Raw genomic sequence first — 47,107 nt, 5'->3', positions numbered from 1 at the left:
ACCCTTATATCGGCATTGCCGACAGTTTCCTGTTCGACGCCAAAGCGCCGAAGGGCTCCGAATTACCGGGCGGCAACGGTGTGTCCTTCGACTGGCACCTGCTCGATACGCTTGACGGAAGCCTCGATTACATGCTTTCCGGTGGTTTGAATGCGGAGAATGTCGGTGAGGCTCTGGCGCTGACCGGTGCCAAAGCGATCGATACCTCCTCAGGCGTCGAAAGCGCGCCGGGTGTCAAAGACCTTGGCCGCATGGAAGAGTTTTTCGATGCCGTCGCCCGCGCGGACGCGGATATGGCCGAAGCATTGGCAGGGAGAAGCAAGTGAACGAGACGCCAAACCTGAATTCGTTCAAGACCGGGCCCGATGAAGATGGCCGCTTCGGGATTTTCGGCGGCCGTTTCGTTGCCGAAACCCTGATGCCGTTGATCCTTGATCTGCAGGATGAGTGGAACAAGGCCAAGACCGACCCGGAATTCCAGGCGGAGCTAAAGCATCTCGGTGCCCATTATATCGGCCGTCCGAGCCCGCTCTATTTCGCCGAACGTCTGACGGAGCATCTTGGCGGAGCCAAGATCTATTTCAAGCGCGAAGAGCTGAACCATACCGGTTCGCACAAGATCAACAACTGCATCGGCCAGATTCTGCTGGCCAAGCGCATGGGCAAGACCCGTATCATCGCCGAAACCGGCGCCGGACAGCATGGCGTGGCGTCCGCCACCGTCGCTGCCCGCTTCGGCCTTCCCTGCGTCGTCTATATGGGCGCGACCGATGTCGAGCGTCAGGCGCCGAACGTGTTCCGCATGAAGCTGCTCGGCGCCGAGGTAAAGCCGGTGACGGCCGGCTCCGGTACCCTGAAGGACGCGATGAACGAGGCGCTGCGCGACTGGGTCACCAATGTCGATGACACCTATTACCTGATCGGTACGGCAGCCGGCCCGCATCCCTACCCGGAGATGGTTCGCGACTTCCAGGCGGTGATCGGCACCGAAGCCCGTGCGCAGATGCTCGAGGCTGAAGGCCGCCTGCCGGATCTGGTCGTGGCTGCCGTCGGTGGCGGATCGAACGCGATCGGCATCTTCCATCCGTTCCTTGATGACGAGACCGTCAAGATCGTCGGCGTCGAAGCCGGGGGCAAGGGGCTTGAAGGCGACGAACACTGCGCCTCGATCACGGCGGGATCGCCGGGCGTGCTGCATGGCAACCGCACCTATCTGCTGCAGGACGGCGACGGCCAGATCAAGGAAGGCCACTCGATCTCGGCCGGCCTCGATTATCCCGGCATCGGTCCTGAGCATTCCTGGCTCGCCGATATCGGCCGCGCCGAATATGTGCCGATCATGGACCATGAGGCGCTGGAAGCGTTCCAGACGCTGACGCGCCTTGAGGGCATTATCCCGGCGCTGGAGCCGAGCCATGCCATCGCCGAAGTCATCAAGCGGGCGCCGAAGATGGGCAAGGATGAGATCATCCTGATGAACCTCTCCGGCCGCGGCGACAAGGACATCTTTACCGTCGGCAAATTGCTTGGAATGGGGCTGTAACAGCATGACCGCACGCATGGACAAACGATTTGCCGATCTGGCAGCAGAAGGCCGCCCGGCGCTGGTCACCTACTTCATGGGCGGCGATCCGGATTTCGAGACCTCGCTGGCGATCATGAAGGCGCTGCCGTCAGCCGGCTCCGATATCATCGAGCTCGGCATGCCCTTTTCCGATCCGATGGCCGATGGCCCCGCCATTCAGCTGGCCGGCCAGCGCGCGCTGAAAGGCGGGCAGACGCTGGCCAAGACGCTGGAAATCGCCCGCCGCTTCCGCGCCGATGACCAGGATACGCCGATCGTCATGATGGGTTACTACAACCCGATCTATATCTACGGTGTCGAGCGTTTCCTCGATGACGCGCTGGACGCGGGTATCGACGGCCTGATCGTTGTCGACCTGCCGCCGGAAATGGATGACGAGCTGTGCATCCCGGCCTTGAAGAAGGATATCAACTTCATTCGCCTGGCGACGCCGACCACCGACGACAAGCGGTTGCCGAAGGTTCTCGAAAACACCTCCGGTTTCGTCTATTATGTCTCGATGAACGGCATCACCGGCTCAGCACTGCCGGATCCAACCGTTGTTGGCGGTGCCGTGCAGCGGATCAAGGGCCATACGAAACTTCCGGTCTGCGTCGGCTTCGGCGTCAAGACGGCTGAGCATGCACGCGCCATCGGTGCGTCGGCCGACGGCGTGGTGGTTGGCACCGCCATCGTCAACCAGGTGGCGTCCAGCCTGACCGAGGACGGAAAATCAACTGGGGCAACGGTGCCGGGCGTGGAAACGCTGGTTCGTGGCCTTGCAGCCGGCGTTCGCTCTGCGAAACTTGTCGCAGCCGAATAAATGCCCATATTGTGGGCCACGACCGGTTTTAAATATTCAGGAGTTTGGATTTGAACTGGATCACCAATTACGTTCGACCGAAGATCAACTCGATGCTCGGCCGCCGGGAAGTTCCGGAAAATCTCTGGATCAAGTGCCCGGAAACCGGCGAGATGGTGTTTCACCGCGATCTCGAGGAAAACAAATGGGTCATCCCTGCCTCCGGCTTCCATATGAAGATGCCGGCCAAGGCGCGGTTGAAGGACCTGTTCGACGACGGCGTCTACGAGGCCCTGCCGCAGCCGAAGGTGGCGCAGGACCCGCTGAAGTTCCGCGATTCGAAGAAATATGTCGATCGCCTGCGTGACAGCCGCATCAAGACCGATCTCGAAGATACGATCGTTGCCGGTGTCGGCCGTTGCCGTGGCGTCAAGCTGGTCGGCGTCGTGCACGAATTCAACTTTATGGGCGGCTCGCTCGGCATTGCTGCCGGCGAAGCGATCATCAAGGCATTTGAAAAGGCGGTTGCTGAAAAGTGCCCGCTGGTGATTTTTCCGGCTTCGGGCGGCGCCCGCATGCAGGAAGGCATCCTGTCGCTGATGCAGCTGCCGCGCACCACGGTCGCGGTCCAGATGCTCAAGGAAGCAGGCCTTCCCTATATCGTCGTGCTGACCAATCCGACCACCGGTGGCGTCACTGCGTCCTATGCCATGCTGGGCGATTTGCATCTGGCGGAACCGGGGGCGGAAATCTGCTTTGCCGGCAAGCGCGTGATCGAGCAGACTATCCGTGAAAAGCTGCCGGAAGGCTTCCAGACGTCGGAATACCTGATGGAACACGGCATGGTCGACATGGTCGTCAAGCGTCACGATATTCCCGATACGCTTGCCCGCGTGTTGAAAATCCTGATGAAGAAGCCGGTTGACGCCGCCAAGCTCAACGGGAGTGCAGCGCTTGCTGCCGTTCCGATGGCAGCCAGCGCCTGAGCTTCCAAGCATAGGGCGGTCGGGATTGACCGGTCGCCCGCAAGATACTTAAATCATTTGGGATTGGCGCGTCTTGAGCGCGCTTGAATGAGCGCCCGGCGCTCCAGCGGCAGTTGGAGGAGCGGTGATGACGACGGCGCAGGTCAGCGAAGCAGGGCAGGAAATCGACAAGTTGCTGGCTCTTCATCCGAAGGGCTTCGATCTGTCGCTCGACCGGATCACCCGGCTTCTTGATGTGCTCGGCAATCCGCAGGACAGGCTGCCGCCGGTGATCCATGTCGCCGGCACCAACGGCAAGGGCTCGGTAACGGCCTTTTCCCGCGCAATCCTCGAAGCCGCCGGTCTCAGCGTCCACGTCCATACATCACCGCATCTGGTCAACTGGCACGAGCGTTATCGCATCGGCAGACAAGGCGAGCGCGGCGCGCTGGTCAGCGATGCCGTTCTGGCCGACGCCGTTCGCCGTGTCGGCGAAGCCAATGCCGGCCAGAAGATCACCGTCTTCGAAATCCTGACGGCGGTTACCTTCGTTCTGTTTGCCGAGCATCCGGCTGATGCCGCGATCATCGAGGTCGGTCTCGGCGGCCGCTTCGATGCGACCAATGTCATCAAGTCGCCTGCCGTTTCCGTCATCATGCCGATCTCGCTCGATCATCAGGCCTATCTTGGAGATCGGGTCGAACTGATCGCAGCCGAAAAAGCCGGGATCATGAAGCGCGGCTGCCCGGTGGTGATCGGCCATCAGGAGGAAGATACTGCGCGCGACGTGCTGATCTCCATCGCAGAGCGGCTAAAATGCCCGCTTTCTGTCTATGGTCAGGATTTCATGGCACATGAGGAATTCGGGCGGCTGATCTATCAGGACGAGTTTGGTCTTGCCGACCTGCCACTGCCGCGCCTGCCGGGCCGCCATCAATATGCCAACGCTGCCGCTGCCATCCGCGCCGTCAAGGCCGCGGGCTTCGATATATCCGATGCCGTCATCGACAGGGGTTTGGTGACGGTCGATTGGCCGGGCCGGCTGCAGCGCCTGACGGACGGCAAGCTCGCATCGCTCGCGCCCAAGGGTTCCGAGATCTGGGTCGATGGCGGGCACAATCCCGGCGCCGGTCAGGTCATCGCCGAAACCATGGCCAATCTGGAAGAGCGTGACCCACGGCCGCTGTTCATGATCATCGGCATGATCAATACGAAGGATCCGGTCGGGTATTTCCAGGCGTTCAAGGGGCTTGCCGAACAGGTGTTTACCGTACCGATTCGCGGTTCGGACGCTGGAATAGATGCGGTTGCGCTTGCCGACGATGCGGCGGCGGCCGGTTTCGAGGCAGGCGCGATGTCCACGGTCGCCGAAGCACTCGGCGCCATCACGGCAATGTTCGACGCCGATCCGGTCGCGCCCCGCATTCTGATCGGCGGCTCGCTCTATCTGGTCGGCGACGTTCTGGCCGACAACGGCACGCCGCCGAGATAAGGCCTTCGGGCTGCTTCCTCCAACGCGTCAATCGATGGTTATGGGCCGGCCTCCGGCGCCGTCCGAGTTCTTGAGCAGAGAAAACGAATGCACGACAATAATCCTGAATTGCCCGAGGGCTATTCACCCGTCCCGGCCGGCAAGGTTGCCAACGTGGTGACGTTTCTGGAGATGCGCCAGAGCCCGGCGGAAACGGCCGGACTGCCGGAATTGCCGTTGACACTGGCGCGTCTCGGTCCCCAAAATCTCGACATCTACCGTCGCCTGTTTCGCGAAATTGGCGAAGACTGGCTGTGGGTGTCGATGCTGGAGATCGGCGATGACGAGGTGCGCGGCATTCTCGCTCATCCGTTGGTGGAGACCTATGCGCTGCGCGACGGTGGCCGCGATATCGGCCTGGTGGAACTCGACTTTCGCGTGGCCGGCGAATGCGAACTGGTCTATTTCGGGCTGGTCAAGGATGCGATCGGCAAGGGGACTGGCCGTTTTCTGATGAACCAGGCGATTGCCAAGGCCTTTGCGCAGACGATCGAACGCTTCTGGTTGCATACCTGCACGTTCGATCATCCGTCCGCCGCCGGGTTCTACCAGCGCTCGGGCTTCAAGCCCTACAAACTGATGGTCGAGGTTCACGATGATCCGCGCCTGATGGGCCTGCTACCCAAAACTGCTGCCCCGCACATTCCTCTGCTGGAGCCTGCCGCCAGCGCTAAATGAGCTGGTAGAAACGAAAAAAGCCCGGTTTCCCGGGCTTTTTCAATTCGGTTCGGATTTCAATTACGCGGCAGCGTTGGAAATCCAGGAAGTGAGAGCCGTCTTCGGCGCGGCACCCACCTTGATGTCGGCGACTTCGCCGGCCTTGAACATGGCGAGAGTCGGAATAGAGCGCACGCCATATTGGGCGGCGATTTCCGGGTTCTCATCGATATTGACCTTGGCAACCTTGACCTTGCCGGCCAGCTCAACGGAAATTTCTTCCAGGCTCGGAGCGATCATCTTGCACGGACCACACCATTCGGCCCAGAAATCCACGATGACAGGCTCGACGGAGTTCAGGACTTCGTCCTGAAAATTGGAATTATCGACTTTTACGGTAGCCATAGGCTGCTCCTTGTTTTCGAAATCGGCGTTCTTCGAACGGTTGTCCATCATGTGATGGCTGAGCGTCAGCTTTTCAATCCCATCCATATCTCACTTTGTCGCGAGGTCAACAAGACTCCTGTCGAGCATCGCCTGCGGCAGGGTGAGAACGGTGGGTCCCCCGGTGTAGATCAGTGCGCACTGGATGAGGTGATCCGGGTAGAGCGGCTGCAGCAGGGCGCGGTAAATTGCCAGCTGCGCCCTGTAGACGAAGGGGACAGCTTCGGCAGATGCCGGGATTTCACGATTGGTCTTGAAGTCCGCAATGAGGACCGTGTTTCCCGAAACGGCCAGCCGGTCGATCCGCCCCGACACCGCAAAATCCTTGCCGCCAAGCTTCAGCGTACCCATGATGGCCACTTCCGCCCGGCTGCCTTCGGAAAACAGTGCGGTGAGATCGGGGAGTTCGATCACCCTGAGAACCGATTCGGTCAGCGCCTGCCGTTGCGGGGCGGACCAGCGCGGAACCGAGCGAAGCAGGTAACGCTCGGCCGCAGCCCGGCGCTCGTCCGGCGCGATCGATGGCAAGACCTGCAGGAACCGGTGCAGGATCGCACCGCGCAGCAACGACGTGTCGGCGCCGGGCTTTTGCGAGAACAGGGCAGATCCGACAATGGGGCTGCCATCCTCTTCATCGATGACGGCACCGGCGCCGGAAGGGCTCAGAGGCCGGGGCAGATGCCGTTGCGGCGGTAACGGCTGCAGCAGCGCCGGCGGCAGGCCAGCGCGTTGCGCCTCAATCATCTCGTCGGCTTGCTCCTGCGTCCGCAGATCGCGGTCAGGCGTCGACACCTGCCAGCGATAGCCGGTCCATTCCTGATCACCGGCGGCAAATGTCATCGGCCCACTGCGGCCACGTTCGTCAACGGACAGGCTGGTGGTCACCATCGCATGCCAGCTTTCGGGATTGGCGCGCTTGCCCTGATAGCCGCAGACAATCAGCCGGTCGGCCGCCCGCGTCATGCCGACATAAAGAAGCCGCCGGTATTCTTCCTCGGCGGCCGTTTTCAGCCGGTCCGTATCCGCTTCCACCAGCGCGGTCGATGCGGCGCCCGGCGGACGCCAGACAGGCAGTGCCATTGCACCTTGATGATCGTCCTGCTTGATCATCCTGAGGCCGGAGACGTGCTGCGAATTGAAGGCCTTGCCGCCGCCATCCACGAGGAAAACGACTGGCGCTTCCAGCCCCTTGGCCGCATGAACCGTCATGATGCGGACTTCGTTGCGTTCCTTGTCCTGCTCGCGCTTGACCGTCGGCGCTTCCATTTCCAGGCCGGAAATGAAAGCCTGCAGACCGGGAAGCCCGTTCTTCTCATGATCGAGCGCAAAGGTCAGGAATTCGTCGAGGATGTCGCTGACCTCGGTACCGAGCCGTCCGAGGAACGCAGCACGCCCACCGTCATGGCCAAGGATCTGGGCGTAAAAATCATGGACGGGCAGGGTGCGCGAAAGGGCCTTGTACCGCTGCAGCTTCTGCAGAACGGGGTGATACCGGCTCGCCTCGCCGGCGCCGAAATCCAGAAGGTTTTTCCATACACTGACAGATGGAGACCTTCCGACCGCCAATGCGGCGATGTCGTCTTCTGAAAGATTGAACAGCGGGCTCTTCAAAACAGCGGCCAGCGACAGGTCGTCCTGCGGCAAAAGCACGAAACGGCCGAGCGCCATCAGGTCCTGCACGGCGATATGGTTTGTCAGCACCAGCCGGTCGGCGCCGGCAACGGGAATATTCCGTCTTGTCTTGAGGGCCCGGGTCAGCGCGTTGACGAAGGCATCGCGTTTGCGGACGAGAACGATGATGTCGCCCGGCTGGATCGGCCGTCTGACACCCTTTTCGATCACCGTCTCCTTGCCGATCCAGTCGGCAAGGACAGAGGCGATACGCTGCGCCAGGATGTTGGCGGGCGCATCCTCCGGGGTCGCGTCGAAAGCGGCGGTCCAGTCGTCCTCCTGAATGCTGTCGGCCGGCGCGATCGCGTCCCAGACCTCGACGACGCCAGGATGGCCGATGCGGTTGGAGGCGTGCACGACGGCATCATTACGGGCGCTGAGGCCGCGCGCATGGGCCGGATTTTCAAAGACGGTATCGACGGCGGAGAGCACATCTTCGGTGGAGCGGAAGGACAGCTGCAGGCGGATAGGGCTGAATGCCTTGCCACCGTCGCGGACCCTCCGTTCGGTCTGGGTGCTCTCGTTGGAAAAGCGCTCGGGCCGGGCGCCCTGGAAGGAATAGATCGACTGTTTTTCATCGCCGACCGCAAACATCGTCCGGTTACCGCCGCGCGCCGTTTCGCCGGAAAAGAAATCCTCGGCCAGCGACTGGATGATCGTCCACTGTACCGGGCTGGTATCCTGCGCCTCGTCGACGAGGATATGATCGATGCCTTGGTCGAGCTTGTAGTGGATCCAGCGACTGACATCGCCGCGCGACAAAAGCGTCGCCGTGCGGTTGATCAGGTCGTCGAAATCCAGCTGGCTGCGGCTCTTCTTGATGTCCTCATAGTCGCTGTTCAGCCGGTCGGCGAGCACCAGTGCTGCCTTGGTGGCCTCGAACATCGAAATCAGGTTGAGGCGATCTGTGGCAATGATAATGTGGTCGCGGGCGGCGTTGACAAGGTCTTCCAGATCCGGCGCCTTGTCGCGCATCCCTTTGGACAGAAAGGCAGAATCGGCCTTCGGTTTGCCCGCCTGGGTGAAAAACAGCCCATTCAGGGCCGTGTAGCGCTGCAGCGGATCGACGAGCCTGGCGACGGTACGCAAACCATCGGCGAATTCCGTGACCTTGGCCCCTCCGGCCGAAAGCGCCATGCTGAGGTAACGTTCAAGCCCTGCGCCGTTCAGGCCTTTCAGTGGCCAGAATCCGGCTAATGCCGTCTGGTTCGTCTCATCAACGCCAAGGCCAAGTGCCGATCGAAGTGCCGGGTCGATACCGCCCTTGCGGTCTGCGTCATCCAGAAAATCCTGTATGGGCGTGCGGTTGGCGACAATGGCCGACAGCAGCTTTTCGAGCCCGGTATCGTCGGCGAGATCAAGCACCGTCGCAAAAGCCTCGGTGAGTTCACGATCGTCTTCGCTTGCGGTGGCCGTCAACAGCGCCCGCCGAGCATCGGCCAAAAGCGTGGCAGAGGCACGGTCGTCCAGCACCGAGAAATGACCGGCGACATTGGCCTCCAGCGGAAATTGATGCAGCAGCGCCTCGCAGAAGGCGTGGATGGTCTGGATCTTCAAACCGCCCGGCGTCTCCAGCGCGCGCGCAAACAGACGGCGGGCCTCCTGGCGTTTCAGAATGTCCGGTCTTTCGCCCTCGATCGCCGCGATCCGGTCGTCCAGAGCATCGTCGTCCAGCGTCACCCATTCGGACAGGCGCTCGAAGACGCGGTTGGACATTTCCGACGCCGCCGCCTTGGTATAGGTCAGGCAGAGGATTGCCGAGGGCCGGCAGCCGGACAGCAGAAGCCTGATAACGCGTTGTGTCAGCACATGCGTCTTGCCGGAGCCGGCATTGGCGGAAACCCAGGCGGAGCGGGCAGGGTCGGACGCGAGCGCCTGCTTGGCCGAGGTCCAGTCCAGCCATGCCTGCGGCGTCGGCTCGAGCGGGCCGAAATCGTCATCCCTCATTGCCGTCATCCTCACCTTCCGCCGTCGCCCATTCGGCGACCCGGGCCAGATGGTCGTACTCGCCGCCGTAGTCGCGCTCCTTCTGGACGATCAGCCGCGAAGCAAAGCCGTATTTGCCGCTCATCAGGGCGGCAAGAAGCCCGGTCAGCTCCTTCAGCGAATCCTCAGCCAGTTGCTCGGCCGACTTGGTCTCGACATTGGCGCGGGCCTTGGCATGTTCGTTGTTGACCTCCTGAACGGCAAACCGTTCGCCGGGTTTCAGGCGGACATAGAGCAGCGACTGCGGATGCTTCGGCCCCGCCTTCTGAAATGCTCCGGCTTTCAACGCTGCCGCTTCCAGCGCAAGCTGCGGATCGAGCAGGGCGCGGGCCTCGTTGATCGAGGGGTTCGATCCCGTCTTGTAGTCGACGATCACGGCGCTGCCGTCGCCGAGAATGTCGATCCGGTCGGCTATCCCCGTCAGCTTGATGCCGGAAACGCCAAGGTCCATCGAGGCGTAGAGTTCGGTGAAGCTTTTGCGGATATCGCCCTGGCGGCTGACTTCCCAGTCGATGAAAGCCTTGCCGACGGCGGCAAAGCGCGGCCGCCAGACGATATCGATATGGGCGGGCAGCGCCTGCTCGTCGAACGCCTCGTTGAGAATCCGGCTCATTTCCGCCTGCGCTTGCGGGGACGTGGCATCCAGCTGGGCGCGCACGAAACGCTCGACGATCTTGTGGTACAGCGTGCCACGCTCGGCCGCACCCGGATCGCGGTTGAACGGATCGATGGGCTGCAGGCGCAGAATCCGGCGCGCATAGACGGCGTAGGGGTCGCGCCGTAGCCGGCTCACCTCGCTGAAGGAATAGCTGCGCGGCTGGTGCTCCGCCGATGGTTTCGGCTCCGGTCTTTTGGCCAGCGGCTGGGTGGCGCCCTGGTCGAGCATGCCGGCCCATTGCTGATAATCCCGGCCGTTTTCACGCAGCTTTCCGGCAAACGCCTTGCCACCGACCGCCAGAAGACGCTGCAGCCAGCGCGAGGCGACCGTCGGCGTCGCGCCCTTGCGCATGGCGCGCGTCAAAATGAGTTTGCGTGTACCGCAGGCCATCTGGAAATCATGCGCCAGCTGGCCGATCCGCCGTTCTGGCGGCTCAAGGCCCATCGAGGTCTTCATGGTTCGCGACAGGAAGGGATCATTGGCCGTCTGGCCGGGCCAGGTGCCTTCGTTCATGCCGCCGAGAACCACGAGATCGACGCTTTGCAGGCGGGATTCGAGTGCGCCGAATATGAACACGCGCGGATGACGCATCGAGCGCGGCTTGATCGATTCGCTTGCCGACAAGGCTTCGACAATATCGCTCCACTGCGGCCCGTCAGCCGTCAGCTGGCCCTCGGTGTCGATGACGGAGCGCAGCAGCACCGCCAGTGCTTCGCCGGCTTCACCCGACCAGAGGCCGGCAAGGCTGCCGTGTTCATCCATGGCAGCCGCCTCCAGAGCGGCGCCGGTTTTCTCTGCCCACTGCGACAGCGGCAAGGCTGCAGTCAACCCACGGCCGCTTCTGTGGTGGCGCACCAATGTGCCGGCGAGCGGCTCCGACGCCGCGGCGATCCGCCTGGCAAGATCGCGAGCCTGCTCGATTGCCTCGTCATCGACTTGGCCGCGCCATTCCGGCAGATGTTTTTTGCCGATTTCATTCTGCAGCGTCTGGTCGAGAAGGGTTTCCAGTTCGGAAATATCCGCGCTGCCGGTGCCGCCACGCAGAGCCATCAGTTCCAGCGTCGTTGCAGCCGTATTCATCATGTCGGCGGCGAGGCCGAAACGGGCGAGCGGATGTTTGAGAAGAGCCACGATCGGCACCGGGTCGCCCGGACGCAGCGCCGCTTCAAGCAGCAGTCGTGCCAGGCTACCGGGACCGGTGGACGAGAGTGGCGTACCGGCCGAATCGTCGGCTTCGATGCCGAAGCGCATGAGTTCGCAGGCCACCCGGCGGGCGAGGTCCCGGTCCGGGGTAATGAGGGCAGCCTGGCTTTCCTCGTTGTCGTGGAGGGCAAGTCGCAGGGCAATGGCGATGGCGGTTGCCTCCTCACGCTCATTGGCCGTTTCGATCAGCGCCACATCGGCAAAGGCCGCTGTCAGCCCGGCCGGATCGACGCCGCTGCGCAGAGCCGTCCAGCTGCTGGTCGCCTGGACCGGCAGAAGAGCGTGGGAAATCAGCTCTGCGCGATAGTCGAGATCCGGCGCCGGGACGCCCAGGACAGCGACGTCATGGCGGGAAACCTCCATACGCTTCAAAAGACGGAAGAACCCATATTGCGGATGGCTGCGGCTCGCCGGATCCGGCCTGCCGGCAAGCTTTTCTGTTTCCGGCGCGATCATCATCCATTCGGCGTCGCTCATCGTCTGGTCGAGGCCTGGAAGGACGATGGTGCCGTTTGGAAGTTTCTGGACCGCGGCGATCAGCTTGGCGGTTGCCGGGATAGAGCCCGTGGAGCCGGCAATAATGATCGGGCCGGTAACCTTGCCGCTGGCAATGCGCTGGGCCTCGGCTTCAAGGATCGCGTTGCGGTGACGGGCGGGAGAAGATTGCTTGAGCTCCTCCAGCCGCGCCGGCCAATAGGTGCTGGCAATCTTCAGAAACGCCAGCGTCAGCTGCCACCAGAGGGCATGGTCGGCGTCGTCGAGCCGGTCGAGCGCGTCCCAGTCCAGTTCCTCCGTTTCCATCGCGTCGATGATCTCGGAGAGATTGCGCGCCAGCCAGATGGCGTCGGCGGGGCTGGCCGGCGCGATCAGCGGACTTTCTGCGTGCACGTCGAGAACCGCTTTCGGCAGCTGGTTGCGCCAGGCAAGAATGAGGCAACCAAGCTCGATCAACCGGGCGACATTGGGCAAAGGCGGGGCGAGATCGAGGATCGCCGGGATTTCGGCATCGAAGAAACCGCTGTCGTCATCGGTTTCGCCGAGCGCCCGTATCATCGGCAGGATCGCCGAACGTCCACCGAGGCAATCAACCAGCTCTGAGCGCAGCACACGGGCCGAGCGCCGGGTCGGCACGAAGATCGTCACGCCGGCAAGCGAGAGCGGGTCGGCCGTATCGTAACGAAAACCGGGAACCAGTTCGCCCGAGCATAGCTTTTCGACCACGGTCTTCAGGAAGGGGAGGCCGGGGGGAATGGTGAAGACGTTGGAGACGGCTCCCGTCACGTCATGAGGCTCCCGCTTCGAACTGGCGGATGGCGTTCTCGGCCAGGCCGATCGCTTCGGGCGTCCCGACCGTCAGCCAATGACCGTCGAGAACGATGCCGAAAAGCCTGTTTTGCGCAATTGCCCGGTCAAAGTAGATGTTGAGGTTGAAGGCATCGTCCGGGGCATCAGCGAAAAGCCTGCTGTGCAGCGCGATGGCGCCTGCATAGACGACGGGATTGTCCATGCCGTCCTTGTAGCGCGACAGCCGCCCGTCCGGATCGAGCGAGAAATCCAGCTTGCCGTTATGGCCGGTCGTGTCTTCGTTGCGCACGCAGAGCAGCGCCATGTCCATGCTTTCCGGGTCGAAGAAGGATGCGAGCCGCTGAAGATTAGAAGGCGCTCCCGGCTTTTCTCCAACCCAGAACAGGTCGGCATTCATCACCAGAACCGGGCCTTCGGGAAGCAGTTTCAATCCCTTCGCCAACCCGCCGCCGGAATTCATCAGGGCGGCCCGCTCGTCGGAAATGACGATCGCCGGGCGGCTGCGTTTGGCAAGATGCGCCTCCATCTGGCCGGCGAAATGATGGACGTTGACTGCTGCCGTCGAAACGCCTGCGGCCTCCAGCAAATCGAGCACATAGTCGATCATCGGCTTGTCCGCGATCGGAACCAGTGGCTTCGGCAGGGTATCGGTAATGGGGCGCAGGCGGGTGCCAAGCCCTGCGGCGAGCACCATGGCGTTTTCGATGATGGGCATGGGCAGCACGTGATCCACTGAATCTTCGGCCGCTGATTCGGCCTCCTGCATAATTCCTTAAACCGGAATCGATTTAAGGAAAAATTATGCAACGAATTAAAGCGCTACAGCGTCCTTTGCGCGTCATTCATGACGCGCGGCGCTGTAGAGGATTCCAGCCTTTATGCACCAATCGCGCAAGGGCGCGAGCGCTTCGTGTTTCAGCGCCATTTCAAGATAGGAAAATGTCCGCGGCATGTGCTTCATGTAGAAGGGTTTCTGGTCGCGCTGCATGAGGCGCACCCAAATGCCGGCGAGCTTGCAATTGCGCTGCGCCGACATCAGATGCCAGTCGCGCCGGAAAATCGTTTCGTCGAACGTGCCGAGAGCGTGGCGTTGCCTGCAGTAGAGCGAGAGCATCTCTTCGCGCAGATCCGGTTCGATGGTGACGCGGGCATCCTGCGAGATGGAGGCGACGTCATAAGCCGTCGGGCCGATCATCGCATCCTGGAAATCGATGATGCCGATGCGGTCAAAACCGGAGCGATCGCCGCGCCAGATGATGTTCGGCGAATGAAAATCCCGCAGCAAAAGCTTCTTTTCCGAGGTCGCAAGGAGATCGATCAGCTGATCCCATACCGCGAAATAGCTGGCGCGCTCGGCATCGGAAGCCTTGTCGCCGCGCTTCCACGGCAGGTACCAGTCGATCAGCAGGCTGGTCTCGATCTTCATCGCCGTGCGATCGAAGTCGGGAATATGGTGCGTGACGGACGGAGAAAGCGATATGTCCTGCGTCACCGGCTGTGCATGCAGATGCGCAAGGGCACGGACGCTTTCCAGATAGCGTTCGGCAACCGGTTGTCCTTCGGCGTCAAGAACGCCCTCGCTGCCGAGGTCCTCGATCAGCAGAATGCCGGCATCGAGATCGCTTTCATAGACGTGCGGCGCGCAAAATCCTTTTTCCCGGATGTCGCGGGCAATGGCGACGAAGGGGATGACGTCTTCGGCAAGATGGGCAAGCTGCTGATAATATTTGCCGTCCTGAAGGATGGGGCCGGGCTTGTGACGGGCCGAGTCCATCAGGATCAGCGCAGGTTCTCCGGGCACGAGAATACGCTCATAGGCGCGCGCGGAAGCATCGCCGCTGAGATGGCGGCGCTTGGCATGGCCATACCCGCGTTGCCGCAGGAAAGCGCGAATGGCAAGGCTGCGTTCGATCCGGGAAAGGGCAGCCGGTTCGCCGGAAAGCGTAACGGTACGTCCGTCGCCGAGATGGGAAAACGTGGCGGTCAATCGTGATTTTGGCAGCGCTGCCAAGGCATTTTCTGGCCATTCCACGAGGCAGATGCCCTCGGAGAGGGCCTCGTCAAAACCCAGCTCGTCGAGTTCCGACACATCCGCCAGCCGGTAGAGATCGAAATGCGAAACGGGAATTCTCAGCGCATAGCTCTGCACCAGCGTGAAGGTCGGGCTTGGCACCTCCAGCGCCTCGTCATCCGCCATGGCGCGCAGAAAGGCGCGCGCCAGCGTCGATTTGCCGGCACCGAGGTCACCGGAAAGCGCCAGACAGTCGCCGGCCTTCAAGGCCAGCGCCAGGTCTTCGCCGAGCTCGATGGTGGCCGCCTCGTCCTTAAGGGTGAGCTTGAGCGCTTGCATTATTCCGCCGCGGCTATTCTCGGCAGGTCGCCGGACGGGATACGGCAGGTGACTTCCGTGCCTTCGCCTTCGCGGCTGCGGATCGATACAGTGCCGTGGTGGAGGCTGACGAAGCTTTCGACGATGGACAGGCCAAGGCCCGCGCCACCGTGCTGGCCGTGGCTTTCGAACCGCTTGAACACGGTGTCGAGAACGTCCTGCGGGATGCCGGCTCCGTTGTCGGTGACGCTGAAGACGAAGTCGCTGCCGTCGCGGCGGCATTTCAGGCTGACGGTGCTGCCGTCAGGCGCAAAGTTGGCGGCATTGGTCAAAAGCTTGATGAGAATCTGCTTCAGGCGCTGGTGATCGGCAACGAACAGGCCCAGCATATCCGGCGTATCGATCTGCAAGGTGACGGCACTTTCCTGCAGCCTGTCGGCCATCTGCAGCGACACCTCGTCGAGGAAATCCGTCAGGTTGATTTCCGACAGGTCGAGCTCGACGATACCCGCATCGACGGTTGCCAGATCGAGGATGTCGTTGACGATGGTCAAAAGCAGCGAGGAGGATGTCGAGATGTGATCGACATACTCGGCCTGCCGCTCCGTCAGGGAGCCGAAGGCCGGCGTTTTCAAAAGATCCGCGAAACCGATGATATTGGTCAGCGGCGAGCGCAGCTCATAGGACACGTGCTGGACAAAATCGTTTTTCAGGTGATCCGCCATCCGCAGCGCGTCGTTCTTTTCCGTGAGCGCGCGTTCGACCCGCACACTGTCGGTGATGTTGACGAAGGTCAGCATGGTCTGGGCATTTGGCAGCGGAATGACGGCAAAATCAAGGATCAACCCGGTCCGCAATTCAAGAATGCCCTGGCATGACGGGCGCTCGTCGTCGAAGCTGGTGATAAGATGTGAAAACCGCTTCCAGCCATCCGGTTGGTCGTAGGACGGCGCGCAGGCCTGCTCGATGGCGCGGATATGCGTGCCGGGCTTCGCCTCGATTTCCGTGACGCCCCAAAGTGCGCGGAAGGCAGGATTGGACAGCTTGATACGGCCATCCGGACCGAACACGGCCACACCTTCCGACAAATGGTCGATGGTCTCACCCTGGACCTGGACAAGCGTGTTGTAGCGGGTTTCCAGATCGACCTTTTCCGTCAGGTTCTCGAACACCCAGGTCGCTCCGCCCTGCGGACGGGCGGTTGCGAACACGCGCAGGGTCTGGCCGTTGGGCAGGTGCCAGAGGTCGGATTGCGTCTCGATCGCCTGATAGACGGCGAGCGCCGAATCCTTCCATTGCTTCCAGTTCAGCTGCTCCGGCAGCTTGCCGAGGGCGCGCAGCCGGTCCAGTATCTCGCCATTGCCGGGCTTACGCTCGAGGAAGCTCATGTCGAGGTCCCACAGGCGCTGGAAAGCCTGGTTGTAGAATTGCAGCTGCTGGCTGCCGTCGAAGATCGCCACGGGCGTTGCCAGATGATCGAGCGTTTCGGCGTGACTCTTCAAGGTGCGGTTCAATTCCTCGCGCACCGCCTCGACGTCGGAGACGTTGATCGCCATGCCTGCCGAACCGCTCATGCTTTTGGTGTCCACCACATCGAAGAATGTCCGGTTTCCACGGACAACTGTGGAGACCTTTTCGCGATAGGGCGAATCATAGGTGCTGAAGGCGCGGATCTTCTCACGGGCAACGGTTGCCAGAAGCTCGCGACTTTCCTGCACCGCCGCGGCGGGACCGGTCGCTTCAACGGCTTCGGCATAGGCGTCGTTCACCCAGAGGATAGCGCCGTCCGGCCCGCGCTGCCAGACGGGTAGATCGATGGCGTCAAGCAGCGTGTGCAGGTTGGACAGGGAGCCGTGCAGGCGATCGCGTTCCATCTTCACTTCCGCAAGCTCGGCCCGCAGATTGTTGAGTGCGACAAAACGGACGAATGCCCGGCCGCCGGAGACGCGGCCCTGGGCCTCGATGATTTCACTGCGGCTGGTTTCGACAATAAGATCGAAGCTCTGGGCACCAGAGCGCAGCAGTTCGATGGCTTTTTCCAGCTCCGATGCCGATTGCGATTTAAGCCAGCGGCCGAAGGCGAGGAAATCGCGGTCGTCCTGCGGGGCACCGGTTTCGGCCGGCAGGTGGCCGAGGAATTCGGGTTTGTTCGACTGGCCTTCCCAGACGACGATGCGGCGGTTCTTGTCGGCGATCAGCGCCTGGAAACGCGAAATCCGGTGGTTGGCGTCGGCCAACGCCGTGTTCAGTTCGCGGTTATCGGTCTCCATATTGCCGCGCTGGCGGATCAGCCAGATGGCAGAGAGCATGGCCGCAGAAACGACGCCGATCAGGACGGAAAAGGTAACGACCTCGGAAGAGCCGAAGATGTTGGCTGTGGCGACGCCCTCAGCGGCAGCAAGAGCAGGACCGGCGAGAGCAGCAAATGCCGCGCTTGCCATGAGCCGGCGCAACGAAGACGGAATCCGGCCGCCGGCGCGTTTCAAAGGACCTGTTTCCATGGCGTGCTTCCCCGTTTGCCCCACATACAATCGAAGCGCCGGAAACCCGAATCACGGCGATCATATGTGTATTCAATACTTTGAAGCGTGCCCCGGCCTTTCGGCGGGTCGTTTCAAAGCTCTTTGGTCCGGTTGCAAATCGCCACGCAGTGCTAAATCGAAATTCCGCCCGGGCAGGCCTCATTCAATTCCGATTGCAGTCCGGCAATGTCTTCGTCTGCATGCCGCCTCAACGACAAGACATCCCATCCGTGACGCGTCTGTTCCGCATCTTCGTCACGAATCATTGTGCCAAAAACATACGCCTTCGGGGAATCGTCGGGAAGGGCGGGGCAAAAAAAGAGGCCGCGATCTTCTGTCAAGATCGCGGCCTTCTATATCTTGTGGATTATCCGGGTAAGGATTAGTAGCGGTAGTGTTCAGACTTGAACGGGCCCTGCGGCGTTACGCCGATATAGCCGGCCTGCTCTTCCGAAAGTTCCGTCAGCTTGGCGCCGAGCTTTGCCAGATGAAGGCGCGCGACCTTTTCGTCGAGGTGCTTCGGCAGAATGTGGACGCCCTTGTCGTATTGTGCACCCTTGGTGAACAGTTCGATCTGGGCCAGGACCTGGTTGGAGAACGATGCCGACATCACGAAGGACGGGTGGCCGGTTGCGTTGCCGAGGTTGAGCAGGCGGCCTTCCGACAGAAGGATCATGCGGTTGCCCTTCGGGAACTCGATCAGGTCGACCTGCGGCTTGATGTTGGTCCATTTCAGGTTGCGCAGCGCGGAAACCTGGATCTCGTTGTCGAAGTGGCCGATGTTGCCGACAATCGCCATGTCCTTCATCTCGCGCATGTGGTCCATGCGGATGACGTCCTTGTTGCCGGTCGTCGTGATGAAGATGTCGGCCGAAGACACGACGTCTTCGAGCTGAACGACTTCAAACCCGTCCATGGCGGCCTGCAGGGCGCAGATCGGATCGACTTCCGTGACCTTGACGCGGGCGCCGGCGCCGGAGAGCGAAGCGGCAGAACCCTTGCCGACATCGCCATAACCGCAGACGACGGCAACCTTGCCGGCCATCATCACGTCGGTGCCGCGGCGGATGCCGTCGACCAGCGATTCCTTGCAGCCATACTTGTTGTCGAACTTCGACTTGGTAACCGAATCGTTAACATTGATGGCCGGGAAGGGCAGCAGGCCCTTGGCATGCAGCTGGTAGAGACGGTTGACGCCGGTGGTGGTTTCTTCCGTCACGCCCTTGATGGCGTCGCGCTGCTTGGTGAACCAGCCCGGCGAAGCGGCAAGGCGCTTCTTGATCTGGGCGACGAGGATTTCTTCTTCCTCGGATTCAGGCTTCGACAGAACGTCCTCGCCGGCTTCGGCGCGGGCACCGAGCAGGATGTACATGGTGGCGTCGCCGCCGTCATCGAGGATCATGTTGGAAACGCCGCCGTCGGCCCACTGGAAGATCTGGTCCGTATAGGTCCAGTATTCTTCGAGGCTTTCGCCCTTGACCGCGAAGACCGGAACGCCGGTGGCGGCGATGGCTGCCGCGGCGTGGTCCTGCGTCGAGAAGATGTTGCAGGATGCCCAGCGTACCTCGGCGCCGAGAGCAACCAGCGTCTCGATCAAAACGGCCGTCTGGATGGTCATGTGCAGCGAGCCGGTGATGCGCGCGCCCTTCAGGGGCTTCGCGGTGCCGAATTCCTCGCGGCAGGCGATCAGGCCCGGCATTTCGGTCTCGGCGATGGTGATTTCCTTGCGGCCGAAATCGGCAAGACCGATATCCGCAACCAGATAGTCGTTTTTCGTGCTCATAAAAGTCTCCGGGCTGGTGCCGTGCATTAAGACCTGACGTTTTGGCAGGGCCGGGCAGGGCGCACTAAAATTCGGCACTTCCTGCAGTCAACAGGAAGTTTGTTCCTCAATTATCAGGAAACGTAAAAAGGAGCAACAGGACATAAAGAGGTCTTTATGTCTTTATGTCTCTCATCTGGCGCGCGTCAGATTTCTTCGCCGAACTTGTCGGCAACCAGCGCATCGAGCGCATCGAGCGCCTCCTGTGCCTGGCGGCCACTGGAGGTGACGGAGACCGAAGAGCCGGTGCTGGCGGCCAGCATCATCAGGCCCATGATCGAGGTGCCGCCGACCGTCATGCCGTCCTTCGAGACGTGGATCTCGGCATCATAGCCCTCAACCGTCTGCACGAACTTGGCCGAGGCGCGGGCATGCAATCCGCGCTTGTTGACGATCAGAAGGTCACGGGAGAGAGTCATGACCGGCGTCCCGTTATTTTCCACTGAGGACACGGCTTGCGACATTGATGTATTTCCTGCCTGCTTCGGACGCTTCGACGAGTGCCTTGTCCATATCGCTTTCGCCACGGACGCCGGCCAGTTTGATCAGCATGGGAAGGTTGACACCGGCAATGACCTCGACGGTGCCGCTCTGCATCACCGAGATTGCCAGATTGGAGGGCGTGCCGCCGAACATGTCGGTGAGGATGATAACGCCATTGCCTTCGTCGGCTGCGAGGACGGCGTGCAGAATGTCCTGACGGCGCTGGTCCATATCATCTTCGGGGCCGATGCAGACAGTCTCGATCGACTTTTGCGGACCAACGACATGCTCCAGCGCATGACGAAACTCTTCAGCCAGCTTGCCGTGCGTGACAAGCACAAGTCCGATCATAATGTCTTTGCTCCAACTGCATCTGCAAATCTCAAGGATGGTCAGATATCGCAATGCAGCAATTTCGTCCACCTTTAGGGCGGCCATCTTGGCAAGGAAAAGGCGAATGGCAAGTTAAAAATCCGGAAATGCTGCCTTAAAAGGCATCATTGTCCTTGAAAATTGGCATTTTGGGGCAAAACAAGCCGCAAAAATTCGAAGGAATTCAAGCTCTCTGCCAGGGGCAACCGCCTGAGCGGTAAAAAATTACCGTGGGCAAGCAAAAACGTCTCGTTTTCCGGCGGCATACGGGGCTCAAACGGCGGTTTGACAGGCAGAATGGCGCAGTCGAGAACGGCAGCTCCGATGGTCTCGGCCTCGACGATGCCGGTGCCGCGGATCTCGGCGAGCCCTCGGATCGATGCCGGGCGGCGGGCGATGATGCGGCCGTTGCGCGCAGAAATCAGCACCTGATCATCCGACACGAGGGCGGCAAACAACCCGGCATTCTTCGCTGCCGTCATGCAGGAAAGCGCCAGTGTGGTCTTGCCCGCGCCGGACGGGCCGACGAAGAGGAAGCCGCAGGTTCCCAGCACCACGGCAGTCGCGTGAACATTGACCGCTTCGCTTGTCACGCGTGGTTCTCGATCGGAAGCGAAAGGATGAAGCGGGCGCCAGTGATCTGGCCTGCCGCGTTCAACATATTCTCGGCCTTCAGCGAGCCGCCGTGGGCCTCGGCGATCTGGCGTGAGATGGAAAGACCAAGGCCCGAATTCTGACCAAAATCCTCAGCCTCCGGCCGGTCGGTGTAGAAGCGTTCGAAGATCCGGTCGATGTCTTCGGCCTGGATGCCGGGGCCGTTGTCCTCGACATAGATGATGCAGCGGCTGCGGGTCCGGGTCAGGCGCAGAACGATGCGGCCGCCCTGGTCCGGAACGAACGAGCGGGCATTCTCGATCAGGTTGGTGATGATCTGGCCGATGCGCAGCTCGTAGCCGCCGACATCGAAGCGCGCCTTCGGATTGTCCTTGCGCTCGACGATGAAACTCAGCTCGACAGCCTTCTTGCCGCTGCGGATCTGCCGGGAAATATCGACAAGGCCACCGAGCAGTTTTTCCAGATCGACGGCCTTGGCATCGCTGCGGGCAAGCTCGGCATCGAGCCTTGAGGCATCGGAAATGTCGCTGATCAGGCGGTCAAGACGGCGCACGTCGTGCTGGATGACGTCCATTAGACGCTTCTTGGAATCGTCGGTGCGTGCGAGCGGCAGCGTTTCAACGGCGCTGCGCAGCGAGGTCAGCGGGTTCTTCAATTCATGGCTGACGTCGGCTGCAAAATTCTCGATCGCGGCGATGCGGTCGTAGAGCGCCGTCGTCATTTCGCGCAGCGCGACGGACAGGTTGCCGATCTCGTCCTGGCGCGACGAGAAATCCGGAATTTCCTCGCGCTCCTTGGCACCGCCACGCCGCACGCGGATGGCGGCGGCCGACAGGCGCCTGAGCGGGTTGGCGATCGTGCTCGACAGCAGCAGCGACAGGATGACATTGACCAGCGCGGCGATGCCGAACACGCGGATGATGGCCAGCCGCTCGGCATGAACGATCTTGTCGATATCGCCCGCCTGTGTCGACAACAGCAGTACGCCGAGAACCGCGCGAAAACGCTGAACGGGAACGGCGACGGAGACGATCAGCTCGCCCTTTTCGGTAACGCGGACAACGGCGCCCCGAACGCCGGTCAGCGCGTTCATGACTTCGGGATAGATCGCGCCGTTGCCACCTGGCGGTTCCTTGTAGAGCGGCAGGTTGCCCGGTTGCAGCACCCGGTTGAACCAGGAGTTCAGCCGCTCGGACCATGTCACGGCTTCCGGTTCGATCGGCGGCAAGTCGAAACGCAGCACCTGGCCGCCGGTATAGAGATGGCGGGAATCAAGCAAGAGGTCGGCATCGGCATCGAACAGGCGGGCGCGGGTGCGGGTCGGCGAGATCAGCCGCCGCAACACCGGTGCGACACGCTCCTGATTGATCGGGAATTCGAGATCCTCGTCGCTTGGCAGCGGCGTGATGCTTTGGCCCGCCTGCAGTTCCAGAAGCTTCTCGGGATCGATGGTGATCGAGTTGGTATCGACGGAGGCAGACGCCGCGATGGCGCCGGCGATGATTTCCCCTTGCGTCAGAAGGCTTTCGACGCGCGCATCGATCAGTCCTTCGCGGAACTGGTTCAGATACATGATGCCGCCGACGAGAACGACGAGCGCGACGAGATTGAAGAACAGGATACGGCGGGTCAGGCTGGAAAAGACGGCATTGCCGAAAATCCTGCGAATCAACGTGAAGGGATGCGCCCACTTGCGGCCGGAAGCCGCCCGTGTTTCGCCGTCATCCATATCGATGTTTCGCAAGACTTCGACCAAGCCTTCAACTCCCGCTTTCGCGGCCCCTGCATATCAGTGGCAGTTTTGCTGCCGTTCAGTGGCAGACCTGGCTGCCGTCGCCTCGCGGCAAAAGCCCGAGGCAAAAATGGAGATCGGTTCTTTGCGTCCCGTCTTGGCGCGGAGCCGTATCATACAGCTCCGCCCGTGACCACGCCAGTCTTGCCCATCGCAGCCATATCCGGTGTGGCGAAGAGATGAGGCCCAGCTCAGGCCGATTCGCGGAAGCGGTAGCCGACGCCGTAAAGCGTTTCGATCATGTCGAAGTCGTTGTCGACCATCTTGAACTTCTTGCGCAGCCGCTTGATGTGGCTGTCGATAGTGCGGTCGTCGACATAGACCTGCTCGTCATAGGCCGCGTCCATCAGCGAATCGCGGCTCTTCACCACGCCGGGACGTTGGGCCAGCGAATGCAGGATGAGGAACTCAGTGACCGTCAGCGTCACCGGCTCGTTCTTCCAGGTGCAGGTGTGTCGCTCCTGGTCCATCGACAGCTGGCCGCGTTCCAGCGAGCGTGCCTGGATGTCGGCGGCACTCTTGGCCGCGTTGCCACCGCTGTTTGCGGCAGCCGCCGCTTCCCGGTTGGCCGAGCGGCGCAGGATCGCCTTGACGCGCTCAACCAGCAGGCGTTGCGAAAAGGGCTTGGTAATGAAATCGTCGGCGCCCATTTTCAGGCCGAACAGCTCGTCGATTTCCTCATCCTTGGATGTCAGGAAGATCACCGGTATATCGGACTTCTGACGCAGGCGGCGCAGAAGCTCCATGCCGTCCATGCGCGGCATCTTGATATCGAAGATCGCCAGCTGCGGCGGCCGGGCAAGCAATCCGTCGAGAGCCGAGGCACCGTCGGTGTAGGTTTCGACCTTATAGCCTTCCGCCTCCAGCGCAATCGACACCGAGGTCAGGATGTTCCGGTCGTCATCGACAAGTGCAATCGTCTGCATCGTATAGGGCTCCACCATTTCGCTGCGCCTCCGAGGCCAACCCGGTTGTCCGGGTCTCTGCTGCGGTAAGATGCGTTTCATGAGTATAAAGGTGGAACAAATTGTGGCGAAGTAAAATGCAAATGCAACGAGCGCGACGCAAAGCAGGCGTTTCGCGCAAAAAATCGGTGCTCGGAAAAGCGCGATTMAACCGATTAAAAAAGCGATAATTTCCTTTAAATCGATTAATATACTGAAATCATTATATTTTTTAAGACAGCAATCTTGTCTTTTCCGCTCCATCCTTTTATGGTCGCTAACATACAACGTTCTGTCGGCAAACCACGGAGGAAAGCTGGACCATGAAGGAACTCGGCGTTCGCAACCCATCCCTTGGACTGGAATCAATCGGTTTCACCAACCTGGACATGGTTCGGTACAACTTTGGCACTGCTGAACTCTATGAGGAAATCCTGCGCCGCAGCGAAGCGCAGCTGACTTCAGACGGTGCCGTGCGTGCCCTGACGGGCCAGCACACCGGCCGTTCGCCGAAGGACAAATTCGTCGTTCGCGATGAAAACACCACGGGCGAAATCTGGTGGGACAACAACAATGCAATGTCGCCGGAGCATTTTGCGGTTCTGCATCAGGATATGCTCGATCATGCCAAGGGCAAGTCGCTGTATGCGCAGGACCTGATCGGCGGCGCCGATGCGGAAAATGCCCTGCCGACGCGCGTCATTACCGAATTCGCCTGGCATTCCCTGTTCATCCGCAATCTTCTGATCCGCCCCGAAAAGGCTGCACTCGCCGCCTTCGCACCGAAGCTGACGATCATCGACCTGCCGGACTTCAAGGCCGATCCAGCACGCCATGGTTGCCGCACCGAGACGGTGATCGCCTGCAACTTCACCAAGGGCATCATTCTGATCGGCGGCACGTCCTATGCCGGCGAGATGAAAAAAGCCGTCTTCACCATGCTCAACTACCTGCTGCCGGCCAAGCGCGTGATGCCGATGCATTGCTCGGCGAATGTCGGCCCGGATGGCGACGCAGCCGTCTTCTTCGGCCTGTCGGGCACCGGCAAGACGACGCTGTCGGCCGATCCGAAGCGCACGCTGATCGGCGATGACGAACATGGCTGGGGCGACCACGGCATCTTCAACTTCGAAGGCGGCTGCTATGCCAAGACCATTCGCCTGTCGGCAGAAGCCGAACCGGAAATCTTCGCGACCACCCGCCGTTTCGGTACGGTACTCGAAAACGTCGTGCTCGATGAAAACCGCAAGCCGGACTTTAACGACGGTTCGCTGACCGAAAACACCCGTTGCGCCTATCCGCTCGACTTCATCCCGAATGCCAGCAAGTCGGGAACGGCTGGGCATCCCGGCACGATCATCATGCTGACGGCCGATGCCTTCGGTGTTATGCCGCCGATCGCCCGTTTGACGCCCGATCAGGCCATGTACCACTTCCTGTCCGGCTACACCGCCAAGGTGGCTGGCACGGAAAGGGGCGTGACCGAGCCGGAAGCAACGTTCTCGACCTGCTTCGGCGCACCCTTCATGCCGCGTCATCCGTCCGAATACGGTAACCTGCTCAAGACACTGATTGCCGAACACGGCGTCAATTGCTGGCTGGTCAATACCGGCTGGACCGGCGGCGCCTATGGCGTGGGAAGCCGCATGCCGATCAAGGCAACGCGGGCGCTGCTCGCTGCAGCGCTTGACGGCTCGCTGGCCTCGGCCGAATTCCGCACCGACAGCAATTTCGGCTTTGCCGTTCCAGTTTCGGTTCCCGGTATCGACAGCAGCATCCTTGATCCGCGCTCGACCTGGAGCGATGGCGTTGCCTATGACGCGCAGGCCCGCAAGCTGATCGACATGTTCGTCACCAACTTCGCCAAGTTCGAAAGCCATGTCGACGGCAGCGTCCGCGATGCGGCCCCCGGCGCCAAGCTCGCGGCGGAATAATCAGCCGCCAGCATAGATTGCAGGCTATGATTCACGTGAAACCCGGCGCGAAAGTGCCGGGTTTTTGCGTTGGCGGCGGGTTCGCGCGTTTTCAACGCTGCCATCCTGTGAGATAGAGCGGTGGAAGGATGAAACCACATGGCCAGCGATCCGCTTTACATCAACGACCGCATCGTCATCGCCGGCTGGGAGCTGACGGAGCAATTCGTGCTGGCCGGTGGCCCGGGCGGACAGAACGTCAACAAGGTCTCGACCGCGGTTCAGCTGTTCTACGGCATCGTCGCCTCGCCGGCCTTGCCGGAGCGGGTGCGTGACAACGCCGTCAAGCTGGCTGGCCGCAAGGTCTCCAAGGATGGCGTTCTGATGATCGAGGCGAGCCGTTTCCGCAGCCAGGAGCGCAACCGCGAGGACGCCCGCGAGCGGCTGAAGGAGCTGATCCTGAAGGCTGCCGAACCGCCGCCGCCGCCGCGCCGGAAAACCAAGCCGACCAAAGGCTCGATCGAACGCCGCCTGAAGGAAAAGACCGGGCGCGGCGAAGTCAAGAAGATGCGCGGACGCCCGCAGAACGATTGATCGCTGCAATTTTCATCCAGGCCTTGTTTTTTCCCTATCACTGCACTCTGTTAGGGTTGAAGATACCCGCAAAAGGAGATGCGCGATGGGTCTGTTCAGCTTTATCAAGAGTGCCGGCAAGAAGCTTGGTATCGGCGGCGATGACGATGCGCCGGATGTCGAAGCGGTGAAGAAGGAACTGGCCTCCCACGATCTCGGTACCGACAAGGTCGACGTTGCGGTCGAGGGCGACAAGGTCGTGCTCACCGGCGTGGTGAAGGACCAATCCGCCTTTGAAAAGGCTGTTGTCGCCGTTGGCAACACGCTGGGTATCTCGAAGGTGGAAGCGGCGGAACTCAAGGTTGCCGATGGCGCTGCGGCGCCAGCGCCAGCCAAGGAGCCAGTGTTTTATACCGTGAAGAAGGGCGACAACCTCTGGAAGATCGCCGAATCGCAGTACGGCAAGGGCAAGGGTGCGAAGAACACAGTCATCTTCGAGGCCAACAAGCCGATGCTGACGCATCCGGACAAGATCTATCCCGGTCAGGTTCTGCGTATTCCGGCCCTGGATCAGGCCTGATCATGAAAAGGGTCAGTGCAGTCCTGCTGGTTTTCCTAGCCGTTGCGGCAACGGTTTTCAGCGGGCCCGCGCTGGCGCAGGCGTTCCGCGCGCCGGCCAAGGGCTCGGCGGAGCGTTCGGCGATCCTTGATACGCTGCGCCCGGCGGTCGAGGCGGAAATGCGCGGTCCCGTCGAATTCGTTGTGACGATCATCCGCGCCTCGCCCAACTGGGCCTTCGTGCAAGTGGAGCCGCAGCGGCCGGGCGGCGGCGCGATCGATCCGGAAGAAACAGGGTTTGCCGGCGAGACCGACATGATGGACGGGCTGACCGTCTATGGCCTGATGAGTTTTCAATCCGGCCGCTGGAACCTGATCGATCACATGGTTGGCCCGACGGATGTCGGTTACGCCGACTGGCAGCAGCGCTACGGCGTGCCGCCAGCCATGCTCGGATTGGAATAGGTCTTCGATGAAAATCCTGCCCAAGGGTATCCGCCATATTCCGGGCTTTCTCGACCGGGAAAAACAGGAGGCTCTGGTTAAGAGCATTCGCGCCATCGTGGCAGAGGCCCCGCTGTTCGTCCCGGCCATGCCGCGCACCGGCAAGCCGATGTCGGTGCGCATGACCAATTGCGGGCCGCTCGGCTGGGTGACGGACAAGGAGCGCGGCTATCGCTACCAGCCGCAACATCCCGTTACCGGCAAGCCCTGGCCTGCAATGCCAGACGTGCTGCTCGATATCTGGCGCACCGTCTCTGGAGCCTCAAAGGAGCCTGAGGCCTGCCTCGTCAATTTCTATGCCGACGACGCCCGGATGGGCCTGCATCAGGATCGCGACGAAGAAGATCTGGAAACGCCGGTCGTATCGATTTCGCTGGGGGACAGCTGCCTGTTTCGTGTCGGCGGCACGGAGCGCAGCGGCGGGACCCTGTCGTTCAAGCTGTCGAGCGGCGATGTGGTCGTGCTTGGCGGCGAGGGACGTCTGGCCTTTCACGGCATCGATAAAATCTACCCCGGCACATCGACTCTCCTGAAAAACGGCGGCCGCATCAACCTGACGCTGCGCCGCGTCACGCTGTGAGCTTCAGAGCTTGCGCAGTGCCACCGTCTCGGTGAGGTGATTGGGGCCCTTCTGCAGGATCAGGTCGGCCCGTGGGCGCGTCGGCAGGATATTCTGGCGCAGGTTCTTCAGGTTGATGTTCTGCCAGAGCCCCTCGGCGATCGCCAGGGCCTCTTCCTCGCTCACCTGCGCATAACGCTTGAAGAAGGAATCGGGATTGCGGAAGGCTGTCTGGCGCAGACGCATGAAGCGGTTGACATACCAGGTGTGGATCAGGCTCTCCTCGGCGTCGATATAGATCGAGAAATCGAAGAAATCCGACACCATCGGCACGATCTTGCCGTCAGCGGGCAAATTGCGCGACTGCAGGACGTTGATGCCCTCGAAAATCAGGATGTCCGGGCGATCGACGACCTGGAACTGGTCGGGCAGCACATCATAGGTCAGGTGCGAATAGGTCGGCGCCTTGACGTTCGGCTGGCCGGCCTTGATCGCCGACAGGAAGCGCAACAGAGCGCCGATATCATAGCTTTCCGGGAAGCCCTTGCGGTCCATCATGTTTTCCCGCAGCAGCGTCGCATTGGGATAGAGGAAGCCGTCGGTGGTCACCAGATCGACCTTCGGGCTCGATGGCCAGCGCGACAGAAGCTCGGCGAGAATACGGGCTGTTGTCGATTTGCCGACGGCAACGGAGCCGGCAATGCCAATCACGAACGGGGTCTTGGCATCGTTGGACATGCTGAGGAACCGCTGGCGCTGGGCAAACAGCCTCTGCGAGGATTCCACATGTGTGGACAAAAGGCGCGACAGCGACAGGTAGATGCGCCGCACTTCATCGAGATCGACGGGGTCGTTGAGGGACCGCAGCCGCTGGACTTCGTCCGCCGACAGCGTCAGCGGCGTGTCGGCCCGAAAATGCGACCATTCCTCCGCCGAAAAGAACCGGTAGGGCGAATAGTCCTTGTTGTCGAAATGATCCGGAATGTCGGCCGGCGCGATGTCTTTTGCGACGATTGTCATGACGTGTCTACCGGCTTGCCTTTTCCTGGAGCCCCGATTGGCTTGTGCGCCGTTCGAGTTCGCTCATCACATCCTGCAACGGTATATCAGCAATTTTCAATACGACCATCAGATGATAGATCAGATCGGCACTCTCGGCGACGAGGTTGGCGCGATCGTTGCTGATGGCCGCTATCACGGTTTCCACCGCCTCCTCGCCAAGCTTCTTGGCCGCCTTGGCCTGTCCATGGGCGACGAGTTTGGCAGTCCAGGATTCGTCCGGCGAGGCCTTGGCCCGGGTGGCGACGATCGCTTCGAGATCGGAAAGGCTGAAATTGCTCATCTATTCTATCCTGAAGATCAATCGAGCCGCATGGCAATGCCATGCTCTGCCATATAGCGCTTCGCCTCGCCGATGCTATGGGTGCCGAAGTGGAAGATCGAGGCGGCAAGGACCGCCGTCGCATGGCCGTCGCGAATGCCCTCGACCATATGATCGAGATTGCCGACACCGCCCGATGCGATGACCGGTACGGAAACCCTGTCGGCAATCGTGCGGGTCAGTGCGATATCGTAGCCGGACTTCGAGCCGTCGCGATCCATCGAGGTGAGCAGCAGTTCGCCGGCGCCGAGCTTGACCATCTTCTCGGCAAAGGTCACGGCATCGATGCCGGTTGCCTGACGGCCGCCATGGGTGAAGATCTCCCAGCGGTCCTCTTCGCCGGGCTTCGAGACTTTCTTGGAATCGATCGAGACGACGATGCACTGGTTACCGAACTTGTCGGCCGCTTCGGCGACGAAATCCGGATTGCTCACGGCCGCCGAATTGATCGAAACCTTGTCGGCACCGGCCAGCAGCAGCTTGCGGATATCCGCCACGGCGCGAACGCCGCCGCCGACGGTCAGCGGCATGAAGCAATGATCGGCGGTGCGGGCGACGACATCGAAGATCGTGTCGCGGTTGTCGGAGGAGGCCGTGATGTCGAGGAAACAGAGCTCGTCGGCACCGGCAGCATCATAGGCCTTGGCAGATTCGACGGGATCGCCGGCATCGATCAGGTCGACGAAGCTGACGCCCTTGACGACACGGCCGTCCTTGACGTCCAGACAGGGAATGACACGGGCTTTGAGGGTCATGCCGTTTTTCCTTTCGCGCCCCGAATGAGCGCCAGCGCCTCGGTCGGATCGATGCGCCCGTCGTAGAGCGCCCGGCCGGAAATGGCGCCTTCGAGCTTTACCGCATCAGGCCGGACCATGCGGCGGATATCGTCCATCGAGGCAAGTCCGCCCGAGGCGATGACGGGGATCGACACGGCATCCGCCAGTTCCAGCGTCGAATCCCAGTTGATACCGGTCAAGATGCCGTCGCGGTCGATGTCAGTATAGATGATTGCCGAAACGCCGGCGCCTTCGAATTTTTGAGCGAGCTCGATGACGCCGAGTTCCGAGGCTTCCGCCCAGCCCTCGACCGCAACCTTGCCGCCCTTGGCGTCGATGCCGACTGCGACCTTGCCGGGGAATTTCCGGCAGGCCTCGATCACCAGCGCCGGGTCGCGTACGGCGACGGTGCCGAGAATGACGCGGGCAAGCCCGCGCGACAGCCAGCTTTCGATATGGTCGAGCGTGCGAATGCCGCCGCCGAGCTGGACGGGGTTTCTCGTGGCCTTCAGGATCGCATCGACGGCAGCGCCGTTTACCGTCTCACCGGCAAAGGCGCCGTTGAGATCGACCACGTGCAGCCATTCGAAACCCTGGTCCTCGAAGGCCTTCGCCTGTGCGCCCGGGTCGGGATTGTAGACGGTTGCCTGTTCCATGTCGCCGAGCTTGAGGCGCACGCACTGGCCGTCTTTGAGGTCGATGGCGGGAAAAAGGATCATGTCAGGGCTTCCAGCGCAGAAAATTCGAGATGAGGGCGAGGCCGAGCGTCTGGCTCTTTTCCGGATGGAACTGTGCCCCGGCCTTGTTGCCTTGGGCAACAAACGCCGTCACCGTGCCACCATAGGCGGTGGTGGCGATCAGATCGTCCGGGTTTTCGACGGCGAGATGGTAGGAATGGACGAAATAGGCATGCAGCCCATCCTCACCAGTCTTGATGCCATGAAACAGCGGATGCGCCTTCTTCAGCGCCAGCGTATTCCAGCCGATCTGCGGGATTTTCAATGTGGGATCGGAGGGCACCATCTCGACGACATCGCCCTTGATCCAGCCAAGCCCTTGAGTGGTCGTCTTTTCCAGGCCGCGCGACGACATCAGCTGCATGCCGACGCAGATGCCGAGGAACGGCCGGGCGGATGTCTCGACCGCTTCGTTCAGTGCTTGCCGCATGCCATCGACAGCATCGAGGCCGCGGCGGCAGTCGGCATAGGCGCCGACTCCCGGCAGGACGATGCGGTCGGCGCTGGCAACGCGGTCGGCTTTGTCGGTGAGTTCGATTTCAGCATTGATGCCGGCTTCACGCGCAGCCCGCTCGAAGGCCTTCGTTGCCGAGCGCAGATTGCCGGATCCGTAGTCGATGATCGCAACACGCATCAGCGTTCTCCATAATTTTCAAACAGGCCGACGGCCGCGCGGCCATCTGCAGGCTTTGCGGCCGCGGCCGGCAGCACCGGTGGCTGCCAGGCGGTTTCGTCTTGCGCCGCACCGTCCGCAGCGGTTGCGTGGTCATAGATCATTTCGGCCGTGGCCAGATCGTCGGCGGTTATGATCGACTGCAATGTCCAGCCGCCGGATTGCAGGCGCTGGGCCACGAAGGCCGGACCTTCCAAAGCGACAAGCAGGCGCAAGGCCAGTTCGATCAGGAAACCCGCCAGGCTTGGCTCAGGGGTCGAAAAGGCGATGAAAACCTGCAGGATTGCGACGGCAATACCCGCAATCCACTGGCGCTGATACAGCAGCCAGATCGCCGGAAAGACTAAGGCGGCCCAGGAAAATTTGTCGGCGACGAACCGTGCATTTTCGTCGCTCTTGGGAGCGCCGGGAGATGTCAAAACCAGATAGGAGGCCATATCAGCCAACTTTCAATATGGCCGGTCAGACCAGCGTTCCCTTGGTAGAGGGAACACGGCCTGCCTGGCGCGGATCGATCTCTGTTGCCGTGCGGAGCACACGGGCAACGGCCTTGAAGCAGGTTTCGGAGATATGATGGTTGTTGGCGCCGTAGATGTTCTGCACGTGCAGCGTGATGCCGCCGTGCTGGGCCAGCGCCTGGAAGAATTCGCGCACCAGTTCCGTATCGAACGTGCCGATCTTCGACGCCGAGAAACCGACGTTCCAGACGAGGAACGGCCGGCCGGACACATCGACGGCGGCGCGGGTCATCGTCTCGTCCATGGCAAGATCGAGCGAGGCGTAACGGGTGATACCGCGCCGGTCGCCGAGCGCCTTGGAGAGCGCCTGGCCGATGGCGATGCCGGTGTCTTCCACCGTGTGGTGATCGTCCACATGGCGGTCGCCTTCGGCAAGGATGTCCATGTCGATCAGTGAATGACGGGAAAGCTGTTCCAGCATATGGTCGAAAAAGCCGACGCCGGTCGAAATCCGCGACGTACCGGTCCCGTCGATATTGACGGACACGGTCACCGAGGTTTCGTTGGTCTTGCGCGAAACGCTGCCGGTGCGATTGGCTTTCTGGTCGGCCATCAGGTTCTCCCGAATGTAACAGAGCCGCTCCTTATCAGGCGGGGGGCGAAATATCCAGAACTGCCGCGATGATTCTCGCAAGCGCGAAACGCAGGCGGATTAAGCAGGGCAGGGGAGTGCGATGCAGGGCTATTTGCAATCGGCAAAAGCGCTCTTACATAGGTCTCAACGGAGCCGATGTGCGGCTCGTCTAAGCGGCCCGGTAGCCGGGCAGGATGGGTTTCATGACAACAATTATTACCGTCCGGAAGGGCGGACAGGTGGTGATGGCGGGTGATGGCCAGGTGAGCCTCGGCCAGACCGTGATGAAGGGCAATGCGCGAAAAGTCCGCCGTCTCGGCAAGGGCGAGGTGATTGCCGGTTTTGCCGGTGCGACCGCCGACGCCTTCACGCTGCTGGAAAGGCTCGAAGCCAAGCTCGAGCAGTATCCCGATCAGCTGATGCGCGCCGCCGTCGAGCTTGCCAAGGACTGGCGCACCAATAAATATCTGCGCAATCTCGAAGCGATGATGCTGGTGGCCGACAAGTCGATCACGCTGGCCATTACCGGTAATGGCGACGTGCTTGAGCCGGAACATGGCACGATCGCCATCGGCTCGGGCGGCAATTTTGCCTTTGCGGCGGCCCGCGCCTTGATGGATTCGGACAAGACGGCCGAAGAGATCGCTCGCCGGTCGATGGAGATCGCCGCCGATATCTGCGTCTACACCAATGGCAACGTCGTCGTCGAAACGCTCGATGCCGCGTAACCGCGAAGCAGATCAGCGTAACCGGCTCATTTTTGAAAGAAGATCATGACCACATATTCCCCCCGCGAAATCGTGTCGGAACTCGACCGGTTCATCATCGGCCAGCACGACGCCAAGCGCGCCGTCGCCATTGCCTTGCGCAACCGCTGGCGCCGCCAGCAGCTCAGTGACGAGCTGCGCGACGAAGTGATGCCGAAGAATATCCTGATGATCGGCCCGACCGGTGTCGGCAAGACAGAGATTTCCCGCCGTCTCGCCAAGCTCGCCGGCGCGCCCTTCATCAAGGTCGAGGCGACGAAATTCACCGAAGTCGGTTATGTCGGCCGCGATGTCGAACAGATCGTCCGCGACCTCGTCGAAGTCGGCATCGGCCTGGTGCGCGAAAAGAAGCGCGCCGACGTCAAGGCCAAGGCGCACCTGAATGCCGAGGAACGCGTGCTCGACGCCCTGGTCGGCGCCACCGCTTCGCCGGCCACCCGCGACAGTTTCCGCAAGAAGCTGCGCGCCAACGAGCTGGACGACAAGGAAATCGACATCGAGATCGCCGATACGGCGACGCCCGGCGGCGGTTTCGAAATCCCCGGCATGCCGGGCGCCAATATTGGCGTTCTCAACCTGTCGGAAATGTTCGGCAAGGCGATGGGCCAGCGCACAAAGAAGGTCCGCACGACGGTCAAGGAGTCTTATGGCATCCTGATCAACGACGAATCCGACAAGCTGCTCGACAATGAGGAGATCCAGCGGGAAGCCGTGCGTTCGGCGGAGAATGACGGCATCGTCTTCCTCGACGAAATCGACAAGATCGCTGCCCGCGATGGCGGCATGGGTGCGGGTGTTTCACGTGAAGGCGTGCAGCGCGACCTGCTCCCGCTGGTCGAAGGCACGACGGTTGCGACCAAGTATGGACCGGTGAAGACCGATCATATCCTGTTCATCGCATCGGGCGCCTTCCACGTCTCCAAGCCGTCCGACCTGTTGCCGGAATTGCAGGGCCGCCTGCCGATCCGCGTCGAGCTGAAGGCGCTGACCAAGGAAGACTTCCGCCGCATCCTGACCGAAACCGAGGTCAGCTTGATCCGTCAGTACAAGGCGCTTCTGGAAACCGAAGGCGTCAATCTGGACTTCACCGAGGATGCGCTCGATGCGCTGGCCGATGTCGCGGTCAAGCTCAATACCAGCGTCGAAAATATCGGCGCGCGGCGCCTGCAGACGGTGATGGAGCGGGTTCTCGACGAAATCTCCTATGCGGCGCCGGACAAATCCGGTGAGGCACTGACGATCAACGCGGATTACGTGAAGAAGCATGTCGGCGATCTCGCCGCCGACACGGATCTGTCGCGGTATATCCTGTAATTTTTCGACGCCCGTTTTGTGAATGATTGGGGCACTTGCTACAACGGCAGGTGCCCTTGTTGTTTGTCGTGCCCATACGCGATAAGGCTTTCCCCGGTGCCGGGCATGATTCCGACACGATTTTACCGCATGCGTCCCGGCACATCCGGAACGCCAAGACAGGTTCACAGGAAACAGAGCGTGCGCCCCATCCTTCAGATGCTTCTCGTCGCGGCAATGATTGCCGTTACCGGCCCCGCCATGGCGGACGGCATTCGTGTGGTGCCGCAGGGCAACCGGTACCAGGAGCAGCCGGACGTGCCAGGCGCATCCGTGCGCCGGACCAAAGCCGGCAAGACCTCCTTCGATGCGAAGTATGACAAGGTGCGCAACCTGCTGGCCACCGACGGCAAGCTGATGGGCAAGATCAAGTCGACGGCGCGCGCCTATGGGATCGACCCGATTCACATGGTCGGCGCGATCGTTGGCGAGCATACCTATAATGTCGACGCCTATGACCGGCTGCAGTCCTATTACGTCAAGGCCGCCGCCTATGCCGGCGACAGTTTCCGCTTCGGCTACGAGGGCGAAAGCGTTGCCGACTTCGTGTCGCGTCCGGAGTTTTCGAAATGCGCGGACAAGAAGAGCTCCTACGCGCTCTGGAGCTGCCGCGAAAGTGTCTGGGACAGCCAGTTCCGTGGCAATACGGTCGGCGGCACCGCCTACCCGAACAATCGGTTCAGCGCGGTGTTCTTCCAGCCGTTCTTTGCCGGCCAGACTTTTGGCCTTGGCCAGATCAATCCGTTGACCGCCCTGATGCTGACCGACATGGTGTCGCGTGTCTCCGGCTATGACCGGCTGGACGAAAACGATGCCGCCGGCGTGTACAAGGCGATCATGGATCCGGACCAGTCGCTCGCCTATATGGCCGCCTCGATCCGCCACTCCATCGATGCGTACAAATCGATCGCCGGCATGGATATTTCCGACAATCCCGGCATCACGTCGACCCTCTACAATGTCGGAAATCCCGACCAGCGCGCCGCAGCACTTGCCGCGAAAAACAAAGGCGGCGAGGTGCAGTGGCCGGAGGAAAATTATTATGGCTGGCTGGTCAACGACAAGCTGGCGGAACTGAAAGGCCTGCTCTAGCTTTCCTGAAATAGCCATACCTTCATGCAAAGCTGGGTGGTTGGGGCCGCCAATGTGTGGCGGCACACGGAAAGCCCATCCATGGATATGAGACCCGAACCGTTCGAGCCGCCCGCGCCCGTTCCCCGCACGGTGCCGCCGTCGCGCCTGCAGATCATCCGCACGGTGATGCGCAATCCGCTGGAACTGTGGGGCGAGCCTTCCTACACCTTGCCGTGGATCGACACGAAGTTCGTCAACCAGCGCACCCTGATCGTCAATGATCCCAACCTGATCCGCTATATCCTCGTCGAGAATGCCGCGAACTATGAAATGTCCAAGGTGCGCCGCCTCATTCTGCGGCCGATCCTGCGCGACGGGTTGCTGACGGCCGAAGGCGAGGTGTGGAAACGGTCGCGCAAGGCCATGGCCCCGGTCTTCACGCCGCGCCATGCGCGAGGCTTTGCCGCAAAGATGCTGTTGAAGACCGAGGAATATGCCGCGAAATACGACGAGGCGGCGGCGACCAACTCCGTCGTCAATATCGCCAACGACATGACCGAACTGACATACGGAATTCTGTCGGAAACGCTGTTTTCCGGCCAGATCGCCGCCGAGACCGAGGGGTTTGCCGACAGCGTCGAGCGGCTTTTGCACCGGATGGGCCGGGTCGATCCGATGGATCTGATGCTGGCGCCTTCCTGGGTGCCACGGCTCACCCGCATCGGCGGCGCCAAGGTGATGGCGGAATTCCAGGCGATCGTCGCAAAGACCATGGACCAGCGGCGGCAGCTGATGCGCTCGGACCCGGACGCAGCACCCCAGGATTTCCTGACCCTGCTTCTGCAACTCGAGCGACCGCAAGGGCTTTCGACCGACGAAATCGCCGACAATATCCTGACATTCATCGGGGCGGGACACGAAACCACGGCCCGGGCGCTTGCCTGGACGCTCTATTGCGTCGCCAATTCCGCGCATGTGCGCGAGAATATGGAAGCCGAAATCGACGCGGTCCTGTCGAGCGGAGCGGAGCCGGTGGATTGGCTCGATCTGATGCCGCATGTGCGGGCCTCCTTCGAGGAGGCGATGCGGCTCTATCCGCCGGCACCCTCGATCAACCGGGCCGCGATCGAGGCGGACTCCTGGACCTCTCCGCAGGGCGAACGCGTGGATATTCCCAAGGGCATTGCAGTTCTGATCATGCCCTGGACGCTGCATCGCCATGTGCTCTACTGGGAAAAGCCGCGCGCTTTCATGCCCGAACGGTTCCTGCCGGAAAATCGCGACAGGCTGCACCGGTTCCAATACCTGCCGTTCGGCGCTGGACCGCGCATCTGCATCGGGGCGACGTTCGCGCTGCAGGAAGCGGTGATCGCGCTTGGCGTACTGATGAAGCGCTTCCGCTTCGACATGACGCCGGAGACAAAACCCTGGCCGGTGCAGCGACTGACCACCCAGCCTAGGGGCGGGCTGCCGTTGAGGGTGTCGGTGCGGTAAAGGTCTTGCCGGGCGTTTCCGATTGTACGGCGCGGATCGGCGAATCCGACGGTACCGGCTCCTGCAATTGCTTCTTCGGCTTCTTGATCGTCTTGATTTGCGCGCAGGTGGAATCGCCAACGCCTTCGCACGGTTTATAGACGACGATCTCGCTACCCGCGCCGTCGTCCCAGACGGCCTGGATGGCAAGTGTTTTCGCCTCTCCGGCCGGCAGCGAGATGTAGATATATTCGTTGGTATTGTCTTCGGGCAGGTTGAAGGGGATCTGCGGATTGCATTTACCGAGCGGGAAACGCTTGTCGAGCGCATCGGAATTGACCGAATAACGGATTTCCGAGAGACGGCAATGCATGGTCTGCAGCGTCGTGAAATAGATCAGCTGCTTGTCGTCGTAATTGCGGAACTGGATCCAGCCGGTCACCTTGTTCGCGTCGAGCATCGCCTTGTAGATGGCGACATCGGGAAGGACCGGTTTGTATTCTTCCTCGTCGCCGGCCTCCTGGGCAAAGGAGGGCAGACTGAGGGCAGGCGTGCCTGCAATCGCAAGGATCAGCAAGAGCATGCGTGAGAAACCGGTCATGCCGTGGTCCTTCTTTTTGCACTGTCGCTCAGCCCGAATACACATGTCGGCGAAGCGATGGCCTTTCGCTGAAAGATGTCATATCACCTCGGCCATATCCTTTGAAGCCGGGTTTCCGGTGCTGCCTGAATGGACACTGCTGTGACTGACCATCTCCTCCTCGGTATCGACACCGGCGGAACCTATACCGACGCGGTACTTTTCAGCGAGACCCATGGGGTCGTCGCCAAGGCAAAGGCGCTGACCACGCGTCACGATCTCTCGGTCGGCATCGCCGGTGCCGTCGAGGCCGTGCTGGAACAGGCAAAAGTACCAGCGTCCGCCATCGGTCTGGTTTCGCTATCGACGACGCTTGCGACCAACGCGCTGGTCGAAGGCCAGGGCGGCCGCGCCGGTCTGGTCATGATCGGCTTTGGCCCGGAAGACCTGAAGCGGGACGGCCTGCAGGAAGCGCTGGGCTCCGATCCGGTGATCTTCCTACCCGGTGGCCATAATGTGCATGGCGGCGAGACGCTGCTCGACATGACGCAGCTCGATGAGGCCCTGCCGCAGCTCGCAACGCAGGTTTCGTCCTTCGCGGTGGCCGGCTATTTCGCCGTGCGGAATCCGGCTCATGAGCAGCGGGTGCGCGACCGTATCCGCGAAGCATCGCATCTGCCGGTCACCTGCAGCCATGAGCTTTCGTCCAAGCTGGGGGGCCCGCGGCGGGCGCTCACGACCCTTCTCAATGCCCGTCTCGTCTCGATGATCGACCGGCTGATTGGCGCCTGCGAAGGCTTTTTGCAGCAACGCGGCATCGATGTACCGATGATGGTCGTGCGGGGCGACGGCGCGCTAATTTCGGCGGCGGAAGCCCGGTTGCGGCCGATCGAAACCATTCTCTCCGGCCCGGCGGCAAGCCTTGTCGGCGCCCGCCACCTGACCGGCCTCGACAATGCCGTCGTTTCCGATATCGGCGGCACCACCACGGATGTGGCGGTGCTCGACCAGGGGCGTCCGCGACTGGATGGCGAAGGCGCCGTCGTCGGCGGGTTCCGCACCATGGTCGAGGCGGTGGCGATGCGCACCTTCGGCCTGGGGGGCGACTCGGAAGTCCGCATCAACGATCGCGGGCTGCAGGCGAAAATCGATCTTGGCCCGCGCCGGTTCCTGCCGCTCAGCCTTGCCGCTGTCGAGCATGAGGATGCGGTCATTTCCGTGCTCGAGCGCCAGCTGCGCACCGCGCATGTCGGGCGGCATGACGGCCGTCTGGCCGTGCGGACCGGGCTTCCCGATCATCTGGCAAGCGGCCTCCAGCCACAGGAACAGGCTCTCTACGAGCGGATCGGCGCCGTGCCAGTGGCGCTGGAAAGTCTTTTGACCAGCACGCTGCAGAAGGCGACGCTGGACAGGCTGGTGGCGCGTGGCCTCGTCCATATCTGCGGCCTCACCCCGTCGGACGCCATGCATGTGCTGGGGCGCCAGAACCAGTGGAACGCAACCGCAGCCCGGCTCGGCGCCGCGCTTGCAGCCCGGGTGAAGGATGGTTCCGGCAAGCCGATCGCCGCGTCGGCCGAAAGCCTGTCCGACATGATCGTCGCCCGGCTGACCCGTCAGTCCGCCGAAGTCATTCTCGCCTCCTGCCTGGCGGAAGATGGCGCAGCGATCGATCCGGCGGTGTCGCTTGCCGTCGATCGGGCGCTGAAGCGCGAACCGGGCATCGTTGGCTTCTCGCTGTCGCTCGATCGTCCGCTGGTCGGTCTTGGGGCATCCGCGCCGGTCTATTATCCGGCTATCGCTGAGATGTTGGGCGCGCAGCCGTCAATTCCCGCCGAGGCCGGGGTTGCCAATGCCGTCGGCGCGATCGTCGGCCAGGTGAGAGCCTCGGTCACGGTCTTTGTTACGGTGCCGGAAGAGAGTATCTTCATCGTCAACGGCGCCGGGCCGAGCAGCCGTTTTCTGGATCAGGAGCAGGCTTTCGAAGCGGCGCGTGAGCGGGCGCAAGCGGCAGCCCTGGCCTCGGCGCGCTCCAACGGTGCCGACGAGCCGGCACTGGTCATGCGCGAAGAGATCGACGCGCCGGAAATCGAGGGCAGCTGCAAGCTGGTCGAGGCCCGGTTTACAGCGACTGCCAGCGGCCGCCCGCGCGTCGCACACGGTTGATTTGTTCTATGCTGGAAATAATTCTTCGCATTTTAGCTGGATTGACAGGGAATGAAAGCGTGAGAGACTGCGGCCTCTCAGATTTGAGCGTTAATTCAAGGAGTTGCTTATGGGCCGGATAGAAAAGAATGGGTTGGGAATCGATGCTGGCCTGCACGAATTCCTCGTCAAGGAAGCGTTGCCCGGCACCGGCATCAATGTGGATGAATTCTTCACCGCCTTTTCGCAAATCGTCCATGATCTCGCCCCGAGGAACCGCGATCTCCTGGCCAAGCGGGAGGCGTTGCAGGAAAAGCTCGACGGCTGGTACCGGCAAAACGGCGCGCCCATCGATATGGCGGGCTATGAAAGCTTTCTGAAGGAAATAGGCTATCTTCTGCCGGAAGGCCCGGATTTTTCGGTGTCCACCAGCAATGTCGATCCGGAAATCGCCACCATTGCCGGACCGCAGCTCGTCGTTCCCGTTATGAACGCGCGGTATGCGCTGAATGCCGCCAATGCCCGCTGGGGCTCGCTTTACGATGCGCTCTACGGCACCGACGCGATTGCCGGGGATGGCGGCGCCGAAAAGGGCAGGGGCTACAACCCGGTTCGAGGCCAGAAAGTTATCGCCTGGGCGCGTGGCTTTCTCGATGCGAGCGCGCCGCTTGCGGCCGGCAGCTGGAGCGACGTCACAGCTCTTGCCGTTGACGGCGCAACGCTCTCCATCTCGACCGCATCGGGCACGGCAAAACTCGCTGAGCCCGGTCAATTCGCCGGCTATCGGGGTGACAAGGCCTCGCCGTCGCATCTGCTTTTGAAGAAGAACAACCTGCAYATCCAAATCGTCATCGATGCCTCGACGGCAACGGGCAAGGATGATCTGGCGCATATCTCCGACCTCATTCTCGAATCGGCCATCACCGCGATCATGGATTGCGAGGATTCGATTGCCGCTGTCGATGCCGAAGACAAGATCGTCGTCTATCGCAACTGGCTCGGTCTGATGAAGGGTGACCTGCAGGAGGAGGTTACCAAGAGCGGCAAGACGTTTACGCGCGAGCTCAATCCGGATTTCGCCTTCGCCGCGCCGGACGGCGCGGAGATTTCGCTCAAGGGCCGCGCGCTGATGCTGGTGCGCAATGTCGGTCACCTGATGACCAACCCGGCGATCCTGGATCGCGATGGCAACGAGGTTCCGGAAGGCATCATGGACGCCATGATCACCGGCCTGATTGCACTTTATGATATCGGCCCGAACGGCCGCCGGATGAATTCGCGCGAGGGCTCGATGTATGTCGTCAAGCCCAAGATGCATGGCCCGGAAGAAGTTGCCTTTGCCTCGGAAATCTTCGGCCGCGTCGAGCAGGCGCTCGGCATGGCGCCAAACACCATGAAGATGGGCATCATGGACGAGGAGCGCCGCACGACGGTCAACCTCAAGGAATGCATCCGGGCTGCAAAGGAACGTGTCGTTTTCATCAACACCGGCTTCCTCGATCGTACCGGCGATGAGATGCACACCTCGATGGAAGCGGGGCCGATGATCCGCAAGGGCGACATGAAGCAGGCGGCATGGATCGCTGCTTATGAAAACTGGAACGTCGATATCGGCCTGGAATGTGGCCTGTCCGGCCATGCGCAGATCGGCAAGGGCATGTGGGCGATGCCTGACCTGATGGCGGCGATGCTGGAAGAGAAGATCGCCCATCCGAAGGCTGGCGCCAACACCGCCTGGGTTCCGTCGCCGACCGCCGCAACGCTGCACGCGACGCACTATCACAAGGTCAATGTTGCGGCTGTCCAGGCCGGCCTGAAAAGCCGGGCGCGGGCAAAGCTCAGCGATATCCTCTCCGTCCCGGTCGCATCGCGGCCGAACTGGACGGCAGAGGAAATCCAGCGCGAACTGGACAACAACGCGCAGGGTATTCTCGGCTATGTCGTGCGCTGGATCGACCAGGGCGTCGGCTGCTCCAAGGTGCCCGACATCAACAATGTCGGCCTGATGGAAGACCGCGCCACGCTGCGCATCTCCGCCCAGCACATGGCCAACTGGCTGCATCATGGGGTGGTTACAGAAGCGCAGATCGTCGAGACGATGAAGCGCATGGCGGCGGTCGTCGATAGCCAGAATGCCGGTGACCCCACCTATACGCCGATGGCTGGCAATTTCGACGGCTCCATCGCCTTCCAGGCGGCGCTCGAGCTGGTCCTGAAGGGCCGCGAACAGCCGAACGGCTATACGGAACCCGTCCTGCACCGCCGCCGGCTGGAGTTGAAGGCAAGCGAGGCTGCTTAGGACGGTGGGCTGATGCGGAACTCCAGGATTTCTTGAGCTCTACATCGGCACGCATTTCTCACCATTCAGCGCGCGCAAGTTCCCATGGATATCAACTGCCCTCAACGCACTCCCACTTCTCCCCCCACGGGGAGAAGTGCCGAATGCAGTGAGGCGATGGACGGTTCGGCGGGCTCGTAACGCGTCGGCCCCCTTATCCGACTCTTCGGCCCCCCGGGTGGGAGAGAAGAGGGTGCAGATGTAAACTTCTCGCATAACCATTGTGACGGCGTCATGCGAACGCGGTCCGTGCGATGAGCGCCGCGAGAGGAACGGCCGAAATTGACCGTCCGAATCAAAAATCCCCGGGCAAGCCGGGGATTTGAAGACGTCCATGCGAGCGAACCAGCAGATTACTGCTGGACGATCACGTGGGTGTTCTTGCCCGGACGGACGCGGGCGTAGAGATCAATGATGTCCTGGTTGATCATCCGGATGCAGCCGGACGAAGCGGCGGTGCCGATCGAGGCCCATTCCGGCGAGCCGTGGATGCGGAACAGCGTATCCTTGCCTTCATCGTTGAACAGATACATGGCGCGCGCGCCGAGCGGGTTGCGCAGGCCAGGACCCATGCCGTTTTCGACATACTGGGCAACGTCCGGCTTGCGCACGGCCATTTCCTTCGGCGGATGCCATGTCGGCCATTCCTGCTTCCAGGCGACGTAGGCGCGGCCTTCCCATGCGAAGCCGGCCTTGCCGACACCGATGCCGTAGCGAACGGCCTTGCCGCCGGGCAGCACGAAATAGAGGAAGCGATTCGGCGTATTCACGATGATCGTGCCAGGCTTTTCAGCGGTGGCATAATCGACGATCTGGCGGTGAAAACGCTCGTTGACCTTGTTGATCGGGATTGCCGGAAGGGCGTAGCCGTGATCCTCGACCGGGCCGTAGCCATCGGTAAAGATCTGGTTTGTCGCTACTTTTTCGCCGATGGGAGAGATCGGTGCCGTGGAGCAACTGGCCAAGGCGAGTGTGGCCGCGAGGCTGCACAGCAGAACTGCATTGCGGAAGCGCATGGGTGTCTCTTAAAATGAAGTTAAGAATATCTGGGTCATTTCGACCATCAGCGATTATGGTTTATTTTCGATTAACATCCTGAACGCAAGTGAATGCGGTGCAACATTCCTGCAGGATATTCCAAAAACTCCACGGAGTGTTTTTTTGCAACAAAAGCGGCGTTATGCCAGAGTTTAATGCATGGCGATTCTCTCTATCCACAATGATAGTCCTTTGATCGACGGGCGGCAGTCGCTGCGCGCCCTGATGGTACGTCGCGGCGTGCAGCGCTACCTGCATGAAATGCGCCACGCGGTGCTGCCGGAACTGACGCTTGCAAGCGGCAGGCGTGCCGACCTCATTTCCATTTCTCCGAAAGGGGATATCTGGATCGTCGAGATCAAGACCTCGATCGAGGATTTCAGGGTCGACCGGAAATGGCCGGATTACCGGATGCATTCGGACCGGCTCTATTTCGCCACGCATAGCGGCGTGCCGCTCGATATCTTCCCTGAGGAGTGCGGGCTGTTTCTGTCTGACGGCTATGACGCAGAGATGATCCGCGACGCACCGGAACACAAGCTGCCGGCGCCGACACGCAAGTCCGTAACCCTGAATTTTGCGCGGGTCGCAGCCCAGCGGCTGATGCTGGCGGAATGGTCGGCGGACCGCGCGGGCGATACCAGCCCCGACATGCGCGATATCGTTTCGGGCTCGCTGGACGGCGAAGGCTCGGTATAAGCCGTTACTTCGGCGCACGCTTGGCCAGGATGCGCTGCAGCGTGCGGCGGTGCATGTTGAGGCGGCGGGCGGTCTCCGAAACGTTGCGTTCGCACATTTCATAGACGCGCTGGATATGCTCCCAGCGGACGCGGTCGGCCGACATTGGATTTTCCGGCGGCTCGGCGCGTTCGCCGGCCCTTTGCACCAGCGCGGCGAAAATATCGTCGGCGTCGGCGGGCTTGGCAAGGTAATCGACCGCCCCGAGCTTTACCGCATTGACGGCGGTGGCGATGTTGCCGTAGCCGGTCAGCATGATGATGCGCGTATCGTCGCGCCGCGCGCGGATCGCTTCGATGACGTCGAGACCGCTGCCATCGCCGAGTCTGAGGTCAACGACTGCGTATTTCGGCGGACGGGTCTTGGCCTTGGCAATGCCCTCGGCAACCGATTCGGCGATATCGACGGCAAAGCCGCGGGTTTCCATGGCGCGGGCAAGGCGCCGCAGGAAGGGCGCGTCGTCATCGACGATCAACAGGGAAGTATCTGCGCCGATCAATGAAGCATCGCTGGGTGCAGCGCCTGCCTGTTCGGTAAGTTTTTCCGTCATGTCGCAATCCTCGGGGCAGTCTTGTTCTTGCACTCTACAGCGCCGCGCGTCATTCATGACGCGCAAAGGTCGCTGTAGCACTTTAAATTGCTGCATAATTTTCCCTAAATCGATTCCGATTTGAGGAATTATGCAGTGTAAGTTTGCTTATTCCCGGCGTAAAATTCCGTAAAGTCATTTTGATAGATTTGCGTCCATGAGGATGCGCGGCCATTCGACGCTGACGCGGGCGCCGGGCTTTTCCGGGCCGCCGTTTTCGAAGGTCAGCTTGGCACCCGAACGTTCCAGCAATGTCTTGGCGATGAACAGTCCAAGGCCCAGACCGCCGGCACTGTCGTCCTTCTGGCGCTTGGTAACATAGGGCTCGCCGATGCGGCTGAGAATATCCGGCGCATAACCGTCGCCATCGTCTTCGATCACGACAGACACGATCGCCGGCGTATGGTTGACCGTCACCGTGACTTCCTTCTTGGCATAATCGACCGCGTTCTCCAAAAGATTGCCGAGACCGTAGAGAATGCCGGCATTGCGGTTGCCCACCGGTTCGGTGGCGCGGTCTCCCCGTTCGATGAGGTTGATGTGGATGCCAAACTCGCGGTGCGGCGCCATCACCTCCTCGATCAGCGACGATAGCGGCAGGTGTCGCATATGCGCCTCGTTCTCCGAGGACAGCGTCGTCAGTCGCCGCAGGATATCGCGGCAGCGTTCGCTCTGGCTGCGCAACAGGTGCACGTCTTCGCCGAACCGCGGATCGTTGCCGAGCTCGCGTTCCATCTCCTTGGCAACGACGCTGATGGTGGCAAGCGGGGTGCCGAGCTCGTGGGCGGCGGCGGCAGCAAGGCCATCAAGTTGAGAGAGGTGCTTTTCCCGTTGCAACACCAGTTCCGTCGCCGTCAACGCTTCGGACAGCTCGCTCGCCTCCAGCGAAACGCGATAGGTATAGAAGGCCGCAAAGGCGGTGGTCGAGACGATGGCAAACCAGATACCCACCGTCAGGACCGTCGGCATGAGAAGCACCACGCCCGGATACCAGGGCAGCGGAAAGGGCGAGAAGGCCAGTCCGGTAATGCCGAGTATGGCAAGGCTTGCCAGCGCGACGCTGTGCCATTTGGGCTGCGACGCAGACGATATGATCACCGGCACGCAGACCAGCGGTGCAAAGGGATTGGCAAGTCCGCCGGTGATGAACAGAAGGGCTGTCAGCTGGGCAAGATCGATGCCGAGCAATGCAAAGGCGGCCGGCGGCTGCAGCCGGTGCGTCGGCGGATAGCGGATGGTGAGATAGGCATTCACCCAGGCGAGCAGGGCAATCAACGAACAGCAGGCAATCAGCGGCAGGGGAAACTGCAGCCAGAATGCGGTGATCATGACGGCGATCGATTGCCCGCCAACTGCCAGCCAGCGCAGCCGGACGATCGTCTGCAGCCGCAGAACGCGGCTTGTGGTGGCTTCTTCCCCGTCGAGTGCGGCCGTCGTCATCCGGTTTCCTGTCATCAACGCCATTGAAGCCTCATGTACCACGCGGTTTTGCCCGTGTCGTCGGCAGCGCGTTTGCCGGATCTTCCGGCCAGGGATGTTTCGGGTAGCGGCCGCGCATGTCGGCGCGGACATCCTTCCACGAACCGGCCCAGAAACCGGGCAGGTCGCGCGTCGTCTGCACCGGCTTGTGCCCTGGCGAGATCAGTTCCAGGAGCAGCGGCAATCGCCCGCCGCCGATCGACGGATGCGTCTTCAACCCGAACAGCTCCTGAACGCGGATCGACAGAACCGGCTCGTCGCCGTCGTAGCGGATGGGGTGCCGCTGGCCGGTTGGAGCTTCGAAATGGGTGGGTGCCAGACGGGCGAGGTCGCGGGCAACATCATACGGCACCAGCGATTGCAAACCTTCCGAAAGGCTGCCCGCATTGATATCGTCGATACCGCGCGTGTCACGCTGGAAGGGCACGAACCACTCGTCCAGCCGCGACTGAAGGCTCTGGTCCGACATGTCAGGCCATGGCTCGCCAAGCGTGCGATAAAGAAACCCGATGCGGTCGCGCAATTGKGCCGCTTCCTTCGAAAACGGCAGGACCGCAAGCCCAAGCTGGCGAACGCCGTCGGCCAGAGCCCGGGCGGCCGGCTCGCCCTTTGGCCGGGGCAGCGGCGTCTCGTCGAAAAGGATGGCGCCAAGCCGTGTCACCCGCCGTGCCCGGACCTGCCGGCTCGGGCGGTCGAAGAAGGTCTGGTCCTCCTGGACGATTGCCTGCGGCATGTGCTCTTCGACATCGGCGCGGGAAATTTCGGCGGCGGCCAGAATGCGCTGCCCGCCGGCGCGCCCGGTCAGATCGGCGATCACCAGCATCGAGGCGCCCGCCAGCCGCTCGGTCTCCGGCAATTCGGCCCCGCGGCCATTGGCCATCACGAACCGCCCGCGTCCGCCCCGTTGCAGGGCGATCCGGTCGGGAAAGGCCTGCATCAAGAGAGCGCCGGGTTGAACCGGATCGTTTGCAGAATTGCCGGCGCTCAACCCTTTGGCCATCCGCCGGGCGAGCCCGCGCGAGGCATCGGCGCGGTCGCCGCGTTCCGCTTTGAACCGTCGCAGCCGGTCTTCCAGGTCGACGCTGCTTCCCCCAAGCCCCTGTTC

42 protein-coding genes are annotated in these 47,107 nt (G+C 61.5%); 18 read left to right on the top strand and 24 right to left on the bottom strand.

Annotation, left to right across the window (positions count from 1 at the left end; all coding sequences use genetic code 11):
• The 6 genes from AC1D17_RS20440 to AC1D17_RS20415 form a co-directional block, all read left to right on the top strand.
• Positions 1–326 (top strand): phosphoribosylanthranilate isomerase (locus AC1D17_RS20440; protein WP_477567149.1); only part of this gene is annotated, 326 nt, incomplete at its 5' end.
• Positions 323–1,543: a tryptophan synthase subunit beta gene (gene trpB, locus AC1D17_RS20435; protein ID WP_477567148.1), complete on the top strand. Its 1,221-nt coding sequence runs from the start codon at positions 323–325 to the stop codon at positions 1,541–1,543. The genes AC1D17_RS20440 and trpB, both read left to right, overlap by 4 nt.
• 4 nt (positions 1,544–1,547) lie before the next feature.
• The gene (gene trpA / locus AC1D17_RS20430) at positions 1,548–2,387 is read left to right on the top strand and encodes a tryptophan synthase subunit alpha (RefSeq protein ID WP_477567147.1); all 840 of its coding nucleotides are present in this window, start codon (positions 1,548–1,550) and stop codon (positions 2,385–2,387) included.
• 50 nt (positions 2,388–2,437) lie between these two features.
• Positions 2,438–3,352 (top strand): acetyl-CoA carboxylase, carboxyltransferase subunit beta, encoded by a 915-nt coding sequence (accD, locus tag AC1D17_RS20425; protein WP_477567146.1) that lies wholly within the window; start codon positions 2,438–2,440, stop codon positions 3,350–3,352.
• Positions 3,353–3,479: 127 nt separating this feature from the next.
• On the top strand, positions 3,480–4,823 hold the full coding sequence (locus AC1D17_RS20420; RefSeq protein ID WP_477567145.1) for a bifunctional folylpolyglutamate synthase/dihydrofolate synthase: 1,344 nt from the start codon (positions 3,480–3,482) through the stop codon (positions 4,821–4,823).
• Positions 4,824–4,910: 87 nt separating this feature from the next.
• Positions 4,911–5,540 (top strand): GNAT family N-acetyltransferase, encoded by a 630-nt coding sequence (locus AC1D17_RS20415; protein WP_477567144.1) that lies wholly within the window; start codon positions 4,911–4,913, stop codon positions 5,538–5,540.
• 60 nt (positions 5,541–5,600) lie between these two features.
• On the opposite strand, the gene trxA is transcribed toward AC1D17_RS20415, so the two are convergent.
• The 12 genes from trxA to AC1D17_RS20355 form a co-directional block, all read right to left on the bottom strand.
• The gene (gene trxA / locus AC1D17_RS20410) at positions 5,601–5,924 is read right to left on the bottom strand and encodes a thioredoxin (RefSeq protein ID WP_264219976.1); all 324 of its coding nucleotides are present in this window, start codon (positions 5,922–5,924) and stop codon (positions 5,601–5,603) included.
• Between the two features lie 90 nt (positions 5,925–6,014).
• Positions 6,015–9,581 (bottom strand): double-strand break repair helicase AddA, encoded by a 3,567-nt coding sequence (gene addA, locus AC1D17_RS20405; protein WP_477567143.1) that lies wholly within the window; start codon positions 9,579–9,581, stop codon positions 6,015–6,017.
• Positions 9,571–12,762 carry a double-strand break repair protein AddB gene (addB, locus tag AC1D17_RS20400; protein ID WP_477567142.1) on the bottom strand — a complete coding sequence of 1,064 codons (3,192 nt, stop codon included), beginning with the start codon at positions 12,760–12,762 and terminating at the stop codon, positions 9,571–9,573. The genes addA and addB overlap by 11 nt, the downstream gene beginning before the upstream one ends.
• Position 12,763: 1 nt before the next feature.
• Positions 12,764–13,501, bottom strand: coding sequence for a nucleotidyltransferase family protein (locus AC1D17_RS20395; RefSeq protein ID WP_477567141.1), 738 nt, complete (start codon positions 13,499–13,501; stop codon positions 12,764–12,766).
• A gap of 123 nt (positions 13,502–13,624) precedes the next feature.
• Positions 13,625–15,136, bottom strand: coding sequence for a tRNA (adenosine(37)-N6)-threonylcarbamoyltransferase complex ATPase subunit type 1 TsaE (gene tsaE, locus AC1D17_RS20390; RefSeq protein WP_477567140.1), 1,512 nt, complete (start codon positions 15,134–15,136; stop codon positions 13,625–13,627).
• Positions 15,136–17,616 carry a PAS domain-containing sensor histidine kinase gene (locus AC1D17_RS20385; RefSeq protein ID WP_477567139.1) on the bottom strand — a complete coding sequence of 827 codons (2,481 nt, stop codon included), beginning with the start codon at positions 17,614–17,616 and terminating at the stop codon, positions 15,136–15,138. Before AC1D17_RS20385 ends, tsaE begins: the two co-directional genes overlap by 1 nt.
• 403 nt (positions 17,617–18,019) lie before the next feature.
• Entirely contained in the window at positions 18,020–19,420 is a 1,401-nt protein-coding gene (gene ahcY / locus AC1D17_RS20380; RefSeq protein ID WP_264219983.1) for an adenosylhomocysteinase, read from the bottom strand.
• A gap of 185 nt (positions 19,421–19,605) precedes the next feature.
• Positions 19,606–19,878 (bottom strand): HPr family phosphocarrier protein, encoded by a 273-nt coding sequence (locus tag AC1D17_RS20375; protein ID WP_060640326.1) that lies wholly within the window; start codon positions 19,876–19,878, stop codon positions 19,606–19,608.
• Between the two features lie 13 nt (positions 19,879–19,891).
• Positions 19,892–20,293 carry a PTS sugar transporter subunit IIA gene (locus tag AC1D17_RS20370; protein ID WP_037096714.1) on the bottom strand — a complete coding sequence of 134 codons (402 nt, stop codon included), beginning with the start codon at positions 20,291–20,293 and terminating at the stop codon, positions 19,892–19,894.
• Positions 20,294–20,439: 146 nt separating this feature from the next.
• A complete protein-coding gene (locus AC1D17_RS20365) occupies positions 20,440–20,907 on the bottom strand; it encodes an HPr kinase/phosphorylase (RefSeq protein WP_477567138.1) in 468 nt (155 codons plus the stop codon).
• Positions 20,904–22,658: a stimulus-sensing domain-containing protein gene (locus AC1D17_RS20360; RefSeq protein ID WP_477567152.1), complete on the bottom strand. Its 1,755-nt coding sequence runs from the start codon at positions 22,656–22,658 to the stop codon at positions 20,904–20,906. The genes AC1D17_RS20365 and AC1D17_RS20360 overlap by 4 nt, the downstream gene beginning before the upstream one ends.
• A gap of 254 nt (positions 22,659–22,912) precedes the next feature.
• The gene (locus AC1D17_RS20355) at positions 22,913–23,647 is read right to left on the bottom strand and encodes a response regulator transcription factor (RefSeq protein WP_477567151.1); all 735 of its coding nucleotides are present in this window, start codon (positions 23,645–23,647) and stop codon (positions 22,913–22,915) included.
• Positions 23,648–23,988: 341 nt separating this feature from the next.
• Here AC1D17_RS20355 and AC1D17_RS20350 point away from each other — a divergent pair, with 341 nt between their 5' ends.
• The 5 genes from AC1D17_RS20350 to AC1D17_RS20330 all read left to right on the top strand — a co-directional run bounded on the left by AC1D17_RS20350 (position 23,989) and on the right by AC1D17_RS20330 (position 27,793).
• A complete protein-coding gene (locus AC1D17_RS20350; RefSeq protein WP_477567137.1) occupies positions 23,989–25,599 on the top strand; it encodes a phosphoenolpyruvate carboxykinase in 1,611 nt (536 codons plus the stop codon).
• 138 nt (positions 25,600–25,737) lie between these two features.
• Positions 25,738–26,172, top strand: a complete 435-nt coding sequence (gene arfB / locus AC1D17_RS20345; protein ID WP_477567136.1) for an alternative ribosome rescue aminoacyl-tRNA hydrolase ArfB — start codon at positions 25,738–25,740, stop codon at positions 26,170–26,172.
• An 85-nt stretch (positions 26,173–26,257) separates the two neighbouring features.
• The gene (lysM, locus tag AC1D17_RS20340; RefSeq protein WP_477567135.1) at positions 26,258–26,731 is read left to right on the top strand and encodes a peptidoglycan-binding protein LysM; all 474 of its coding nucleotides are present in this window, start codon (positions 26,258–26,260) and stop codon (positions 26,729–26,731) included.
• Positions 26,732–26,733: 2 nt separating this feature from the next.
• The gene (locus AC1D17_RS20335; RefSeq protein ID WP_477567134.1) at positions 26,734–27,174 is read left to right on the top strand and encodes a hypothetical protein; all 441 of its coding nucleotides are present in this window, start codon (positions 26,734–26,736) and stop codon (positions 27,172–27,174) included.
• A gap of 7 nt (positions 27,175–27,181) precedes the next feature.
• Positions 27,182–27,793 carry an alpha-ketoglutarate-dependent dioxygenase AlkB family protein gene (locus AC1D17_RS20330; protein WP_477567133.1) on the top strand — a complete coding sequence of 204 codons (612 nt, stop codon included), beginning with the start codon at positions 27,182–27,184 and terminating at the stop codon, positions 27,791–27,793.
• A gap of 3 nt (positions 27,794–27,796) precedes the next feature.
• Here the strand turns inward: AC1D17_RS20330 and coaA are convergent, their stop codons facing one another.
• The 7 genes from coaA to hisB are packed head-to-tail and all read right to left on the bottom strand — an operon-like array spanning position 27,797 to position 32,410.
• Positions 27,797–28,792, bottom strand: a complete 996-nt coding sequence (gene coaA / locus AC1D17_RS20325; RefSeq protein ID WP_264219993.1) for a type I pantothenate kinase — start codon at positions 28,790–28,792, stop codon at positions 27,797–27,799.
• A gap of 7 nt (positions 28,793–28,799) precedes the next feature.
• On the bottom strand, positions 28,800–29,114 hold the full coding sequence (locus tag AC1D17_RS20320) for a phosphoribosyl-ATP diphosphatase (protein ID WP_264219994.1): 315 nt from the start codon (positions 29,112–29,114) through the stop codon (positions 28,800–28,802).
• 17 nt (positions 29,115–29,131) lie between these two features.
• The gene (gene hisF / locus AC1D17_RS20315; protein ID WP_477567132.1) at positions 29,132–29,908 is read right to left on the bottom strand and encodes an imidazole glycerol phosphate synthase subunit HisF; all 777 of its coding nucleotides are present in this window, start codon (positions 29,906–29,908) and stop codon (positions 29,132–29,134) included.
• A complete protein-coding gene (gene hisA, locus AC1D17_RS20310; protein WP_477567131.1) occupies positions 29,905–30,648 on the bottom strand; it encodes a 1-(5-phosphoribosyl)-5-[(5-phosphoribosylamino)methylideneamino]imidazole-4-carboxamide isomerase in 744 nt (247 codons plus the stop codon). Before hisA ends, hisF begins: the two co-directional genes overlap by 4 nt.
• A gap of 1 nt (position 30,649) precedes the next feature.
• Positions 30,650–31,300, bottom strand: a complete 651-nt coding sequence (gene hisH / locus AC1D17_RS20305) for an imidazole glycerol phosphate synthase subunit HisH (protein ID WP_477567130.1) — start codon at positions 31,298–31,300, stop codon at positions 30,650–30,652.
• Entirely contained in the window at positions 31,300–31,776 is a 477-nt protein-coding gene (locus AC1D17_RS20300) for a DUF2628 domain-containing protein (protein WP_477567129.1), read from the bottom strand. The genes hisH and AC1D17_RS20300 overlap by 1 nt, the downstream gene beginning before the upstream one ends.
• Before the next feature lie 25 nt (positions 31,777–31,801).
• Positions 31,802–32,410: an imidazoleglycerol-phosphate dehydratase HisB gene (hisB, locus tag AC1D17_RS20295; RefSeq protein ID WP_477567128.1), complete on the bottom strand. Its 609-nt coding sequence runs from the start codon at positions 32,408–32,410 to the stop codon at positions 31,802–31,804.
• A gap of 224 nt (positions 32,411–32,634) precedes the next feature.
• On the opposite strand from hisB, the gene hslV reads away from it, so the two are divergent.
• From hslV to AC1D17_RS20275, 4 genes are all read left to right on the top strand, one after another.
• Positions 32,635–33,159, top strand: a complete 525-nt coding sequence (hslV, locus tag AC1D17_RS20290) for an ATP-dependent protease subunit HslV (protein WP_477567127.1) — start codon at positions 32,635–32,637, stop codon at positions 33,157–33,159.
• A gap of 45 nt (positions 33,160–33,204) precedes the next feature.
• The gene (gene hslU, locus AC1D17_RS20285) at positions 33,205–34,512 is read left to right on the top strand and encodes an ATP-dependent protease ATPase subunit HslU (RefSeq protein WP_477567126.1); all 1,308 of its coding nucleotides are present in this window, start codon (positions 33,205–33,207) and stop codon (positions 34,510–34,512) included.
• Positions 34,513–34,692: 180 nt separating this feature from the next.
• Positions 34,693–35,643 (top strand): DUF1402 family protein, encoded by a 951-nt coding sequence (locus AC1D17_RS20280; protein ID WP_477567125.1) that lies wholly within the window; start codon positions 34,693–34,695, stop codon positions 35,641–35,643.
• 81 nt (positions 35,644–35,724) lie between these two features.
• Entirely contained in the window at positions 35,725–37,119 is a 1,395-nt protein-coding gene (locus tag AC1D17_RS20275) for a cytochrome P450 (protein ID WP_477567124.1), read from the top strand.
• On the opposite strand, the gene AC1D17_RS20270 is transcribed toward AC1D17_RS20275, so the two are convergent.
• Positions 37,082–37,699: a hypothetical protein gene (locus tag AC1D17_RS20270; protein WP_477567123.1), complete on the bottom strand. Its 618-nt coding sequence runs from the start codon at positions 37,697–37,699 to the stop codon at positions 37,082–37,084. The two genes, AC1D17_RS20275 and AC1D17_RS20270, sit on opposite strands and share 38 nt — an antisense overlap.
• A gap of 141 nt (positions 37,700–37,840) precedes the next feature.
• Here AC1D17_RS20270 and AC1D17_RS20265 point away from each other — a divergent pair, with 141 nt between their 5' ends.
• Positions 37,841–39,841, top strand: a complete 2,001-nt coding sequence (locus tag AC1D17_RS20265; protein ID WP_477567122.1) for a hydantoinase/oxoprolinase N-terminal domain-containing protein — start codon at positions 37,841–37,843, stop codon at positions 39,839–39,841.
• Between the two features lie 109 nt (positions 39,842–39,950).
• Positions 39,951–42,119, top strand: a complete 2,169-nt coding sequence (locus tag AC1D17_RS20260; protein WP_477567121.1) for a malate synthase G — start codon at positions 39,951–39,953, stop codon at positions 42,117–42,119.
• Between the two features lie 392 nt (positions 42,120–42,511).
• Here AC1D17_RS20260 and AC1D17_RS20255 read toward each other — a convergent pair whose 3' ends face one another.
• Positions 42,512–43,174 (bottom strand): L,D-transpeptidase, encoded by a 663-nt coding sequence (locus AC1D17_RS20255; RefSeq protein ID WP_477567120.1) that lies wholly within the window; start codon positions 43,172–43,174, stop codon positions 42,512–42,514.
• Positions 43,175–43,355: 181 nt separating this feature from the next.
• Here AC1D17_RS20255 and AC1D17_RS20250 point away from each other — a divergent pair, with 181 nt between their 5' ends.
• Positions 43,356–43,895: an MmcB family DNA repair protein gene (locus tag AC1D17_RS20250; protein ID WP_477567119.1), complete on the top strand. Its 540-nt coding sequence runs from the start codon at positions 43,356–43,358 to the stop codon at positions 43,893–43,895.
• 4 nt (positions 43,896–43,899) lie between these two features.
• Here AC1D17_RS20250 and AC1D17_RS20245 read toward each other — a convergent pair whose 3' ends face one another.
• From AC1D17_RS20245 to AC1D17_RS20235, 3 genes are all read right to left on the bottom strand, one after another.
• Complete coding sequence (locus AC1D17_RS20245) at positions 43,900–44,484, bottom strand: ActR/PrrA/RegA family redox response regulator transcription factor (RefSeq protein ID WP_477567118.1); 585 nt, start codon at positions 44,482–44,484, stop codon at positions 43,900–43,902.
• A gap of 174 nt (positions 44,485–44,658) precedes the next feature.
• Positions 44,659–45,963: an ActS/PrrB/RegB family redox-sensitive histidine kinase gene (locus AC1D17_RS20240; RefSeq protein ID WP_477567150.1), complete on the bottom strand. Its 1,305-nt coding sequence runs from the start codon at positions 45,961–45,963 to the stop codon at positions 44,659–44,661.
• Between the two features lie 31 nt (positions 45,964–45,994).
• A partial coding sequence (locus AC1D17_RS20235) for an ATP-dependent helicase C-terminal domain-containing protein (protein WP_477567117.1) occupies positions 45,995–47,107 on the bottom strand: 1,113 nt, incomplete at its 5' end.

The organism is Pararhizobium sp. P1_E7, from assembly GCF_056405855.1.
The sequence above is the reverse complement of the archived record's forward strand: the minus strand, read 5'-3'. Positions and strand labels throughout refer to the sequence as shown.

Coding starts and splice junctions, on each gene's coding strand:
- trpA (WP_477567147.1), top strand. CDS start 1,548: ATGACCGCACGCATGGACAAACGATTTGCCGATCTGGCAGCAGAAGGC.
- AC1D17_RS20420 (WP_477567145.1), top strand. CDS start 3,480: ATGACGACGGCGCAGGTCAGCGAAGCAGGGCAGGAAATCGACAAGTTG.
- AC1D17_RS20415 (WP_477567144.1), top strand. CDS start 4,911: ATGCACGACAATAATCCTGAATTGCCCGAGGGCTATTCACCCGTCCCG.
- trxA (WP_264219976.1), bottom strand. CDS start 5,924: ATGGCTACCGTAAAAGTCGATAATTCCAATTTTCAGGACGAAGTCCTG.
- addA (WP_477567143.1), bottom strand. CDS start 9,581: ATGAGGGATGACGATTTCGGCCCGCTCGAGCCGACGCCGCAGGCATGG.
- AC1D17_RS20395 (WP_477567141.1), bottom strand. CDS start 13,501: ATGCCCATCATCGAAAACGCCATGGTGCTCGCCGCAGGGCTTGGCACC.
- tsaE (WP_477567140.1), bottom strand. CDS start 15,136: ATGCAAGCGCTCAAGCTCACCCTTAAGGACGAGGCGGCCACCATCGAG.
- AC1D17_RS20385 (WP_477567139.1), bottom strand. CDS start 17,616: ATGGAAACAGGTCCTTTGAAACGCGCCGGCGGCCGGATTCCGTCTTCG.
- ahcY (WP_264219983.1), bottom strand. CDS start 19,420: ATGAGCACGAAAAACGACTATCTGGTTGCGGATATCGGTCTTGCCGAT.
- AC1D17_RS20375 (WP_060640326.1), bottom strand. CDS start 19,878: ATGACTCTCTCCCGTGACCTTCTGATCGTCAACAAGCGCGGATTGCAT.
- AC1D17_RS20370 (WP_037096714.1), bottom strand. CDS start 20,293: ATGATCGGACTTGTGCTTGTCACGCACGGCAAGCTGGCTGAAGAGTTT.
- AC1D17_RS20360 (WP_477567152.1), bottom strand. CDS start 22,658: ATGGATGACGGCGAAACACGGGCGGCTTCCGGCCGCAAGTGGGCGCAT.
- AC1D17_RS20355 (WP_477567151.1), bottom strand. CDS start 23,647: ATGCAGACGATTGCACTTGTCGATGACGACCGGAACATCCTGACCTCG.
- AC1D17_RS20350 (WP_477567137.1), top strand. CDS start 23,989: ATGAAGGAACTCGGCGTTCGCAACCCATCCCTTGGACTGGAATCAATC.
- arfB (WP_477567136.1), top strand. CDS start 25,738: ATGGCCAGCGATCCGCTTTACATCAACGACCGCATCGTCATCGCCGGC.
- lysM (WP_477567135.1), top strand. CDS start 26,258: ATGGGTCTGTTCAGCTTTATCAAGAGTGCCGGCAAGAAGCTTGGTATC.
- AC1D17_RS20335 (WP_477567134.1), top strand. CDS start 26,734: ATGAAAAGGGTCAGTGCAGTCCTGCTGGTTTTCCTAGCCGTTGCGGCA.
- AC1D17_RS20330 (WP_477567133.1), top strand. CDS start 27,182: ATGAAAATCCTGCCCAAGGGTATCCGCCATATTCCGGGCTTTCTCGAC.
- coaA (WP_264219993.1), bottom strand. CDS start 28,792: ATGACAATCGTCGCAAAAGACATCGCGCCGGCCGACATTCCGGATCAT.
- AC1D17_RS20320 (WP_264219994.1), bottom strand. CDS start 29,114: ATGAGCAATTTCAGCCTTTCCGATCTCGAAGCGATCGTCGCCACCCGG.
- hisF (WP_477567132.1), bottom strand. CDS start 29,908: ATGACCCTCAAAGCCCGTGTCATTCCCTGTCTGGACGTCAAGGACGGC.
- hisA (WP_477567131.1), bottom strand. CDS start 30,648: ATGATCCTTTTTCCCGCCATCGACCTCAAAGACGGCCAGTGCGTGCGC.
- hisH (WP_477567130.1), bottom strand. CDS start 31,300: ATGCGTGTTGCGATCATCGACTACGGATCCGGCAATCTGCGCTCGGCA.
- AC1D17_RS20300 (WP_477567129.1), bottom strand. CDS start 31,776: ATGGCCTCCTATCTGGTTTTGACATCTCCCGGCGCTCCCAAGAGCGAC.
- hisB (WP_477567128.1), bottom strand. CDS start 32,410: ATGGCCGACCAGAAAGCCAATCGCACCGGCAGCGTTTCGCGCAAGACC.
- hslV (WP_477567127.1), top strand. CDS start 32,635: ATGACAACAATTATTACCGTCCGGAAGGGCGGACAGGTGGTGATGGCG.
- hslU (WP_477567126.1), top strand. CDS start 33,205: ATGACCACATATTCCCCCCGCGAAATCGTGTCGGAACTCGACCGGTTC.
- AC1D17_RS20275 (WP_477567124.1), top strand. CDS start 35,725: ATGGATATGAGACCCGAACCGTTCGAGCCGCCCGCGCCCGTTCCCCGC.
- AC1D17_RS20270 (WP_477567123.1), bottom strand. CDS start 37,699: ATGACCGGTTTCTCACGCATGCTCTTGCTGATCCTTGCGATTGCAGGC.
- AC1D17_RS20255 (WP_477567120.1), bottom strand. CDS start 43,174: ATGCGCTTCCGCAATGCAGTTCTGCTGTGCAGCCTCGCGGCCACACTC.
- AC1D17_RS20250 (WP_477567119.1), top strand. CDS start 43,356: ATGGCGATTCTCTCTATCCACAATGATAGTCCTTTGATCGACGGGCGG.
- AC1D17_RS20245 (WP_477567118.1), bottom strand. CDS start 44,484: ATGACGGAAAAACTTACCGAACAGGCAGGCGCTGCACCCAGCGATGCT.
- AC1D17_RS20240 (WP_477567150.1), bottom strand. CDS start 45,963: ATGACGACGGCCGCACTCGACGGGGAAGAAGCCACCACAAGCCGCGTT.